A 57671-nucleotide genomic window follows, 5' to 3' on the forward strand; every position below is an offset into this window, starting at 1 on the left:
TTAGATTTAACGATTTCGAGCTAGTACGTTGGAATCGAAAAACAGGGGGGTTACAGTATGAAGCAGCTTCAAAAGAAAACATTGTCGGTGTTATTGTTGGGCGCACTCATCCCGGTATTATCAGGTTGCGGAAGCACTTCTTCCAACGCCAACACCAATGCCGCTGCAGCACCTGAAAAGTCTAATGCGGCTGTCACGGCGACGGAAGCACCACAAGAGACAGAAGTGAAATCAGAGCCCGTAACGATCAGTTATCTTGCAGCAGCTAGTCAATTAAACTATGGCGGCATTAAAGATCTAATCGCAAAATGGGAAGCGAAGACCGGCAATAAGGTGGATATTCAAGCGATTCAAGACGATCAATACGACAACCTTGTGAAAGCAAAATTGTCCGGTGGTGGAGATATAGATGTATTCTTCGGGTCTTATCAAAAATATGATGTGCCGAATCAATTGCTGGAAATTAGCGGAGAGGCATTTGAATCTCGTCTGAATGATATCGCACTTCAATCGTTGAAGTATACGGATGAGAAAATTTATGCTTTTCCATCATCGATGGCTTTAGGCTCTTGGGGTGCATTTTACAATAAAAAAGTATTTACAGAACTGGGATTGTCCGCACCTAAAACTACGGAAGAATTCAATAAGGTTCTCGAAGCTATTAAAGCGAGCGGAAAGACACCGATTTATTTTGCAGCTAAAGACGGATGGACCATGCTGCAGCATCGTAATGCTGTAAACGGTATTATTGGCGGCGCTGATCCTGCGGTGTGGGATAAATTAAATGAAAATGAAGTGCAGTGGAAGGATATCCCCGAATTTGTATATCAGTATAAACAGCTCGAAGAGTGGGCGAAAAAAGGGTACTTGAATAAAGATTTGTTGACGGCCACTTACGAAAAGCAACAGCAGGCAATCGTTTCGGGAGATGCTGCAATCATTTTCCAAGGGGACTTTGTTGTTCCTGAACTTTATAAGCTTGACGCTAATGCAGAAATTGCGTTCTTCCCGCTTCCTAATAAAGACGGTTCACAAGCGATTGCTTTAAGCGGTGCAACTCATGTGTTCATCTCTAAGAAAAGCAAGCATCCAGAAGAAGCTAAAGATCTGCTCAGATTCCTGTCAGATAAAGAACAAGCACAAGCCTATTTAGAGGTTTCTCCGGGTGTAAGTCCATACAAGGATATTGATGTGTCTAACAAGATGACGGAAGCGTTGACGGAAATACAGAACATCGTTAATGAAGGTAAAATCTCAAAGCATGGCGATGACGCTTATATCATTCCACTCCCTTATGACGACGTTGTCGCGGCATATGCAGAGCTTCTAGTAGGTAGAATCACAGCAGATGAATTCGTTAAAAAGCACGGTGAGGTGTTCTTGAAAAACGCTAAAATCGCAAAAATTCCTGGATTTTAATATAAACGAAATGCCTTTTCTGCTGAGAACAGAGAAGAACTATACCTGCCAAGCGAGGCGGGTATAGTTCTAATAGTGGAAGGATGGAGGACTGCTACTTGCAACAGAACTATAAGAGAAAAAATTATCCGGTAATCTATTTGATTCCTATTCTTCTAATTTTCACTGTGTTTTATGTTTCTCCTGCTATATTGGGACTCCTTTATTCCTTGACGGATGCAAGTATTAAATCTTCAGGGGTTACCTTTGTCGGACTCGAAAACTATAAGCTGCTGTTTAGTGATGGAGCTGATTTTTTCTTCAGTATATGGAATCAATTCAAATTTGCGATCTTAGATGCACTTGGCAAAACAATAATCGGGCTGCTGGCAGCACTTCTCTTAAACCGGAGATTTAAAGGGAATCACTTCCTTCGTGCATTGATTTATTTGCCGATTATGTTTGGCACGATTATGGTCGCCATCATCTTTAATTATATTCTCAGCTACGATGGATTCCTCAATGGCTTTTTCGAAGCTGTAGGACTTCATGGCTTGGTCAATGATTGGCTAGGAAGCTTCACGCTAGCTATGTATTCAGTGATTGCTGTCGATGTGTGGGTTGGGGCTGGTTGGTCCATGCTGTTGATTCTTGCGGCGCTGCAATCCGTACCTAAAGAAGTGATTGAATGTTCCGATATTGACGGAGCAGGAGCATTTACTAAGTTTTTTCAAATTACACTCCCATACATTAGGGGGACTTTAAATCTCAGCTTTTTATTAAGCATTATCTCAGGGCTTAAAGCCTTCGATATCATTTATGCGATGACTAGAGGAGGACCGGGTCATGCGACAGAAGTGATGTCCACCTTTCTGGTCAAATCGATGTCATCAGGCTCCATTGGATATCCTGCGGCTATTAGTGTGATTCAGTTCATCATTATTACTGTGGTGGCCATGATTATTACTTATTTTAATAATAGAAAGGAGTCGCAATGATGAGTGTGGCATCGAAGACAGGCAAGGTACTAACTTATATTGCGGCGCTACTCCTAGCTATTATTTACTTGGTTCCTTTTATCCTTATTCTATTAACTTCCATCAAGGATGAGACAGAGTCCAAAATTATGAACTTAAGTCTTCCGAAGACTTATATGTTCGAGAATTTTGCAACAGCATTTACGCAAGGACAGATCTGGCGGGGATTCCTCAATGGTATGTTTGTCTCTACTGTAGTCACGGTCTTAACCGTTCTTCTATGTTCTTACTCCGCTTTCATCATTCAAAGAAATCGAAATGCATTTACTAACTTCACTTATAAGTTTCTACTTACGGGTATGATCGCACCCTTTTCCTTTATTCCTGCGATTAAGCTGCTACAGCTACTGAACATGGGAAACAATTTTTCTGGATTAATTATGGTCGATTTGGCAGGTCAAATCGCTTTTTCCATTTTGATTTATTACAGCTTTATGCAAGGGGTTCCACGGGAGATGGATGAAGCTTCGGTGGTCGATGGTTGTGGTCCGCTGCGAATGTTCTTCCAAGTTATTTTTCCTTTATTGCTGCCGGTGGTCTCGACGAATATCGTGCTTACCTTTACCGCTATATGGAATGATTTCAGCAATGTCTTGTTCCTTGTACCTAAAACATCGATGTGGACGATGCCTATGGGCGTGTTCAATTTCCAACAGCTGTACACCTACAATTACGGACTCGTGTGTGCTTATATAACGATTGCATTGATTCCTGTGCTCATCATCTATCTTGCAGGCCAAAGATACATTATTTCGGGCATGACAACAGGAGCTGTTAAAGGTTAACCATTGCGATTAAGGGAGAGGTTACATTGAAGAGAATAACTGTAGCTTTGATTGGAGCGGGAGGACGGGGTGCTGTAGCTTATGCGCCATATGCACTGAGATATCCGGATGAGATCCAGATTGTCGCCGTTGCTGATCCTGATGTTCAGAGAAGAGAGGGCATCAAGAACTCATTTGATATTGAAGCGCAGAATGCATTTACGACCTGGGAGGATTTACTTTCTGGTGAAAAGCTTGCGGATGCTGTTCTGATCTGTACGCAGGATAATATGCATTTTGAGCCAACTATTAAAGCATTGGAAATGGGATACCATGTGCTTTTGGAAAAACCGATGTCTAACAACCCAGAAGAGTGTTTCATCATGGGGGAATACGCTAAAAAATACAATAGAATCTTTGCGATCTGCCATGTCTTGCGGTATAACCATTTCTTCATGACCCTAAAGGATCTGCTTGAGGATGGGGAAATCGGAAATCTGATGACGGTGCAGCATCTTGAGAATGTAGGTTATTGGCACCAGGCACATAGCTTTGTACGGGGAAACTGGAGAAAAGCAGCGGAGTCCAGTCCAATGATTCTGCAGAAATCCTGTCATGATTTGGACATTCTTCTCTGGCTTATTGGAGAAGAATGCATGAGGGTATCTTCATTTGGCTCGCTTAGCCATTTTACAAAGGAAAATGCACCCGCAGGAGCGCCGTTAAGATGTACAGATGGTTGCCCTGTGAGAGATGAATGCGCCTTTTATGCGCCAAGATTCTATTTAATTGATAAAGAGGATTGGCAAGGAAAGTATTTACGGGCTTATTTGACCAACGATACTAGCTATGAGGGAATTATGACAGCCTTAAAGGAGGGACCGTATGGCCGATGCGTGTATCATTGCGATAATGATGTAGTGGATCATCAGGTAGTAAATCTTGAATTTGCTAATAACGTGACAGCCTCCTTTACAATGACAGCCTTCTCGAATGATAGCGAGCGTATTATCAGATTACAGGGAACTAAGGGTGAGATTAAGGGGCATATGGAAGACAATACAATTGAGATAACAGATTTTGTGTCCGGTCGCAAAAAGCTGATTAAGTTACGTGCCTCCGATACTGGACATGGGGGAGGGGACGAGGGAATTATGAAAGATTTCATTAAGCTAGTACAACAGGGAAGTGGACAAGACTCTCGATCTTCCGCCGTTGTGTCTGTCCAAAGTCATCTCATGGCTTTTGCCGCTGAAACGTCAAGGCTCGAAAAGCGCGTCATACAAATGCCTGAGTATATAGAATCTCTGAGGCAAAAGGTGACTGTGTAATGTGGAGGAAATTATGACTACCCTAGGACCTGATTCCAGCAATAGATTATGGTATCTACAGCCCGCGGCTAGCTGGGAAGAAGCATTACCCATTGGTAACGGCAAGCTAGGTGGAATGGTGTTTGGCGGAGTCGAATCCGAAAGAATAGATCTGAATGAAGATACACTATGGTCTGGATTCTCCAGAGATCCTAATAATTATGATGCCATCAGACATCTTGCCAGAATAAGAGAGGCAGTCACGCATGGGCGATTTAAAGAGGCAGAAGAGATTGCGGAGCGTCATATGTTAGGGTCATGGAATGAATCGTATCTTCCTTTAGGGACCCTTCATATTCGACAGCATGGACTTCAAGCTATCGAGCAGTACGAGCGGGAACTAAACCTGAAGACCGGTATTGTATCCAGTTCGTTTTTCTCGGAAGGGATGAGTTACACTCGTGAAGCTTTCGCCAGTGCTCCAGACAAACTTATTGTCCTTAAATACACCAGCGCGGGTAGGGGAGGAAGCCTGTCATTATCTGTGAAACTGGAAAGCTTGCTTCAGCATAATGGTCAAATTGTACGAAGTATGGATGATTCATCAGTGGATGTGATGATACAGGGGAATTGCCCAAGTCATGTAGAACCAAACTATGTGGAGGATCATCCTAACCCCATTCTTTATGAAGAAGGCTTGGGACTTCGTTATGCAATTAGTCTGCGTATGATCGTGGATAACGGTAGTATCAATTGGAACGATAATGGAGATTTGGAGATCCGCCAAGCGGATAGTGTAACGATCCTTTTATCTGGGGTAACTGATTTTTCTGAAGAACAGTCGAATTCTTGCACTCCTGAATTGGATTTGAATGCCATAGGTTTGCTCCGATTGAATAAAGGAAGCATGATCACCTATGCGGAGCTGAAGGAACGACATCTTGCAGATATAGGCGAGCTGTTAGAACGCGTTGAGCTGAGGCTTGAAACTACAAGCACTTCTCTCCTGCCAACTGATCTCAGGCTTGAGGCTGTTAAGGACGGGGCAGAGGATCCGGCACTGGCTGCACTGTATTATCATTACGGACGATATTTGCTTATTTCGAGCTCTCGAGAAGGATCTCAACCCGCGAACCTGCAAGGGATATGGAGTAAGGAGATCAGAGCGCCTTGGGGCAGTAATTGGACGACGAATATTAATATCCAAATGAATTACTGGCATGTGGAAACAGCTAATTTAAGCGAATGTCATAAACCCTTGCTTGCCTGGATTCGTAAGTTGTCATCTAAGGGGAAAAGAACAGCACGCATTCACTATGATTGCAGAGGTTGGGTCGCTCACCATAACGTAGATATTTGGCTAGATACATCTCCCGCAAGCGGGCAGGCTGTCTGGGCATTATGGCCGATGGCTGGGGCATGGTTATGCAGGCATCTGTGGGAGCACTATTCTTTTAACGAAGATAGCGTTTATCTGGAGAAGGACGCATATCCCATTATGAGAGAAGCCGCGCTCTTCTACTTGGATTGGCTAGTTCCAGATAACAAATCGCCGTTTCTTGTCACTAATCCCTCTACATCACCAGAGAATAAATTTGTCACTAAAGCAGGAGATCCTTGTGCGGTAACGAAAGCATCTACGTTAGATCTTTTACTCATCCGCGAGCTATTCACGCATTGTATCGCCGCTTCGGAAATTCTGAATCAGGATGCGAAATTGAGAGTGGAGCTGTTTGACGCTCTATCGAAGCTCTATCCCCTACAAATAGGAAGCGGGGGGCGCCTGCAAGAATGGGCTGAGGATTTTGAAGAATGGGAGCCTGGACATCGGCATTTATCCCATTTATATGGCTTGTATCCTGGTGATCTACTTCAATATGATAGAGATGTCGAGTTTGTTCAAGCTTGCAGACGATCATTGGAACATCGGCTGGCTAATGGCGGCGGATATACAGGCTGGAGCTGTGCCTGGAGCATGGCATTGTGGGCAAGATTACGGAATGGAGCTGAGTTTCACAAGAGCTGGCTATCGTTACTTCGAACCTCAACCTTTCCTAATCTTTTGGATGGGCATCCGTATATGGTGGATACTACCATAGATTATTCTCGCTCAATCTTTCAAATCGATGGGAATTTCGGCACCACTGCCGCTATCGGAGAGCTATTGCTGCAAAGTCATGAGAACGAAATTCATCTCTTACCTGCGTTACCGCCGCAATGGCGTGAGGGAAGTGTAAGGGGATTTCGGGCAAGAAGCGGCTTCACCGTGAATATGTCGTGGAGTAATGGGAAGATAACCGAGGTTTCAATGGGGTCTGACAATGGTGGCCTATGCAGAGTACGGTCAGCGATTCCATTGACAACAGAAGCACTAGATTCTATGTTATGCACAACACGAAATGGCTTCTATAGTTATGAATTTTTTATTCCCGCGGGTGAGGATGTATTTATGAAGGGTGTACTGTACCCATAGGGGCTAAGGGGGATTTATAGTGAACATCAGAGCATTGTGTGAAGGGATTAATCTGGATCCAGCGGCTAGACAGCAGGTTTGTGAGTTTCAGATGAAAGAGGAAGAATATCTTGTTTATAAACAGCATTTTTATTTTGACAGATTTTCTTTTTTTGAATCTGTGAAATCTTCGGAGGGCTATCGAAAGCTGCTATTATTTTTATTTGTGAGATTCGCAGTAGATGCTTATGATGAGTATCGTATTCGTAACATTGAGGATGAGATCTATTATGATACATTCTCAGATATTCAGATTTGGTGCATGCAATGTCTGCGTGATTACGGTGAATATGGTATTGAAGAATATAATTGGCTGCAAGAGCATGTTCAGCTTCGGTTATTTCGGTTGGGAAGAATGCAATTTCAACCTTTTGCGATGGACCGGGATTTAGTCGTTGACGGTTGTAGAATCTTTACCCATCAAATCGTGCTTAGTGTGCACATTCCAGCGGGAGAACCTTTATCAGTTCAAAGTGTGGAGGAGTCCTTTCAGTTAGCTAGAGCTTTTTTTAGAGGGATATCTCCAGTGTTTATTTGTCATTCATGGCTGCTTGATCCGGAATTAAGTCAGATCTTGAACCCGGAATCGAATATCCTTCAGTTTCAAAGTCAGTTTAACATTTATGAGATCGATAAGAGTTCCAAGGAAGCAGAAGAAAGAATATTTAATAAGCTAAACGAGAGCCCTCATGATTACGAAGAAAATACCCGATTGCAACGGAATGCAAAAAACTTTCTAATTGCTGGAGGGAAGCTAGGAAGTGGTTATGGGATTAAAGTACATAAGTAAGTGGAATGGTCTGGATCGAAAATAATATGCATGTGTTGAAATCAAGTTTCAGTAGGTTTTTCGTCAGCCCCCCCCCCTAGAATTTCATTCTGAGGGGGGATTTTTGTTCATAAGGGCTGTTTTCTAACGTTTAATTCGTCGTTGATATTGAATTCTTGTATTGATCACGGTCCCTTTTCTTCTTCTAACTGTTCGGATTAATTTCAATTGAAACAGCGAAAGGGGGGAGATTCTAGTGCGAATAATTTTTATTTTACGTTTATAAATGATTCGTCTATTACTTTTTCGTGGGAAGCGCCGCTTAACATAGCTGACTTTCCGTTTTCTTCGTTTTAATTTAGCTTTAAAAGCTCTCCAAGGGGTTAGATCTAGGAATTTGCGATATAGCGCCAACCCTGAGGAATCTTTATTCCAGCATTTTTCATCTCCGGCAAAATGGACAATTTTATTATTGTAGTCATGATCTACGATGGCCATGTTAAATGAATTAAACCGGATATCGAGTGGAAGATAATTCGCTCCAAAAACCGCATTCAGAACATCCTGATCCGGCATGGTGACGTCAGGGAAAGTACGCAAAAAGTTCAGCATCTCTTGGTACCAGTTCGTATTCTGGCGGATATTATTCAAACCAAATAAGATTACTCCAGAATTAAAATAAGTCTCAGGATTTAGCCCTTTGGCGCTTACTATAGGCGCTACCTCCATGATGCCCTGATCCCAGATCGCTCCTAAATATTTGTCGTTTAGCTCAACTTGCCATAGCTCATTAATGTCCATGGTTACCAATACATCACAATCCAGATAAATAATTTTCTCAGCGGGTGTGATCGAAGGAAGAAGCAAGCGGTACATGCATGCCTGTGTCCACACATCGATGGAGTTAATATTGGCAAGCACCTGAAGCATATCCTCAGGTAAGGTGATCGAATAATAACTTATCGTATGATTATGTTTGGCGATTAACTTGTTGAACTTTCGCTTGTTATTTTCGGTTAAAGAGGCATCATGTAAAATATGAACATGAATTTGGGAACTTGTATGATGAAAAATTGAAGCTAAAACAACACCAGCATGCTCGGCATATTGTCCATCCTTATCTTGAAAGGCCAAGGCGATTTCAATCATTTGATTTATCCTCTCTCTACGTAGTGTACGAATGTACCATAGTATACGTTAGCCTTGACGAGAGGATAGAGGCATTACACCTACGATATACACCCAATTTGATTTTCATATAAAAAAAACCAAACTCTGTAATCAGAACTTGGTTTGTGAGAATACATTCATTTTTTTTATTTTCGCAGCTTAATGCGATCTATGTGATGGTCGTTATTTTTAAATAGAATAAGATCTGCGCGATTTCTGGTAGGCAAAATATTGTGTATCAAATTTTCAAAATTGATTTCTTTCCATATTCTTTTCGAGATCTCGATAGATTCTTCCAGTGATAACTGCGCATACTTTTTAAAATAAGATTGCTCATCTTGGAAGGCGGTATCTCTAAGCTTAATAAAACGATCAATATACCATTTCTCTATATTATTCACATCAGCATCCACATAAATTGAAAAATCAAAGAAATCAGATACAAAATAGTTTGGCACACTTTGATTGAGCCTCAAACTAGTCTGAAGAACATTTAATCCTTCAACAATTAGGATGTCCGGGTTCTCGATCGTGATATATTCATCTGGCACAATATCATAAGTTAGATGCGAGTAGACAGGGCTTTGAACACTCGAAACCCCAGACTTCACTTTAGTTAAAAATGAAATTAAACTACGTGTGTCGTAGCTTTCAGGAAATCCTTTTTTCTTCATGATTCCACGCTTTTCTAGCTCCGCATTGGGAAGTATGAACCCGTCAGTTGTAACTAAATCTACTTTTGGATGAGATGGTAGCTGAGAGAGGAGTTTCTGAAGAAGTCTAGCGGTTGTACTCTTGCCAACAGCTACACTTCCGGCGATGCCTATGATAAAAGGACCTTTTTTAAGATCATTATTAAGAAAGTGATTTATAGTTTCTTTATATTTATGAGAGGCTTGAAGCTGTAGATTTATCAATTGGGACAGAGGAAGATAGACCTCATTTACATCCTCAATCGAAATTTTATCGTTAATACTTTGGATATCGCTAAGCTCTTCTTCTGATAATTGGATAGCGGTGAAATCGCTTAGTTTCTTCCAATCCTCACGTAAATACAGTGTATATGCTGAATTATTCACCATTAAAGTTTCCACATCCCTGGATTTAATAAAATATAAGAAAGTATAAGTTATGTGCCTATACTTTAAATCTTATATTTCTCGCTTAAACGCTTACCGTCCTTATAAGGACGCCGAAGGCGGTTACGCTTGGAGATTCATCTTTAGGTATTATAACCGTTCATTCAACTGGATTCCATTCATAGCAATCGACATTAGGATATGCAATCATATTAAACAATACATAGGGGTTATTGATAATGTTTTTAAAGAGGTTATTTCGAAAGAAATTATTGGCCTGTACGTGCACTAAAAACAACGGCTAGGTTTCCACATGAATATAATACATGGCTCTATATGAGGCATACGCTAGTCAATGGTAATCCAGCAGAGCCTTATAGTGAGGATACAGGATTTCAAGGGATGTTCGTGTGGGTACCAGACGTTGAAGATAAAGCTGGATTTTTTAATTTGGAAATGAACAGTGAGAAAGTGGTGCACTTCTATACTTTAATTCCGCTTTATAGGGAAGAGTTAATAGGTTAAACAAGATTGGGGTCACCGATGTTCTGAATCCTTCCCGTAAAAATAGCTGCAAGAAGATATTTGGACTCTTTTGAAAAATAAGAAAAACGGCCGAGGGCCGTTTTTTCTTATTCTTTGATCCCAAAAGCAATCCAGCGCCCATCAACATCTTCAATAACAAATTCCTTGTTATTATAGTCTGTGTTTGCTAATGTTCGGACAATATTAACACCAGCGGCTTCAAATTCTTTTTCCAACTGCTCTTGCTGTTTCGTTATAAAATAGGCGTCGTAACCATAGCCATACAATTCTCGATTAGGAATAACCCGTTGTCCTTGGGATTGCGTAAGGATGATCTCTGTATCATCACGATACAGGCAAATATGCGGTTCCCCCGTATCTAAATAGGGCACAGCCTGAAAACCTAAGTACTGACTGTAATAAGCAGCTGTATGCTCAATATCCAGGGTAGGGAAGATACTATGTGATTGTAAAAGCTTTTTGTCCACTTTTAAGTCCATCCTTTCTAAGGAAATAGATATCCATATATTACCTTGTGTCAAAGATTTCAACAATACGCGGAGTTATTATTCCGTAGGAGACATTCATGGTTGACACCATAGATATTGTATAATAATATACATGCATGAGCATGCATTTAATATTCTTTGCTAAAACATGGGTTCAATGTTCATAATAAATTTAGTTTTTTATAAAGAGGAGAGATATCATGAAGGACTTGTTCACCCCGTATGAAATAAAGGATTTGAAATTGAAGAACCGCGTGGTTATGCCTCCGATGTGTCAATATTCAGTGACGAACAAAGATGGGATTGCTACCGATTGGCATTATAATCATTACGTGAGTCGTGCCATTGGAGGCACGGGATTAATTATTATTGAAATGACCGATGTGGAACCAGATGGCCGAATTACTGATTTTGACCTTGGTATTTGGTCTGATGAGCAGATTCCTGCACTGGCTAGAATTGTTGATGCTTGTCATTCCTATGGTGCAAAAGTAGGTATTCAAATTGCGCATGCGGGGCGCAAAGCTGAAGATGCAGCAGTTCCTGTATCCTCATCTGCCGTTCCATTTGATGCTGACTCTAAAACACCGCGTGCCCTAACGACTGAAGAAGTGAAGGGTATGGTTGAGAAGTTCCGGTTGGGTGTAAAGCGTGCAATTCAAGCAGGATTTGATGTTATCGAGCTTCATGGTGCGCACGGCTATCTCATCCATCAGTTCCATTCACCTCTAACCAATCAAAGAACAGATGAATATGGCAAGGATTTGACCTTGTTTGGTACCGAGATCATTCGTGCAGCGAAAAGTGAAATGCCTGAAGGAATGCCATTGATTATGCGTATCTCAGCTCAAGAATATGTAGATGGCGGATACGGCATTAAAGAAAGTCTGGCATTTAGTAAAGCGTATAAAGAAGCCGGCGCAGATATTTTCCATATTAGTGCGGGTGGTGAAGGCCCTATCGCTGCGGCTGGTAAGCCAGGAACACATGCGGCGTATCAAGTACCTTTGGCAAGAGAGATTAAATACGGCTTGAATGTTCCGGTGATTGCCGTTGGTAGATTGGATGAACCAGCTCTTGCTAATGCAGTGATTGGAAATGAAGAAGCAGATCTTGTTGCCGTGGGTCGTGGGATGCTAAGAAATCCATATTGGACCTTAGAGGCTGGGGTTGAGCTTCAGAAGGATCCGGGTATTCCTCGGCAGTATGCCTTTGGATTTCCTAGAATTAAAGGATAAGGAATAACGAAAATTATTTATATCATTTGGAGAGGCCGGCTTGTTGGAGAGACGGTCTTTTCTCTTTTTTGGATTAAGCTTGGCACAATGGATGTGGAGTGTAGTACTATTATATAGAAGAAAAATTTCATGAATAGTCATACGCTCGGGAGATGAATAAGATAGATGGACAAAATGAGTAGCAATGACCTGATCACGAACTGGTTGACGTTAACACATATACAAATGAATGTGACGAATGAATTAGAAGTTAATTTGCAAGCGAATCATGGATTATCTTTAAAAGAATTTTATTTGCTGTTATTCCTATCAGAAGCCCCGGAGAAAAAGTTGAAATTGCAGAAGCTCGAAGCTATGGTGGGGTTAAGCCAGAGTGCGGTTTCCCGATTGGTTAGCAGGTTTGAAGCCAAGGGCTGTGGAGCTTTAGAGAGAAAAGCATGCGATGATGATCGCAGAAGTATTTATACCTCCTTGACCTCTATTGGTGAAGATAAGCTCACTCGTGCACAAGAAACCTTTAAAGACACGCTAATGACGGCATTCCCGGAAAAAGTTGTGGAACAGCTTCTAGAGCAAATGCTTCGTATGAAGCAACAATCTTGAATCAATACAAAAAACCTCTGTTTTGGTAAATGGATCACATTCTCCATTTCGCATACAGAGGTTTTTTGCGTGAAGTTTTTTAAAAAATTTATAGTTATTCTAGAAGAACAATCTTTCCACTAGCCAAAAGGCACCAAGAGCAGTAATTAACCAAGAACCGTAAGCGATAACCAGTTTGTAGAAATTTCTTTTTTGGAGAAAAATGAGTACCGGAAGCAAAACAATGACAATACATAATTGGATAAATTCAATCCCTACATTAAAGCTGACCAGATCAACAGCCAAATGTGCTTTTGGTAAATTCATTTCTTGAAGAATATCCGCAAAGCCAATGCCATGAATAAGTCCGAATAGGAAAGTTATGAGCGCGCGGAAACGAATCTTTTTGCGGAAAATATTCTCAAGCGCAACATAGCAAATACTGAGTGCAATGACAGATTCAACAACTCGTGAAGGTAAGGAGATCCAGCCCAGAACTGCGAGTGTTAACGTAATACTGTGTGCTAAAGTGAATGCCGTGATAATTGCTGCATATTGTTTGAGCGTTTGTTTTCTTAATAATAGAGCGAACAGGAATAATAGGTGATCATAGCCGGTAAGAATATGGTTCATTCCCAGTTTGAAAAAAGAAAACCAATCCGATGAGGAGCCTGATTTCCCAGCAGTAGTTGAATTGGACGAAGAAGTTAGCTGCTGTGCTTGTTGATCCTCCGTTAGAAGCATGGTCCATGTTCGCTCTTTTCCTTGTAGTACGGTTTCGCTAGTCTGATCGCCGTTATGTGCAGTAATTAAATTGACATACGGTGAACTTGTGGCTTGTGAATATAGTCCGTCGTTGATTGCGATGGTTTGTCCAGGCTCAAAGGCAGGGTAGGTGAAATTCCAGGTAAGCACCTCTTTATCCCCTTTTTTATCAAGGAATAGGTCTTGAAGCTCTGGAGCCTGCTGTTGATTATTCATTTCCAAGATAACACTATCTTCGATCCATTCTTCTAAACGATGCTTATTGCTCTCAATCTCATTTTCTTCCAATATTCCATTTCCGTTCATGTCCACGTTATCCATGCTTTCAATAATCGAAATGACATCCAATGAAAAAGAAAAATCAGTCTTGTCCTTATCAAAAGTAACGGTGGTATAACTGGCACTAAGTGGATGTGCAGAAGCCGTTAGTTGAGAAAAAGTCATAGAAATCAGAAAAATTACAATAAAGATTAATGATTTAAATAGGTTTGAGCGGTTTTTGCAAGCTGACAAAGTTGTTCCCCCTTGAAGATAAATATGTATTTATTGTTGTTATTACAGTTGATCATAATCTTAAATTGTCATTGGAGTGTTAAATGAAAAGATAAAATGAGGAGGTTTTTGAGCGAATTATTTAAATGAAAATTAAAATTCTAATAATTTTTTAATTAAAATTTACAAAACGAAATAAAACGAAGACAACTCGTTTACAAAGGAGGTTTATGATGAAAGTCTAACTGATTAGTAACACGAGGAGGAATTTTGTTCATGAGTTTGAAGTTTGAGAGAGTAAAAAAACGGACAAGTTTAGCATTAGTTGTACTACTGCTCTTGTCAATGATTCCACAGGGCTTGTTATTGCCGAAGGTTGCAGGAGCTCCTTCTGCACATGTAGTCATTAGCCAAGTATTTGGTGGGGGAGGGAATAATGGAGCTCCATATACTTATGATTTTATAGAGCTGTACAACCCAACTGATTTTGATGTTGATCTGAATGATTATGCTGTTCAATACGCTTCAAAAGCGGGGGCGTTTACGGCTGCTACCTCAGGGACTGTAAGTATGACGCCACTCACGGGTAAAGTTATAAAATCACATGGATTCCTATTGATTCAGGAGGCTAAAGGAGCTAATACTCCGGCAGACCTTCCTGTTCTAGCTGATGTGATTGGAAATATAAATTTATCAGGAACGGAAGGAAAGGTTGCACTTACTAGCAAACAGGCGGCCATTTCTGGTGTTTCGGATCCTAGTGTAGTTGACTTTTTAGGCTTCGGTGCAGCCAATGAGTCAGAAGGAACTAAATTATCTGCTCTAAGCAATTCAACTAGTGCACAACGGAAATCAGAGGATGGAAGTAACACTGGACCAGGTAAAGGTGCTGGGTTAGATACAGATAACAACAGCACGGATTTCGTTGTGGGCCCCGTACTTGCTCCAAGAAACTCTGCTACACCAGCTATTGTGATTACCAAAAGTGCACAGCCTCTTGGGCAGAATATTCAATTCACTAATGAAGGTACAGTAGGTATGGTTACAGGAAATATTGCTTCCGTTACAGCGGACACCTATGTTTCCTTGTATCTAAATGATCCAAGTACCGGTACAGTTGCAGTTACGAATGCTGTTTATGCAGATGCGTCAGGGGCATTTAACAATTTAACCTTTGATAATACTGGCGGCAGTACGCAAGTATACCTTACAGCAAAGGATCTGGATAAAGCAGCAAGTAGCCCTGTTGTTATTCATTTAGCTGCGGCTAGTGCTGCGCTCAATCCGGATAAGCTTAACTATTATCTGGATTCAACTGGTGGAGGTAGAATTGTAGGTGCTGCAGGAGCTGCTGTTCCTAACTCAACAATCTACAGCTACAATAGCTCCACAAATGGAAACAGATACTCCAATACAGCGGATGGAAAAGATTATGTTGTTGCTGGAGCAGATGGATCGTTCACATTTACTTTTACAGGTGGTATGGATGATGTTTATGTATCACAGTTGACCGTAACCTCTAATGGTAGAAACTTGGAGGGCCCTCGAACTGTAGTTACTAAAGAAGACACATCGGTTATTACACCAATCAGCACGATACACACAAATGATAGTAACGGTAAATCGGATAAAATTAATCAAGTGTTTACGATTCAGGGTGTGGTTATAGGTAATAATGAATTGACCGCAAGTAACACCTTCTATATGCAAGATGCTACAGGAGGAATCGCTGTCTTTGGAACCCTTCCAACAGGGGTTACAGTTACACAAGGTGATTTAGTTACGGTTACAGGTGCGATTCAATTCTATAACGGCCTAACTGAAATAACTCCAACGAAAGTTGTGAAGAATGGAAAGGCCTCAATTCCTATCCCTACAGAATCTACTTTGTTAGATTTAATCAATTACACAAAGGCAGAACCACTGGAAGGTACATTAGTACAATTCACAGGAAAAATAACGAATATTCCAGCGATGGCTGGTAATGGATATAACATCACCGTTGCAGAAACTGTAACGAACAAAACGATTACGGTTCGTGTTACTACAGCTAGTGGAATAGATGTTGCAGCGAAGCTAGAGAAGGATTTGACCTACACATTTACTGGAATATTCAGTCAGTATGTGTCAGGGACTACTTTTAAAAGTGGATACCAGGTATTTCCTAGGTCCATCGAAGATGTTAAGGAAGTCAAAGAGCTTGCACTTACACATCAAGCAATTACACAGGCTTATGTTAATGCAGATATTCAATTTGCCGCTAAAGCTAAAAATGCTGATTCTGTAATGATTCACTACAGAACCATTGGCGGAGTATATGCTTCACTACCTATGAATTCTGCGGATGGCAGCAGCTACACAGCGCATTTGAATTCTAGCTTTGTTGCTTCAGGTAATAGCTTTGAGTATTACGTAGAAGCTAAGATGGGAGAAGTTACTAAGCAGTCGGGTACACCGGATGCACCCTTTAAAGTTTCTGTAGTTGAGGATACATTTGCACCTGAGTTTTTCGAAGAGACTCCAATGTCAGGTACGAAGATTGAAGATAGACAACCAGTTATTTCCGTAAAATATGATGAACCAAGCGGTCTGGATGCCTCCACTTTAGTGGTCAAGCTGGATGGAAATACTGTTCCGGCCAGCATTAGCGGAGATACTATCATGATTACTAATAGTAGTGAACTCGCGATTAGTGATCATACGGTTGTCGTGAATGTTAGTGATAACAAGCATAATGCGGGAACGTATAAGTGGACTTTTACAATTACACCTATCTTTACAGGCGGTAACCATTATCGTGGAACCACTCATAATCACACGAATATTTCACATGATGCTGCGGGTACTCCTGAAGACGCTTTGAAGGCAGCCGAAGCGCATAACTATGATTTCTTCGCTTTTTCAGACCATTCGCATGATATTGATGCGGCATTGGTAGGTACGGATACCGTTGATCATAAAGGTCAACCGGAACGTACGGGCGGAGAAGACTGGAAATTAACGAAGGATCTAGCGAAGCAATACACTAAGAATGATAGCTTTGTTGTATTCCCAGCGTTTGAAATGACTTCAACAACCTGGGGTCACTCCAACGTATTTGGAACCGATAATTTCATTGATCGTAAGCAGAATTCAGGTCAATATCAAGATTTGAGTAAGTATTATGCATGGGTTTTGACGTATGACGATATCGTGGCCCAGTTTAATCATCCCGATATGTCAGCGAATGCGTTTAATAACTTCGCGCCATATGATAAAAATGTTGATAAATTGTTCACCATGTTTGAAGTAGGGAATGGATCAGGTCACTATGGTTATGCAAATGCGGAGAGTAAATACTTCAAAGCATTGGATCTGGGATGGCATGTAGCCCCGACTTATGGTGAAGATAACCATGATGGCACATGGGGTCAGACCAATGCAAGAACAGTAATCGTATCCGATGATTTGTCGCAGGAATCATTGCTTCAGTCGATGCGCAATATGCGTGTATACATGAGTGAGGATCCAAACTTTACATTAGATGTTCTTGCGAATGGCAGTTACATGGGTGCAACTGTAAAGGGAAATACCCTTAATTTCTCCATCGCGGGGAAAGATGATGTTGCAGAAGATAAGAGCAAGCCTGAATATAGTTATCTCAGCAGTTCGTATAAATCAGACGATCGTGTTGCAAAGGTAGAATTGATCACTAATGGCAACAAAATTATCCAAACAACAAAACCAATGACTAAAGATTTCACTTGGAGTCCTTCTGTTGAAGTAACAGGCGGTCAACAATGGTTCGTTGTGAAGGTAACACAAATGGACGGAGAGCAAATTTATTCCGCTCCAATCTGGTCACAAGATGTAACTACAGATATTAAGATTAGCGGTATTAATATTGTAGGCAACAGCTTGGTTTCCGGTAGCCCGACTACCATGGAAGCGGGATTAACTAACCTTGGATCACAGGATCTAAGTAATCTTAATGTTCGTTTCTATTATGACGTTGTTGATACGACTCATTTAATCAATGGTGTTGTAGTGCCTTCTGTATTGTCCAAAGGTACAGCAACAGCACAAGTGTTATGGTCTAATCCTATTCAAGGCAATCATAAATTAATTGCAGTCGTTGATACCCCACCAGGTGACTCACCAGAGGATAATCAATTCGAGCTTGATGTTACGATTAAGGCTGCTTTAGGGATTAAGGTCATGATCGATGCCTCGCATAAGAATGAGAATACATCCACTGATGGCGGTACGTATAAGGATAATTTAAAAAGCTTCACCACGCAGCTTCGCCAGGAAGGCTACACTGTCGTTGAGAATACTGGTGCCATTACTGCTGCAACGTTAACGGACGTTAAAGTGCTAATGTTTACGCATCCTTCGGCTGCTGTTACAGATGCTGAAAGTGCAGTAATTGCTGATTTTGTAACGCATGGAGGTTCGTTGTTCTTAACGGAGAAAAGTAATAACGGTAGCTCAAAACCTACGATTAGTAATGAGTTATTACAGAAGATAGGATCTACGATCCAGGTGAGTAATGACGGTATTTTTGATACAAGTCCTGAGGGTAACTTCTGGTCTCAACCTGTGGGAACGAATACGTATACGGTTCGGCTACATCCAGGGTTAGTGAAAAACTATATTACGGACCGTGCATTGACGGTTGAGTATTATAGTGGAGCTAGCTTGGAGAAGGTGGGACATCTTCCACTAGTAGATACGGATAAAGTTACGATTCTTGTAAAAGGAAATGAAACGACATATCAAGATAAAATCGCTGCGGGCGGTAATGTGTATGATATTGTCGATGATGGTGTTGGAGGCTCTTCAATTCCTGCCATTGCTTCAGAAGAAGTAGGGGAAGGGCGAATTATTGTATCCGGTATGAACTTTGTGAATGATAAGCAGTTGGATGAATCCTATAATCCTAAAGGCAACAATGAACTTGGATTGAATTCTATCAATTGGCTAGCTCACAGAGACACGAAGATCGACACGATTGCTAGTCTTAAAACACTACCGGAGGGAGCAGCTGGTGTAGTGGAGGGGACAGTCGTTACTGGCTCAGATATTTTCTTCGATGCGTTCTATGTTCAAGATGCTACAGGGGGAATTATGGCCTTTAAAGAAGTCCCAGAGAAAAGTTTGGTTGAAGGGGATACAGTCAGAATCTATGGTAAGACGAAGCTGTTCGAGAATAACTATGAACTTGAATTTGATTCGTTCGCAATGGATGTAATTAAGACTGGACATACTGACCCGGTTCAGCCATTAGTAGTGACTACTTCACAAGCTAACTTGGAAAATAACCAAGGACTGTTAGTGAAGGTGAAAGGTAAGATTATTTCTCAGTTTGATGAGAACTCCTACGTTATTGATGATGGATCTGGCCCAATTCTGGTCTTTGCAGATGGATACATTGTGAAGCAAAGCGGCCCTGTTCCGGTACTGGCTGTTGGAGACACGTTGGTAGCCGTGGGGGTTACAGGCAAGAATACGGAAGGAACTCGTATCCGTGTACGGAACACGAAGGAACTGGCTAAAGGTACAGAAGATCCAACACCTACGGCAACAGTATCGCCAGAACCAACGGAATCACCGGTTGTGACGCCGATACCGACAGCAACGCCGACACCGACACCGATAGCAACGCCGACGCCGACAGCAACATCGACGGCAACACCGACGCCGACAGCGACATCGACGGCAACACCGACAGCAACGTCGACACCGACAGCGACACCGACAGCAACATCGACGGCAACGCCGACACCTGCACCGGTGGTAACACCATCGCCAACAGCAGATCCGACACCACCAGTTTCAGTGTCGACGGCAACGCCGACCCCGAAACCGACGGTAACACCAGTATCAACGGATCATTCGGCACAATTGGATAATGGTAAGATATCCGTGACAACTGAAGTGGGTAAGGATGGCGTTACCTACGATAAAGTATCTGTCGATGCCAATGCGCTCACTAAAGCACTTCAAGCGCATGCGCAAGCGGTTCTAGAACTTCAGGTTTCCGCGAATCCTATTAAAATCGAGCTGCCATTACAGGCATTTGCACCAACGGACGGTTCTAGACAAGGCTCTAGCCTAATGATTCAAAGTAACGGCTACTTCTATAATCTTCCTTCTAGTGTGATTCCTTCGGCAGAGCTGATCAGTAGTCTAGGTGTGGATATAAAAGATATCACCATCACTATAGTGATTTCTAAAGTGGATAATCAACAAGCCGGTCTTATTAATCAAGCAGCCAGCCAAAAGAATGGCAGCTTGCTAAGTCCAGCATTTAAGTTTGAAATTACCGCTGAAGGTAATGGAAAGACGGTTAAGATTAATAACTTTGGTGCGACTTATGTGTCCAGAGGAATAACGCTGGATACAGCCCTTGATCCACGAGTGAGTTCCGGTGTCCGTTTTGATGAAGCAAGTGGAGAGCTTGTATTCGTGCCAACTTACTTTACAGTAACAGGCAACAAAACTTTGGCAGACATGAAACGTAACGGAAACAGCATCTACACGCTCATTCACTCTGAGGTTACCTTTAATGATATTAAAGGTCATTGGGCACAGAGCGATATCGAGCTTCTTGCTTCTAAATTAATTGTTAAGGGTGAAACCTCTACACGTTTTGCACCTGGGCAGCAAATTACAAGAGCGGAGTTCGCAGCTTTACTTGTACGGTCACTTGGGCTGGATGCTCAAGGCACAGCTGTGAAGTTCAAGGATGTGAAGGTAAGTGATTGGTTCTATGGCGCTGTTGCTGCGGCCACAGATGCGAAGATTATAAATGGGTTTGAAGATAACAGCTTCCACCCATTAGCACCGATCAGCCGTGAAGAAATGGCAGTGATGACGCTTCGTGCACTGACCTATGCAGGTTATACTTCATCTGCATCGAATCCAAGTAATGTTTTAGCTTCTTATAAAGATAAAGGATCTATTGGAAGCTGGGCTGAAGCATCTGTCTCTGAATTAATCGCTAACCAGGTTATGAATGGGATGACAGAGACTACCTTCGCTCCTAAAGCGTTGGCCTCTCGTGCACAAGCGGTTAAGATTCTTAAACAATCTTTACAATCCATTAAATTTATTAACTAACTAATAAGGAACTAAAGAAAGAGCTACCTGAGATTATTCAGGTAGCTCTTTTTTAATGAATATCACCTGTACTTCCATTTTGCTTAGAAAGCTGGTAATAATTATAGTTTTCATTTTCAATTGTAATTTCATCAATTAAATCGAAGTCACATTTTTGTATGACTCTATTAGAGGGTGTATTGTGTACCAGAGCAATAGCGTTTAATACATCGGTAGATGTGTGCTCAAACAAATATCCAATTAATCCCTTGGCAGCTTGTGTGGTATATCCATTGCCACGGTGATCCTTAGATATGGCGTACATAATCTCTCTGTTCGGAGCGGGTAATTCATCCTTCATTCCTGTACAGCACCAACCAATAAACTCTCCTGTCTCTTTTAAAATAATGCCTAAACGAAGACGAAGCTCCCCGATGTTTCCATCCGCTGAGACTGCTTGTAGAAACTGTTGGTTTTCTTTTATTTCATAATTTATTAACCAATCTCGCCGTTGTTCTTTAGGAACATTCCAATCGGGCAGAAATTCTATGATTTCAGGCTGCATGGTAAGTGCGTGAAACTCGTCTAAATCCTCCACTCTAAACTCTCGTAACAGGATATCTTTGCATTCAATTGTAAAAATATCATGTTTTGTTGGCTCGAAACCTGCATGGTTATTCATATTCATCTCTCCTTCGTACATCCAAATTTATTTTATCATGAATAATAAGACCGATTTGGTAATCTTTGAGTATAAAAAATTGTTTTCTTTTATTTCACATAAATATTAATTGGTTAATATATTAATTGATTATAAAGTGTGTTATTATGTTTCGTATAAAGGGTAAATGACCCGCGAACGGGTCGGTTTTGTTGTAGTAATTAGTAGAATAGTTAGACTTTTATGATTTCTAATACAAAAGATGACAGGTGATCTTCTATGAACAATGACAACAGTAACAAATTTATTAATGGTAATTTGATAGCGCATTATAAGTTTGATAACCCCGATCATGTGGGTCAGGATTGCTCAGGAAATGGGAATGATGGAACCGCTTTAGGGACTAAACTGCCAATCATTCAGACTGTAGCAGGTAGAAGAGCTGTTTCGTTAGCGGGTGGAGAACATGGCACATCCTATATTTCGTTGCCGGATGATCTTCTTAAAGAAGTCAGCGACCAAACGGGTATTACTGTCTCGACTTGGATGCATGTAAGTACTGGTGGGAGCTTATGGGAAAGACTGTTCGATTTCGGCAAAGGCGAGACAGGACCCTATATTTTTTTAACGAGAAATTTCCGGGGGACTTGCTTTGCAGGAGAAGATTTAGTCGCAGATCCTGGGAGATCCTTTGCTGCTGGTGAATGGGTGCATGTCGGCTTTACAGTGACAGGAACAAAAGGTGGAACACTTAGCAGTGCGGGACCTGTAATTTATGTAAATGGTGAGGTCGTTGCAGATGGAATGATCAGTCAGACTTCTAGCGGTACATATGCTAAGTTACGTGCTTGGTTTGCTACATTTGAGGACCAAATAAATTATAGTAACAATACGATCGGCAAGTCCCAGTACGCTGCAGATGTAGATTTTGGCGGCTCTCTCTCGGACTTCCGTGTATATAAAGCGGGATTAACGCAGGACGAAATCATTGAGATTATGTGTGAATCTTTGACAGATGAAGAGATCGTTAAGCTTGCAAAAGATAAATACTTAACCTTTACAAGCTCGATCATCACCAAAGATATCGAATTGCCAGCTTCGCTCATGGGTGGAAAAGTTGACGTGTCCTGGGTATCCAGTGATTCTGCTATCATTTCTGATAAGGGTGCCCTGAATAAAGCCGTCCAATCTGCTCAAGGCGTAACGCTTACTGCGGTTTTGAAAAAAGGTAACAGTACAGTAGAAAAGAGCTTCACTGTGTCTGTACTTCCAGAAGGTGTACCACCTTACACCTTAACAATCGATGGAAACCATGAGATTTTGGATATTAGCGAAGTTCTATATGGCCTTTTCTATGAGGATATTAATAATGCAGCAGATGGTGGAATTTATGCAGAGCTAGTGCAGAATCGTTCCTTCGAGTCTTTTGCTTTTGACAGTTATTCGCATGTATGTGGTGTGCATGGGACTTCAACGGGTAGAAATTATACGCCTCTGCATGCTTGGTCTGGTGACACAGACAAAATGACGGTTCACAATACAGGTGGATTAAACGATTTTTTCGGAATCGAAGATAAAGATATGAACGCCCATTATGTGACAGTGGCGGATGGCGCCACTATTAATAATAGAGGGTTTGCGGATTCCAATCAGCACTGCTCGATGTTTATTAAGAAGGATGCTAAGTATAACTTCACGATTTGGGCGAAGGCTGAAGCAGCAGGTACTATCACCCTACAATTGCTCGACAAAGACGGAAAAGCTATTAGTGATACTGCGGTAGTTGAGGTGAACGGTGACGGTAACTGGAAGAAATATGGTGTCGATTCTAAGTTTATATTAACAGGATCTGAAACTGTACTCGGTCAGCTGGCTTTAACTTTTAACGGTGAAATTTCTATTGATTTGGTCTCCCTAATGCCGGAAGATGTTTGGGGCGCTGGGGAAGAGGAGCGTTCTGCTACAGCTCATGCTAACTATAAAGGGAATTCGAACTATAGATTGAGAAAAGATTTAGTGAATGCACTCGTTGATCTTCATCCTACATTCTTGCGTTTCCCGGGGGGCTGTATTTCTGAAGGTTCTCACATTTGGGAGAATGTGTACGATTGGAAAGAGTCTGTCAACGATATTGAGCTTCGCAAAGAGAACTATAACGTATGGGGCTACATGATGACCATGGGTCTTGGGTATATGGAGTACTTCCAATTAGCCGAGGATTTGAATGCAACTCCACTGCCAGTTATGGCCTGTGGTGTACTGTGTCAAGCTCGTTCGGATTATGCGAATCCAGCTGGCGGTGCGTTACGGGATTATTATGTGAAGAACTTTACGGATCTGATTGATTTCGCGATTAGCATGGATTTTGACAATAACGAGTGGGCCGCTTTGCGTAAAAAGATGGGCCATGAAGCAGCGTTTGACCTGCGTTATTTGGGCGTGGGGAATGAAAACTGGGGTACAGAGTTTTTTGCCAACTTTGAGTATTTCAAAACAACGATTGATGAATATATGGTAAAGAACTACCCTGATCATGAACTGACCATTCTTTCTACGGTAGGAGCACAAGCAGATGATGATGCCTATCAACAAGGCTGGAAATTCCTAAGCGGAAATCTGCAAGGCTCAGAACAGATCAGCTTCACGGACGGAACGTCGAGCATCGAAGAGACGGTTACCTGGTATGAGAAGCAAAAGAACTACATGGATACGATTGCGGATGAGCATTACTACCGTTCCAATGAGTATTTGTTAGAGAATGCGGATCGATACAATTACTATTACAGAGCATATAAAGAAGACGGCAGCTTGGACGAAGCTGAAACTTCTAAGGTTTTTGTAGGTGAATATGCTTCCACAGATAAAAACACATTGGCAGGAGCAATTGCAGAGGCAGCGATCATGTCCAGCTTCGAGAATAACTCTGATGTGATTAGACTGGCTGCAACGGCACCTTTGTTCAATAAGGTACTGACAGATGGCACTTATAGATGGACACCGGACTGCATATGGTTTGATGATGAAACCGTATGGTACACACCGAACTATTATGTTCAACAGCTGTACGCTAAATATCTCGGCACCAAAGTGGTTGGCACATCATTCTCGACATATCGCAACGGTGAAAAGGTAGACCTTATTCCTCACGGTGGAATTGAAGTGGCTGCTGGAAAAGCATCTGTGATTGTGAAGCGAGTGAAGGTTACTTCGAATACGGATGGCAGCATTTTGTTCGAACAAGATTTTACACAGCCGCTGCATGAAGCTTGGAAAGTCATTCCTGGCTCTGCAGGATATACGATTGATCCTTCCAAAGGTTTAGTCTTGAAGGCGCAGAATAGCGGATTGAACGGATTGTACATTCTCAATGACGCGTGGACTAATTATCGAGCTGAGGTTATTGCTGAAAAAGCTTCCGGCGAAGATGGCTTCTATGTAGGCGCAGGTCTGACAGACATCTCACCAGAAAATAAAGACGTAATCGAATATGCGATTGGGTATAATGGCGATGCTACTGGCGTAAAGGTATTCAAGCAAGGGATTGAGGCATATACGCTCGGGGATTATTCCTCAAGTACTGCAGCCGGTAACCTAAGAGCTAGCTGCTATGAAGAGCTAACGGATCATACGGAATATTGCATCACTGTTAATTATGGTGGAGCAGATGGTAAGCATTTGATTTGCTCTTATACAGATGGCAAGACGACAAGTAAGGTGCTTGATTATAAGCTCGAAGCGTATAACAGAGAAGTATACAATTCCGTTACTAAAGATGATAAGCATCTCTACGTGAAGCTTGTGAATGCGGATCGGGTAGAGAAAGCAACGAAGCTTAATCTGAAAGGCTTAAACGTAGCTACTGCCGGTAAATGGATTACTTTAACCGGCGATGCTTCGCTGGTTCACACACCTAATGTAAACAGAAAGAATGATGAGAAGGTCACTCCATTTGAAACGGAAATTGTAGTTGATAAAGACACCGCAATTGTAAATCTAGCTGCCCATTCCGTAAATGTGATTGTTCTGGATCTAGTTTAATAGAAAAGATAAGCTTCCAGCACGCACCGAAACTATTCTTCGGTGCGTGCTGTTTGTTTAGGAAGACTTATAATCGGTTGATGAATATGTATAGAGAACGGTTCACTTGCTTGATGAATCTCTGAATCTAACTTACACTGGTGAAGGTATTATCACTCGAATGACACTCCATTCTACGATCCTCCCAGAATTTTTTCTCTACTCAGCTGCTTTCATTTCACGAGAATATAGTTCTTATCTTGCCCTTAACAGGAGGACGATACAATGATGAAATCATTCAAAACGGACTGGAAAGCAAATCTGAAAAATCCGCAGACGATTATGGCTTTGTTTACTTATCGTTTTGGAAATTGGGTGTATTATCGGGTGAAAAGTGGCCTGATCCGCAAACCTTTGTGGCTCCTATATCGAATTATGGACGTGCTGTTTGTTCGTATTATTGCCAATGGAGAGCTTCATGCGGAGGCTCAAATTGGTGATGCGCTTCATTTACCGCATGGATTAAATGGGGTTATCATTAGTCCTAAAGCGGTGATTGGCAATAGCGCTACTATTTTTCATCAAGTGACCATTGGAGGGAGAAATAACTTAGGCGAGCCAGTGATTGGAGACAGAGCGTTTATTGGAGTGGGCTCTAAAATTCTAGGTCCGGTTACGCTGGGGAATGATGTTAATATCGGAGCTATGTCTGTCGTGGTTAAGGATGTGCCGGATAATGCTTCGGCAGTAGGAATTCCTGCTAGAAATATTTTGCGAGATGAACCCAAACCTGAGAATACAAGATAACAGCAGGGTGTCCTAGTACATAGGGAATCGCTTTATTTTAATAAGTTACAGGGTATAATTAAAGCATCCAAGAAATCTTGTAATAACCTTCTAGAGATCGGAGTAATGAAATGAAATATAGCAATTTAGAAGAGTGTGTTAATGATTTAGAGAAGCATGGACATTTGATTCGTATTCGTGAAGAAGTGGACCCCTATCTGGAGATGGCCGCGATTCACCTGAAGGTCTATGAAGCCGGTGGGCCTGCATTATTATTTGAAAATGTAAAAGGTTCGAAATTTCGTGCCGTATCTAACCTCTTTGGAACGATTGAGCGCAGTAAGTTTATCTTTCGGCGTACTTGGAACTCCACACATAACGTAATTGCACTTCGTAACGATCCTATGAAAGCACTTAAGAATCCTTTTAAATATGTAGGAACAGGATTATCCGCGAGAAAAGCATTGCCTATCAAAAAGCCAGGAGGTCTGCCAAGTGGTTTTGAGGAAATTAACATTTCTGATCTTCCGCTGATCACACATTGGCCGGAGGATGGCGGCGCTTTTGTTACCTTGCCGCAAGTGTATTCCGAAGATCCGGACAAGCCGGGCATTATGAACTCCAATCTGGGGATGTACCGTGTTCAATTGAATGGTAATGATTATGAACTCAATAAAGAGGTTGGCATTCATTATCAAATTCACCGCGGTATCGGCGTGCATCAAGAAAGAGCCAATAGAAAAGGTGAACCGCTTAAAGTGAGTTGCTTTATCGGCGGACCTCCAGCGCATACGTTATCTGCTGTAATGCCTTTGCCCGAGGGAATGAGTGAGATGATCGTGGCAGGCTTACTTTCGGGACGTCATTTTAGCTATAGCTATGTGGATGGATATTGCATTAGTAATGATGCTGATTTTGTAATTACAGGGGAAATCCATCCTGGCGAGACGAAGCCGGAGGGACCTTTTGGCGATCATTTAGGCTATTACAGCTTGGTTCACCCTTTCCCAGTCATGAGAGTACATAAAGTGTACGCTAAAAAGAATGCCATTTTTCCCTTTACGGTTGTCGGTAGACCGCCACAAGAGGATACTGCATTTGGTGAGTTAATCCATGAACTAACGGGTGGAGCGATCCGCCAAGAAATCCCGGGCGTTAAAGAAGTTCACGCAGTCGATGCTGCGGGCGTTCATCCCCTTTTATTTGCGATTGGCAGTGAACGTTATACGCCTTATCAACAAGTGAAGCAGCCAGCGGAGATTCTTACGATCGCAAATCGGATTTTGGGTACGGGCCAGCTTAGTTTAGCTAAATTCTTGTTTATTACAGCCGAAGAGAAACAACCTATCAGCACACATGATGTTGAGGATTTCTTGACGTATATCCTAGAGCGCATTAATCTTCGTAGAGATATTCATTTCTATACGAATACAACGATTGATACCCTTGATTATTCCGGTACAGGACTAAACAGCGGAAGTAAGGTGATTTTCGCTGCGGTTGGGGAGAAGAAAAGAGAGCTATGTACAGAGGTTCCTGACATACTTGAACAACTACAGGGATTTGGACATGCAAAGATGGTGATGCCGGGTCTCGTGGCGCTTCAAGGCTCTAAATTCACCACTTACGCTGAAGCAGCGCAGGAAATGAACAAGCTTAGCGAAGCGATTCAAGAACAGGGAGCACTCCCATCTTGTCCGATGATTATTGTATGTGATGATAGCGAGTTCTTAAGTGATAGAATTGAGAATTTTCTATGGGCGACGTTCACACGTAGCAATCCTTCTCATGATATATATGGTGTGAACAGTTCAACGGAGTATAAGCATTGGTCATGTGATAACGTGATTATTGATGCGCGTGTAAAACCTCATCAAGCGCCACCATTAATTCCGGATCCAGCGGTTCAAAAGCATATCGAACGATTATTTGCTCCAGGTGGCAGTTTAAGCGGAGTAAAGATCTGAAGTCGTTGCATCGACCTCCTTGGGAAACCAAGGGGGTTTTTGCATTTATATGTGATGATTTTACTCATATGAATGTCTATGATCTCGTAGTAAGGTTGAAGATAATGAATTGTTAATATTCACCATTTCTAATTGGGGACGTGCTCTAAATGAATGTTATGGAAACTGAACGGCTAGTGATTAGAAGGTTCACAGCAGAAGATGGACAGGACCTGTATGACTATTTATCCAAAGAAGAGGTTGTACTGTATGAACCCCACAAAGTATTCAATGCAGAGGAATGTAAAGTAGAGGCACTCCGGCGCTCAATGGATTCCGCTTTTTGGGCGGTATGTCTGAGATCTACAGGAAAAATGATTGGAAACTTATATTTTCAGGAGAGCGAGCCAAATACTTTTGGAACATGGGAGTTTGGCTATGTATTTAATTCTGATTATCAGGGTAGCGGATATGCCACAGAAGCTTGTAAGCATTTATTATCTTATGGATTTGAGCATATAAAGATGAGACGAGTGATTGCGAATTGCGATCCGAATAATACGCGCTCCTGGAAGTTACTTGAACGATTGAGACTTCGTAGAGAAGGACATTTTAAGCAGACCGGTTATTTTAAATATGATAGCAATGGTGATCCGATCTGGCATGACACTCTTTCGTATGGCCTGCTTAGAAGTGAATGGGTAACTATGAACGAATAACCTATCGTCGTAATCTCATTTGGATGTAAATAGGGTAAATAGGTGAGTAAGATTTACTCGCCTATTTACTGATTGAAAGTTTAAATGTATAAACGCTGTTTTTTAAAAATGTTCATAGTGAAACCTTCTCCGTCTTCCCATTTATGCACACAGGTGCGAAAAATGATTTTCGCCTGCTCGGAATAGTTGACCTGTTCTGTGTCAGCCTCTTCTGACATTCACTTGAATTACAGAACATCAGCTAAATCTTAGGAAAGATCAATGTTAAGTGTCTTTATGTCATGGACTTTGTTCAGGGTGCTTCTCTATACTGTAAGGGACAATCTGTGTATGGGGGATGTTTTTAAGAAAGAGAGCACAATTATATGTAACTTGCAGTCTAAACACGCAAAATGAAATGGACTACGAGTTCCTCGGCAGTCAAATTGAAAGCGGTTAAATCTATAATATTCTATTCGGAAAGATCTATTGCATGAAAACTAAAAAATGACAAGGGTGAAATATGATGGCAAAAAAACAAGGGTTAAATCCATATCTCCCGTCTTGGGAATATATCCCTGATGGTGAGCCGTATGTTTTCGAAGGAAGAGTTTATGTGTATGGCTCGCATGACCGTTTTAATGGACACGCTTTTTGCTTGAACGACTATGCTTGCTGGTCTGCGCCGGAGGACAATCTGGGCGATTGGCGGTATGAGGGTGTAATCTATCAGACAACAGATGATCCGCTTAACCGTGAAGGAAGCATGTGTCTGTATGCTCCCGATGTTACCGTTGGACCGGACGGGCGGTACTATCTCTACTATGTGCTTGACAAGGTTCCCGTAGTATCAGTGGCTGTCTGCGATTCTCCAGGCGGTAAGTATGAGTTCTACGGTTATGTAAAATATGCCGATGGAACACGCTTGGGGGAAAGAGAAGATGACGAACCACAGTTTGACCCAGGCGTGCTGACCGAAGGAGAGAACACCTACCTGTACACCGGATTCTGTGCCTTTGGGGATAAATCCAGACACGGCGCAATGGCAACGGTGCTGGGTCCGGATATGCTCACAATTATCGAAGAGCCTGTATTTGTTGCACCGAGTCAGCCATACAGCAAAGGGAGCGGATTCGAAGGCTATGAGTTTTTTGAGGCTCCTTCCATCCGAAAAAGGGGAGATACTTATTACCTTATCTATTCCTCGATCTCGATGCATGAGCTGTGCTATGCGACCAGCGAGTATCCGACCAAAGACTTCACATACCAGGGAGTCATTGTAAGCAATTGTGATCTTCATATCGATACATATAAGCCGGCGGACCAGCCAATGTATTATGGCGGCAATAACCATGGCAGCATCGTGGAGATCAATGGAGAATGGTACATTTTTTATCACCGGCACACTAATGGAACGGCATTCTGCCGGCAGGGCTGTATCGAGAGGATAGATTTCTGCGAGGATGGCACCATTCCTCAGGTGGAGATCACATCCTGCGGTTCAAACGGAGGGCCACTTGAAGGCCGGGGGGAATATCCGACATACCTGGCCTGTCATTTGTTCTGCAAAGATGAGGAAATGTACACCGGAGGCTTCGGTCGTATCGGAGCATGGATGGACAGCCGGTTCCCGAAGATTACCCAAGACGGCAGGGATGGCGACGAGGAAATCGGTTATATCGCCAATATGACGGATTCGGCTACCGCCGGTTTTAAATATTTCGCGTGTGAGGGAGTCACCAGAGTGAAAATCAAGGTGCGCGGATATTGCCAGGGTGCGTTTGAAGTCAAAACGTCGTGGGACGGTCCGGCTCTTGGACGGATCCCGGTAGGCTTTACGAATGATTGGAAGGAATACGCTACTGATGTGGCTATTCCGGATGGTGTACAAGCATTGTATTTTACATATACCGGTAATGGTGGTGCTAGTCTGGCTTCATTTACTTTGGAATAACATATGGCGGAATTGATCAAGGTGCTGACAGAGCTGGGTTAATCCCGATTTATCGTTGGTTTCATAGTAGAAGATTAAAGGAGTATACCTATTATGATAGACACGGAATACAGTCAGCGATTGTGGTACAGCCAACCTGCGGGAGAGTGGAACGAGGCTTTGCCGATAGGAAACGGACGGTTCGGTGCCATGATTTTTGGCGGTACGGCAGAAGAAAAATTGCAGCTAAATGAGGATTCCGTGTGGTATGGCGGTCTGCGTAACCGTAATAATGAGGACGCGTTGCCTCATTTGCCTGAGATTCGCAAGCTGATTATGGAGGGAAGGCTACGAGAGGCAGAAGAACTGGCATCAATGTCGATGGCGGGACTGCCTGAAGCGCAGCGGCACTATTTGCCGCTGGGTGATTTGCAGCTATCCTTTGGCGGCCACGAGCAGTCTACCGAAGAATACAGGAGAGAGCTGGATTTGGAGCAAGGTGTTTTTCGAATGAAGTACCGAATCGGAGAGGTGAGTTATACCCGTGAAATGTTTGCTAGCTATCCGGATCAGGCCATTGTCATACGTATTGCCACTGACAATAAGGATGGAATGTCCTTAAAGGCGAGATTCAATCGCCATAACTGGAGATATCTGGAGAAAACTAAAAAATGGAAAAATAACGGTCTGATTATGAGTGGTGATTGCGGCGGAAAAGGGGGCAGCTCTTTTGCAGCTGTCCTGAAGGCAGTCACAGAAGACGGTCTCTGCCGTACCGTTGGGGAGTATTTGCTTGTGGATGGGGCGAGCTCGGTTACAATGCTACTTGCTGCAGGAACTACGTTTCGCCATTCCGATCCGGACCTTTACACCAAAAGACGGCTGCAAGAACTGAGCCAGGTTCCTTATGAAGAGCTGCTAGCCCGCCATACCGCAGATTACCGCAGCTTGTATGGACGAGTTAAGTTGAAGCTGCCAGAGAATCTGCACCAGGCTGGATTGCCGACCGACAAGCGGCTGAAGCGGTTTCTGAAGGGGGAGGAGGACAATGGTCTAATAGTGACCTATTTCCAGTACGGTCGCTATCTCCTAATTTCCTCCAGTCGTCAAGGCTCATTACCCGCAAATCTGCAGGGGATCTGGAATGACAGCTTTACTCCGGCATGGGACAGCAAATTCACGATCAATATTAATACGCAAATGAATTATTGGCCTGCAGAAATCTGCAACCTGGCTGAATGTCATGAGCCTTTGTTCGATCTGGTAGAGCGGATGAGGGAACCGGGGAGGGCTACGGCCAGGGTCATGTATGGTTGCCGGGGATTCACGGCGCATCACAATACGGATATCTGGGCAGACACGGCGCCGCAGGATACCTATTTGCCGGCGTCTTTTTGGCCGCTGGGTGCCGCCTGGCTGTGCCTGCATTTATGGGAGCATTATCGCTTCAATCAGGACCGCTATTTCCTGGCGCAGGCGTATGGGACGATGAAGGAAGCGGCACAGTTTCTGCTTGATTATTTAGTAGAAGACGCTCAAGGCCGGCTGATCACTTGCCCATCCGTTTCCCCTGAGAATACCTATAAGCTACCGAACGGTGAGTCAGGAGTACTCTGCGCAGGAGCTTCGATGGATTTTCAAATTATAGAAGCACTGTTTGGTGCCTGCATCCTCAGTGCGGAGATTATCGGCGTGGATGAGGTGTTCCGCGAAGAACTCTCTGCCGCTCAGAAGCGGCTTCCCAAACCGCAAATCGGAAAGTATGGACAGATCCAGGAGTGGATGGAGGATTATGAAGAGGTGGAGCCGGGACATCGCCACATCTCTCATCTTTTTGCGCTTTATCCCGGCGACGCCTTCAGCCTGGAGCATACGCCGGAACTGGCTGAGGCGGCCCGGACGACGTTGGAACGAAGGCTAGCAAACGGTGGCGGTCACACTGGCTGGAGCCGGGCTTGGATTATTAACTTTTGGGCCAGATTGAAGGATGCCGACAAGGCCTACGCAAACGTCCGGGCTCTTTTACAGTATTCAACGCTGCCTAATCTGTTTGATAACCACCCTCCGTTTCAGATAGATGGTAATTTTGGAGGAACGGCGGGGATTGCTGAAATGCTGCTGCAAAGCCACGCCGAAAAGATTATACTGTTGCCCGCTTTGCCGCAAAGCTGGAGTGAGGGAAGCATTAAGGGTCTGCGGGCAAGGGGAGGATATATCCTTGATTTTGCCTGGGAGGAGGGGCTAGTTACTGAAGCGGTTGTGACTTGTACAGTTTCTGGACCTTGCCGTATAGATGCTCCCGGTCTTGCGCCCGTTTCGTTCACAGGACAAGCTGGGTGCTCCTATATATTCACATCAAAGGGCTAAATAGGATGAAAACACTTAGACTGTTCAATAGAACCCTTGTTGAAATGAGATTCGAAAATTTCAACGTATGGAGGAAATCAAATGACATTACAATTGAATCAAGCAATCGGAAAGGTGCCACCAAATGGTAATCCTCTGGTTGCAAGTAGATATGGGGCCGATCCGTATGCCTTGGTATTTGGTGACCAGGTGTATCTGTACATGACTAATGACGCGCTGGAGTAGGTGCGGTGGCATTCAGTGCTTCTGTCATAAGCTTAGAGGGCGGCGGGACCATTGAACTGTATCTGGATGACCCGGCAGGTCTATTCATTGGTTCGCTGCCAGTTCCGGCTGCTAATGGTCCGGAGCAACAGCTGGAATTAAGGACAGAGATTAGCGGAGCAGTTGGGATTCATGATCTGTATCTGGTGTTTAAGGGTAACACGGGGTCTGAATTATTTAAGCTGGACTCATGGAGATTTATAGAGAAATAGAGGGATTCATCCTAAGGGGGAACTACTGTGAATACCGCTACAATAACTAATCCTATAATGTGGGCAGATGTTCCGGATGTTGACGTCATCCGAGTTGGTCCTATATTCTACATGGTCAGCACGAGTATGCATTCCATGCCGGGCTGCCCGATTATGAAATCGGTTAATTTGAAAGATTGGGAACTTGTGAATTATGTATATGATACCTTTGAGGATAACGATGCCCACCGGTTGCTGGACGGTAAAGGTATTTACGGAAAGGGTTCTTGGGCGGCATCGCTCCGTTACAAGGATGGGGTATTTTACGTTTGTTTTTCCTCGAATGACATGGACCGGTTATATATTTACCGCACAGAGGATATTGAACATGGAGTATGGGAGCGTTCGGTGATACCGGGGCTTCATCATGACCCTGGCTTGCTATTGGATGACGATAACCGCAATTATGTGATTTATGGTAATGGTGATATCCGTATTAAGGAGCTGACTGAAGATCTTACGGCACTTAAGCAGGGGGGAACGGATCAGCTGTTGCTCGAAGGTGAACGTAAAGACATAGGTTTGCGCATCGAGGGCTGTCATGCTTACAAGCGGAACGGTTATTACTATTTGTTCTTTATTGAATGGCCGAGAACCGGAAATCAGCGTAGACGTCAGATTTGTTATCGGTCTTCCGAGCTTCTAGGCCCCTATCAACGAAAAATTATTCTGGACGATGATCTGGGCTATCATAATAACGGTGTAGCGCAAGGAGGGTTTGTTGATACCCCATCTCAGGATTGGTATGCTGTATTGTTTCAGGATCATGATGCTGTCGGACGGGTCCCTTGCGTGCTTCCTGTGAGATGGGAGAACGATTGGCCTGTCATCGGAGACGACGATGCCTCACTTCGTGCTTTTGAGACCAGGCTTCCAGTTGCGGAGCCGAAGCCGCTTGTAATCAGTGATGAGTTCAACTATGAGACTAATCAGTTGGCTCTGAACTGGCAGTGGAATCATAATCCGGATAATTCACTATGGTCTGTTACTGAGCGTCCGGGATATCTGCGAATCCGTACGGGTCAAATAGCAGATAGTATCCTGAGGGCGCGTAATACACTGACGCAACGTACGGAAGGACCTTCTTGCAGCGCGGAGACGCTGCTGGTGCTCTCAGGAGTCCAGCCCGGCGACCGTGCAGGAATGGTGGCGCTGCAGAATGAGTATGGTACCGTAGGAATTGCAGTCGATGAGCTAGGCCAATTTAGCGTTAATATGTGTGTGAACGACGGTGAAGGTTGCGAGGAGATCGTGGAGAGTATTGTATTCACCAGTCAACAGATCTATCTTAAGATTGATTTCAATTTTGAAGATAGTCTCGATCAGGCAAAATTCTTCTATTCGGAAGACGGAATAGCCTGGAAGAAGATTGGACGTGCGCTCCAAATGAGGTACACGCTGGATCATTTTATGGGGTACAGAATTGGATTGTTCAATTATGCGACCCACAATGCGGGCGGTTATGCCGATTTCGATTACTTTCATTATATTCGACAGCATTAAGCACGGCTTACGGATATGTGCAGGACTAAGGCATTTGAATTGTTACAAACGTCAAAGGGCGGCCATTCTGTGGCCGTCCTTTGCGTACTAATAGTAGAGGCTAGTCCCTATTAATGTCAGTATTGAAAGTGAAGGGTACTCTTCCGTTTCTTTGGATAGATCAATTAAAGGTCAGTAAATATCATTGTCTGAGGTTTAGGATTTCTCTATAATTTATATTGTATGTAAGGGAATTTAGACAGTATTCCAAAGGGAATCAATGAAATAAGAGTCTATGCTTATTAGAAATAATCAATTCAGAAGTGAGAGTGTTTATTCCTAGTACCACATTTACGCTAGAATGAATTCCATTAATTTTTAAGTGGATAAAAAAGTAAGCGCTTTTACTGTGAAGGAGGAATAAAGGATGTTAAGAGTAGTGCGTGTTGAAAATGGTATCGTGCAAGGACTGCCGGCGGCTGATCCCCGTATTACCAGCTTCAAGGGAATTCCATTTGCAGCCCCGCCCGTGGGGGAGAACCGCTGGCGTGCACCCCAACCTGCTCAAGACTGGGATGGAATTTTGAAAGCACATGATTTCGCCCCTACTTCCATGCAGGCCCCGACCGTCATAGATGTGAATAATATTTATACCCGTGAATGGGCAGTTGATCCCGATCTTCCAATGGACGAGGACTGTCTATACCTGAATGTCTGGACACCTGCCGTTAGTGCCGATGAGAAGCTTCCTGTTTTTGTATGGTATTTTGGCGGAGGACTTCAGGTCGGCCATACGGCCGAAATGGAGTTTGACGGTGAACGCATTGCCCGCAGGGGGGTTGTCGTTGTAACCGTTAATTACCGCTTGAACGCATTTGGCTTCCTGTGCCATCCCGAGATTACTGCGGAATCGCCTGAAGCTCCCGCGAATTTCGGACATTTGGATCAGCAGGCAGGCACGCAGTGGGTGAAGCGCAATATCGCTGCTTTTGGCGGAGATCCAGAGCAAATCACAATAGGCGGACAGTCTGCGGGTGGTGGAAGCGTGCTGAGCCAGCTGACCTCCCCTCAGAATGCCGGATTATTTCAGCGGGCCGTTATTATGAGCGGAATCATAACACCTTTGTATCCAAATAATCCGGTACCCCCACGTAGCCTTACTTTTAAGGATGCTGAAGAGGATGGCGCGGCTTTTTTTGAATACTTAGGAGTGTCGAGCTTGAAAGAGGCACGTGAGCTGGATGCAGTCTATCTCCGTGATAAAATACTTGAATACGGAAAGTTCTGGGGAACGGTTGTGGATGAGAAGTATTGTATCGGTAATCCATTTGAGCTCTTTGTGCAGGGACAGCAGCATAAGGTGCCGATTATGCTCGGAAATACAGCCTCCGAGTTCTTCAGTGTTCCTGATGTACGCAGTGTAGAGGAATTCAGAGCCATGGCTGTGGAATTATTTGGAGGCGAAGCAGAGGAGTACCTTAAGCTATGCCGCGTTGAGTCAGGGAATTTGGAAGAAATAATTAAGAAAGCTTCCGTGAGCCATATTGAATATGCAGCCCGTGTTGCCATCAGGTCAAGCAGCGTCCCAATGTATTATTATAGCTTTGGTGCAGAGATTCCGGGCTGGGATGATCCTGGTACCTTTCATTCAGTGGATCTGTGGTTTCATTTCGAGACACTGGCCAAATGCTGGCGGCCCTTTGTCGGCAAACATTATGATCTTGCCCGCCAGATGTGTAATTATCTTGCCTATTTTATTACTTCAGGTAATCCGAATGGCAAGGATTCTACCGGTGATGACATGCCTCTCTGGAATCCCTGTACGCAGGAAGCGCCATATGGCATGGTTTATGCAGACAAGGCAGAATTTGTAGAATCTCCTCCTGGTGAAGTAATGCAATTTCTGGTCGAGCATTATTTCAAGCAGCAGTCTATTTATGTATAAGAGAGGAATGAGCAGAATTGAGCGAGAGTCAGCAGAAATATAAGATGCAAAATACGCCTGAGGGATACGACAAGGAAAGGGAAGGCATTGCCCGGGGTGTGATGCAGCCAATAGAGTATCCCTCAACAACGCTAGGTAATAATCGGAAGGCAATGGTCTATACACCGCCTGGTTATTCCACTGAGAAGGAATACAGCGTATTGTATCTACTGCATGGAATTGGCGGAGATGAGAGAGAATGGTTCAATCACGGGAAGCCCCAGAATATTCTTGATAATCTGTATGCTGATCAAATGCTGAAGCCTATGATCATTGTTTTTCCCAACGGTAGGGCGATGCTGAACGACCGGGCTGAAGGAGATATCTTTGCTCCGGACAAGGTGGAGGCGTTCGAAACCTTCGAATCGGATCTGTTATACGATCTTATCCCCTATGTTGAAGAGAATTATTCGGTCCTGACTGACCGGACGCACCGCGCTATTGCCGGATTATCCATGGGTGGGGGACAATCCTTGAATATCGGTCTGAACAATCTGGACCGCTTCGCCTGGGTCGGGGCTTTCTCCCCGGCACCCAATACGAAGATGCCCGAGCTGTTGGTCCCGGAACCGCATAAGACCGCAGAACTGCTCAGTCTGCTCTGGCTATCGTGCGGTGATCTCGATAGCCTGAAGAACGTCAGCGACCGGACACATGCTTATTTGTCAGAGCATTCCGTACCGCATATCTGGGTTGAGGAAAATGGCGACCATGATTGGCCGGTCTGGAAGAACGGCTTATATCAGTTCTCCAAGCTCATATTTTAACTCACTGTCCACAGGATACCCGCTGCTTGCAGCCGTATAAGACAAATAGGGACGTTCAAGCAGACCGGATCTGGCTGTTTGGAACGTCCCTTATCTTTGTTGTAGTAACGAATTATTGGCTAGCAACTGCATCCTTACGCAGTTTAACGATTTTTTGTGCTCTTTCTGTATCCATAGCAATGACATCATTCCAACCGAGACCGACCACATCACTCTTCAGCTTATTCCAGAGCTGATCGAATTCTGCTTGATCTTTGGCAAATATCATTTTCCAAGAGGTGTTTTTAACATAGTCAGAGATCTGGCTTCGTTTATTCTTAATATCCGACGAATCTGACCCGAGACTTGTATTGATATTTGGCACAATATCGATCATATTGTTTTTCTGATAGTACTCCGTCGGGGTGCTCGCATTATAAGTATTCTGCCATTCCTTAGTTAGAGTAGTCTTATTGGCCTCGATGGTTGAGCTCCAATAATTGTTGTTGTAAAATTCACCTGTTTCCGGATCTACTACAAAATCGCTCATAATCATAGTATTGATCTTGCTCTGCCCGTCTTGATATCCTCCGCCTCCGTACTGTTCAGGAACGGGGGTATTTTCTTGGAATGCGATTTGTCCTACTTCAGTCAGCTTAAACTTGCCATCAGACATTTTTTCATAATTGAAGCCTTCAAATCCATTGGTATAGTAGCGAAGACCTTCAGGTGATACTAGCCAATCCATGAATTCAATGATTCTTTCAGGATTTTTTGCTTTTGAACCAATAGCAAATACTCTTCCGTTTCCGAAGTAGGCATCGCTATTCTGGATAATGTGGGTATCGGCGATCGGAACGGCAACATTACCGTCACCTTTAGTGCCTCTTTCAATGGTGTTGTAGAAGCCTCTTTGCCAGGAATACCATAAGAGTAGAACCTGTTTATTGGTCAGCTTTTCAGCGACTTTATTCCAATCCTGGGTTGCCGAGTCAGGGTCAACCAGCCCCATCTGATTGGCGTCATGATAGAACTGGAGGATTTTCTTGTACATACTGTTGTCGTCAACGAGCGGAACGATATCGCCTTTTGCATTCAACTGAATGGTCGAGGTTCCGTCCGGCTGCTCATAGCCATACCAGTTGCTTAACCAACGAACGTTTTCCATACTTCCATTGTCCCAGTCCTTCCACAGGGTGATCGGAACAATCGCTTTTCCTTCCGGTGTCTTTGGGTATTTCTCCTGCATCTGCTTTAGTGCATTCAGCAGATCTGTCAGATTGTTCAGCTTGGGAGATCCGATTCCCTTGTAATAATCCCAAGGCATAATCGGACTGGAGTAAGGGATTTCTTCTGAGTATGTTGTTGGGGAAGTGTCTGATACAAAAGTGGGTAAAGCATATATTTTACCTTCAGGATTTATACTTTCGAACGCAGCATTAAAGGGCTTGAAGTGATTGTCCACATATTTGGACAGGTACTCCGTATTTTTGATCCTATCCGTCATATCCATAATCATACCCGCCGGAATTAACTCCTCCAGCTGACTATTATCAATGATAAGGAGGTCTCCCAAATCTCCCGATGCTGACCTTGTCTTGTATAGTTGATCACCGGCAACCTGTGGAGACAGAATATTTAAGGTAATATTGAACTTATCCTTAATTAGTTTTCCGTACCATCCGGTCTGCTCTCCCTGATAATTTGCTGCGTTGTTAAACACGGTAATCGTCAGCGGCTTGCTATGATCAATTCCTCCACCCGGATCGGAAGTCTCGGTTGCTGTACCTGCATTGTTGGCATTGCTGCTGCATCCGCTGAGTACCGCCGTTCCAAGAAGAAGAGCGGTGCCAAAGATCAGCATAGACTTTCTTGCCAGCTTACTATGTTTATTCATTTACAGCCCCCCAAAAATGATTAATTAATCATAATCGTGCCAATTAACCCTTGACTGCGCCAATGATAATTCCTTTTACAAAAAATCTTTGGAAGATCGGATAAACAAGCAAAATAGGTGCGACAACGATGATAGTAACTGTCATACGAATGGATGTGGTGGTTTGCTTGGTGGATAGACTGGCCATGGCGGTTGATCCGGCATTTTGCAAATTGACCATGGTAGATAGGGAGCTGGCTTGATTGATGTAGTTATACAGAATAAACTGCAAACTATACAATTTGCTGTCCGTAACCAGCAGTAGCGTGTCCTGAAAGGCATTCCACTGGTCCACTGCCGAAAATATAGCGACTGTAGCCAATATCGGTTTGCTGATAGGTAAGATAACCTTGTAAAAGATCGTTATAATCCCGGCACCGTCAATGCTGGCTGCCTGCTGCAATTCCTTCGGCGTTGATTCCACAAACGTTTTTACAAGAATGATAAAAAAAGGAGCTACAATAGCCGGCAGAATGTAGGCAAGGAAATTGTTAGTCAGATGCAGGGATCTCATGGTCAAATACCAGGGGATAATGCCGGCATTAAAAAACATCGTAAGAATGGTAAACCGATACCAGAATTTTTTCCCCCACATATCCTCCTGGGCAAACATGAATCCCAAAAAGGCAGAGGCCCCGACTGTCAAAAGTGAGCCTATAACCGTTCTCCCCAAAGAAATGACAAATGCATTCCATAGTCCAGGGATCTTAAATACGTCAATATAATTCTGGAAGTGGATCCCCTTGGGCCAAAACACAATTTCACCCTTGGCGCTGAGATCATTGGCGCTGATGGTATTAATGATGATCGAGTAAAACGGATATACACAAACAAATGCAAAGAGAGTAAACAGGATATAAATGGTAGCCGAAATCATTTTATCGGTTGTTCTGACCTGCATTTTAGTTCTTCTGGAGAAGTTCCGCTTATTTTCCTTGGCCTTCGGGGAAAGTCCAGTCTGGTTGTCACTCATACAATGCCCTCTCCTCTAAACAATTTGGACAGCCCGTTTACGGAAAAAAGAAGCACAATGCTAATCAGACTTTTCAACATACTGATAGCGACGGAAACGGAATAGCTGCCGCCTCCCATGGCTAGATTGTATACATATAAATCTAATACCTGTATGGACTCTTTGTTGAATGCATTCTGGAAAACAAAGTATTGCTCCAGTCCATTGTTCAGGAAGCTGGCAATCTGGAGCATCAAGAGTACAAAATAAGTCGGCAGCATACTTGGCAAAGTCACATGCCTGATAACCTGCATTTTTGTTGCACCGTCAACATAAGCCGCTTCATACAGAGACTCATCAATGCTCATAATTGCTGCTATATACAAGATGGCCGACCAACCTAGTGATTTCCATGTAATCCATACCCACATAGTAATCCAGACATGGTCCGAGTTCTGAAGTAAGAGTACAGGAGAATCAATAAGTCCCATCTGGCTCAAAAAGCCGTTGACGACGCCTTCACTTGAGAACATAGAAAATGCCAGGGAATATACGAGGACCCAGCTGATAAAGTTTGGAAGAGTGGTTACTGTCTGAATAAATTTGCGAAAACGCACGGCTTTGATCTCTGTCAGGAAAATTGCAAAAAACATGGGAAGCCATGAGAAAAGGATACTCAGCCCGCTTATGCCGAACGTGTTTTTGATGACCTGTAACAGTTGATCAACCTTCACCTGATTTTCTACCAAGGAGCGAAACCACTTGAGACCGACAAAAGGCGCTTGTGATAGCGGGATCGGCGGCATATAGTCAAAGAATGCATAAACCCATCCATAGAGTGGGTAGTATGCAAAAACAGCAAGTAAAACCATAAAGGGCGAGATATAAAGAAATTTTCTAAAAGAATTGCTCCTCATGCTGTGACTGCGCATCTTGTCACTCCTTTTTGTGAAATCAATGCGTTTAAACGACCAACTTTGAGGTCCTCCCCCTTTCATAAACTAGACATACTTCAACTTGAAGATGGCTCCTGATGAATGGTGAATTCTTCAATCCCTTTTATTGATAACGCTTACATAACATAAAACCATAATAAATTAACAGTTCTCTTCAAACAATGACCTATCCTCACCAGTTATTGATCTATTGTTAGATGGAACTTAAAAAATTAAAATTTATATATTTTGAGACCTAATTTAAATTTTTCGAACTTCTGAGCAAAAATTTCAAAGGGCGCTCTGTCCCGTGAAGAAGAAGAAACTGCCCATTCGCTGACAACAAGTTGTGTATATCTCTAGCAACATCAATCATTGATATGTTCGAATAACAACTTGGATTGAAGCCACCGTGGGATGGAACTCATGGAATAGTTTTGAACATGAATTTTAGGATGCTGATTTACTGGCAGAATGATATGGATATGTTCGTGGTCGGAATGTACGGGGCAGCAACATCAATTTTATCGGGAGCCAAATTGACGGTTGCAACGATGTGGAGTACAAAACACATTTTTCTTTATGGAGCATGATGGGATTATCCCAGAATTGCAGCGACATTTCCCTTTGATCAACGGTCAGCTTAAAGAAGTCTATATCAACGTCTCCGTCAGTATAGACTATCTTGAGGACTAGTTTTCAAAGAAAAAGTAGTGTGATATTTCTTCACATTTCTCTTTCCGCTTTAACCCCTTGCATACTTCTGGTAGTTTCTCGGCGTATGTCCGGTCAATTGTTTGAATTGCCTGCAGAAATGCTCCACATTTTGATATCCGCACCGGGAAGCGACTTCAGCAATGCTTTGAGCATTGTGAATTAAGTATTCTTTTGCCATACGGATTCGGCTGTTGATAACGTCATCCATGCAGGAGATTCCAAACGTTTTTTTGTAGATGTTCTGAAGATAACCAGGACTGATTCGAAGAAAATCCGCCATCTTCGAAACTGTCCAGTAATCGCCCGGGTTAGTTTGAATAGCGGTACGCAGTTTCAGTAGTTTGTAGTATTGAGGTGTAATATCATCTTGGAAGTAGGATTCCCATAGTTTGTTGAATAACGTCCGGAGTAAATAATCGACGGAAGATTCTTTACAATCCCGGTTAAAATTATGCTCGACGACAAGCAATTCAAACAACTTGTGGCAGTAGTCCGGATCACTCAGGGCAAAGGGAACCCCAAGCGGAAGGGGAGATTCCGTAATATAAGGTTCATTGGATTCGAAGCGGATCCAATCATTGATAAAATGATCAGCGCAGGCCCGATAATAGACTTTCTGCAATGGACGATAGAGAATTGCGCTGTGAGCAGGGTATTCCTTGAACCCGCCATTTACCCAGAATTGCGCTGGGGTCTTGGTGATTACAAGAAGCCAGTGATAGCCCACAGGAACATCTATAACAAAATTGCTCGCGTGTGTAGTATTGTACTCAACATAATGAATAAGGGCCATCTTTTCCCCTCCTAGCAAGGATTCCATTATTATAACATAATGAAAAATAGGATTAAGATTAACCATGACTAATCCTCTTTGTGATAGTCTAGAATTGAACTGCTATATGATCAAACTGCAAGTGAAAGTACAGTCATGAGAGTTACGGTAAAATAACGAAGCAATAGTTAAAAAAGCGCCTGCGTCGGTCATATCCGGCTAGGCGCTTTTTCAAGATTATCTAAGATTTAAAGGATTCTGCAAGACTATTTCTCCTATCATCCTCATATGAATCTAAACAACGAATGATAGGGGGATTGTAAATATGGATTTGACGCATATCGTCTCAAAAATTGTGGTAGTTATACATGTTATAGCATCCATAGTAGGAATTGGGCCAGCTTTTGTGCTGCCAATACTGACAAGCTCAGCCAAGACAGGCAGCCAGCTTCGTTTTGTATTTGGTATTATGAAGAAAATAAACAGGTTCCCTAAGACGGGTGGGATCACCCTGATCGCCACAGGCATTTTGTTAATGATCATTGATAAAATGGGCTTGTCGGTGTTGTGGATCAATCTGTCGTTATTATTTTTTATCGTGATAGAAGTTATTATTATTGGATTTGTTGAGCCTCGATTGAAAAAGCTGACCAAGCTCGTTATGACAAGTGAAGGCGAAGAAATCCCAGTAGGCTACAGCGCCGCTATGAACAAGATCGCTCCGTTAGAAGCAGCTGTACATGTGCTCACTATCGTCATTATTATACTAATGGTAGTAAAGCCGGTATAAGGTCGAAACGTCTATGCTCAAGAATCTCTTCATAATCGTGAATGAGTCCATCGAAAATGCTCTCCCACGAGCGGTCGAGTGCCAGCTGTCGACCCTCATACCCCATAGCAGCCAGCTTGTGGGGATGCTCTATACTTGCACAAATTTCACGAATAAAAGCATCCGGGGAACGAGGTGAGGCAATCATTCCGTTGCGACCGGGTGTGATCAGATCCTTTACCCCGCCTTCATTTACGGCGAGGACAGGCAGCCCCGAAGCCATAGCCTCAAGGACAACATTGCCGAAGGTTTCTGTACTGGAAGGAAAGACGAATAGATCAGCTGAGGCATACAATTGAGCCAGCTCTTCACCGTGCTTATAGCCTGTAAATGTGACATTATGCGGCGCCTGTGTTCTCATCTCTGGGAGAAGGGGGCCATCTCCAACGACTAGCCAATGCACCTGAGACTGTATAGACTCAGGCAATTGCTGCATGGCGAGAGCTAGGGTGTTGATATCCTTTTCAGGTGCAATCCTTCCCACATATAGAAGCAGTAACGGTGCGGTAATTCCGTAACGATCGCGGACCTGATGGCTGCGTTTTTTCGGAGTATAGAGATTACAGTCGATGCCCCTAGACCAAAGCTTTAAACGTTGAAAGCCTTGGACTTGGAGGGAATCGAGTGTTTCGTTGGAGGGCGCGAAGGTAGCATCGCAGGACCGATGGAACCACTTCATGTACTTCCAATAGAGTGGGACGATTCTTTTCATCCGGTAATATTCAAGATAGCGGTCAAAATGGGTATGGTAGGAGGCGACATGAGGCAGACCATACTTTCGCGCATAACGCAGGCCGCATAAGCCGATATTGAACGGAGTTGCCAAATGCAGCAGATCAGGACGAAAAGCTTTTAACTCTGACTGGATGGAGGACATATTCGGCAGTGCGAGTCTACATTCTGGATATAAGAAAAAGGGGATACTGGTAATGGGACGTATGGGATCGGCATAGCTGTCTTCAGGAGCAGATTTCGGCGAAAATAGCAGATGCTCGATACCTCGCCGGTTCAAATGAGTGGTTAAGCGCTGAAGCGTGAGTGAAACACCATTCGTTTGCGGAAGAAATGTGTCTGTAAATAAAGCAAGACGCATAGAACCCCTCCCAGGTACTCTTGATGTCTTGATCATAACAGTCCTTTATTTCATGGAGGTCAAACGGATGTTAAACAGAATATAAAAATCCACGCTTCACGCTACACTTCTTCATATATCCCCTGTAAAAAGGCAATGCTCTCACCCAAATGTGATTCCGGAGTGCTTTCTAGTATGCCTTGAATATGCGGGCGCTCGTATTTCATATAACGAAGAATCGGCTCGAATTCTAGCCATCCCTGACCCACAGGAACGATCTTGATGGCTCCATCCTGCACGATAAAATCTTTTAAATGAATAATGGCAATTCGATCTCCTAAGAGCTTTAAAGCCTCCGTAATAATAGCTTCTTGATGTAAGTAATTTGTTGGCGACATTAGATTAGCGCAATCCAATATGATCTGAAGATTGTTAGAAGAAATCTCATCCAGCAGTCGGCGAGTTAAGGATGCGGTGTACAGCGGATGATGGAGTCCAGCTTCAATTCCTACCGTCACACCAAAATGCTCGGCCTCTGCCACCATAGCTTTTACCGATGTAATTACCTCTTGAAAAGCCTCTTCTGTAAAATTATCTGTGGTAAACCCAACTCCCACACTTCCGGTTTCCGTACCAACCAGATTAGCGCCGAAATCTCTGGCCAAGCGCAGATGGGTACTGAACGCGGCTAATGCTTGTGCCCGTTTTTTTGGATCGGTGTCTACAATATTTACATAACAGCCAAGCACCGCAATCTGAATACCTGCTTGCCTAAAGGCATTGCCATAATAACTGGCCGTTCCAGGGCTGATAGCCGTAAGACTAGGGGCACTATCAGGAAAAGACTTCTTAAGTGCAAACTGGATATGAGCGAAATGATAGGACTTAATTTTCTCAATTAACTCATGCAATGGAACTTGTGTGAAATCATGTGCTCGAACACCTAGATGAAGGGGAATGCTCATATGATTAATCGCTCCTATTAGAATTGTTGTTTGTGAGGTGCTAATTTGTCTCAATCAAAGGTAACCCCAGTGCCCGTTACTTCAGGCGCAATAGCCATCCCATTGTCTTTATTAATCACTAGAGGATGTGTAGTGTATTGATCGATAGGGAAGCTATGCATTTCGAGATACCCTGCATTTGGCATAGCCGCTAACAAAGTAACATGTAATTCCTGCATCCCATGTGTAGAGACGGAGAGGTTATAAGCTTGAGTTAAGTGAGCTACCTTTAACCAGCCTGTAATCCCCCCTATATTGGAAGCATCGGGTTGAGGGAAATCCACATGACCATATTGCAGCATGTGATGGAATCCGGTTAGCCTTCAAACCCATATCTAAATATTTTTGATTGTTTAGGAGGAGCTTTTCTAATGGGAAATTTAAATCAATCGCGCCGCCATAGCATTTGACCTCATTACTAGCACCACCCAGAAGTTTGTAGAGAGGTTCATCTGCTCCCAGATACTTTCTACACAGCTGGCATCTTTGCCAATTAAGATATGTGTTAATTCATACGCAATTAGTGAGCAGATCGCTTTGCCGCCAAATCCGCCAGTATAGGTATAACCTACCCCTTCACGACCGTCATCCGTTCTAATTTTGACAATGGGAACTTCAAAGTGAGTATGCAGGCCATGTTTTGCGTCCTCCATGATTTCTGGCAAAGGGATACGATAGTACTCTGTAATAACTTCTTTAATTAGAGACATCTGTAATCACTCCTTATAAAAGTTGTTGTAAGTTTGATATAGGGGAGGCTGTGTTTTGTTTAAGGGCTTGAACCACAAGTTTAGCAATTTGCTGAGCACCTTCATCTGAAAAATGCGTATCATCCGTAACTCCGTTTGGGTAATTGGGATGTATATTTTCTGGCAAATGCATGAATAATTTCTTGGATTCTTCTTCACCTAATAAACAATAGAGCGCTTGCGAAGCTGCGAAAATATCAAGCAGCGGTGTTTGCGTTTCTTCAGCTACCTGTCTCATGGCTTCGGGATAAGCGCCTACAGCAAGCGGGTCAAGCTGTCCATCTGAAGTAAATCGGCGGCGACTCACAGAGGTAGCAGAACGGGAATACCTCCTAACTGCCGAGCAGCTTCTATATATTGAGTAAGGTTGCGGCGATATTCAGTGTCGGGATCGGTGTAACGCAAGGGATCTTCTTTTTTCTCATCGTTATGCCCGAATTGAATAAAAAGGTAGTCGCCAGCTTTGAAGTCTTTAAGGATGGCATCCAGGCGGCCGTCTGATATAAAAGATTTAGTACTGCGGCCATTAATGGCGCGATTCTCAACTCGAACAGAAGTCCCAAAATAACTTTGCAGGTATTCACCCCAGCCGGTCATTGGTTTTTCTCCAGCACCCTTAATAGCCGCAGTGGAATCGCCCGCAATAAATAACGTGGGTGTTATAAGTTCTTCTGTGTTAGTGTAGTGATGTTCCCTTAACCAATTCGCAGCAAGGGAAAGCCATTGCCGGCAATGAGGATGTTCTTTAGCAAGCCCTAAACCATGCCGTCCTTCTTCAAAGATATGTAGTTCAAATGGGATCCCTTGCTCCGATAGTGCATTTGAGAACAACAGACTGTTCTCTACAGGAACGCTGGCATCATTTGCTGTAGTCCAGATAAAAGTTGGAGGTGTCCGTGAAGTTACCTGTGATTCTGATGAAAAGGAGCGCAGCTCCGCTGGGGCTGGATTGTCTCCTAGAAAATGAAGTCGGCTTCCCATGTGGGCATAAGGCGCTTGGAAAGTGATCACTGGGTATCCTAGCAGAAGAAGATCTGGTTTCTCTGCTCTTGTGGTAGAGAAGATAGACGCTAGGTGTCCGCCTGCCGAAAATCCGATCATCCCAACTTTGTTTGAGATTACATTCCAATGTTGTGAGGCGCCCCTAATCCACCTCAGAGCTTCCTCAACATCATCTAACAGTGAAGTGACGCTAAAATCTCCGACCTGATAATCTAATACACCGGCATGAATACCTAGACTGTTCAGCCAATGAGCGACTGGTGCTCCTTCATGTTTAGCTAAATGCTGGTAACCCCCTCCAGGCAATACCAATATAAAAGGGCGTGGCTGGTCCGTCTTAAGCGGATAGAGGGTAAGTAACGAGGTTTCCGGAGAAAGCTCAGCTTGCTCTGTAGGGTTAGGGTGTAGACGAAAGCTCAACATTTCGTTCCATTTCCTCCTTAAAAGGGTATATGCACACGTTAATATATTTTCAAAAAAAAGAGAGACTCTTTTTTTTTTTGATTCCACCTGAGCAGTATTTATGGTCTTTTTTACATCGATTCGTCAAAGGTGGATTTAAGTTTTGTGCCAGCATTGTGCTCCCGGTATTGTCCAGGTGTCATGCCTTCCTGTTTACGGAAAGAGCGAATGAAGTTCTGAGAATTGTTGTATCTTAATTTGGCTGCAATATCTTTAATGGGCATGTCGGTTTCCTTTAGCCATTTTTTCGCCATTTTAAATCGGTACATTGTTAAATATTCGCTAAAATAGTACTGGGTCTCCTTGCGGAAGACACTGCTGATATAGTTGGCATTATAATGCAGACGTGAAGCACACTCTTCTAAAGTAAGATCGGTATCATAATCATGCTGTATCAAATCGATGATCTTCTCGGAAATGTTGTGGTATTGCGCATTCTGTCTGCTGTTAAAAATCTTGATCATCGGATAAATGACCATGCTCCAGAACCAATCCTCAATCTCCGTCACAGTATGAAGATCATGCAGCTCCTCAAATATGGAACCATTGGCATGATAAATTTGATTCAAGCTAATACCGGATTCCTGCATCATAATGAGTAAATTATTGAGCAGGCGCGTCAACGGGATCTGGTACTCCTGCGGTGACAGCTCTTGGGCAAAGATCGATTTAAAGAGAAAATGAATAAGCTCCTTGGCTTTTTCCGTTTCAGCCAGCTTGATAGCATCCAGTAAATCATTTTCTTTATGGGTAGGGTAGTTCAAGTTCAGATAATGTTTGCCAGAGTTAATATTTTCGTACTGGATAATGACACCCTTGCCAAGCTTAATCCGATGCTTTAGTGCTTCAAGGCCTTCTCTGTAAGCAATGGATAACTTCGGTAAGTCGTGGAAGGGAAGGCTCAGCCCAATACTCACCTGTACTTTGAGGTAATTATTGATTTCTTGTTGAAGCTTCTCCGTAAGTGAATATAGAGTTTTGTGAAAAGACTGAGTATCACAGTTCGGACTCCCCAATAATACGACCACTGCATGGTCCATAATTACAGGAGCCAGTCGTTGTTCAGGGCAGACTAACTCTTCAATCATATTGTGGGCAGCGAATAATAAAAGATTAAGATCTTTTTTCTCATAACTGGAATCTTCGGCAAAATCGATCGACAACGTAATCACAGCCATCGTCTTCCATTCTTCGAGTTGCTTGTGATAGCCGAATTGTTCCAGCTCTTCGAGCAGATCACGCTTCTTAACGTTGCCATGGAAAGCATTGATTAAGAAGAAGGTACGAACCTGCTGGATATGCTGACGGACTTCTTTTTCCAGCTGAGATTTAGATTGAAATAAAGAATGAACCTGTTCTCCGATAATCTGAAATTCATTTGTATGTCTGGATTTGATATCCGGTTTACGTTGGCCCATCTGATTGAGAAGTCTTTCAATAGGTGTATACATCCGTCTTGATCCGATCCATGCCAAGAGAATGGAGAGAAGAAGCATAAAGGTACATACGAATATCGTAAACAGACCGATTTTTTGAGACTCTTTCGTTAAACTCTCCATGGATGTGACCGAAAGATAAACCCAGCCATTCATCTGAGAGCGCATGTAAGTGACAGCGTAATTTTTCTTGTGGATCACGGTTTTGAACTGTCCTGAAAGTTTGGAGGGATTAGCAATGAAAGAATCTTCTGTAAAACCGCCTTCCCTCATAGGCTTCCCGATCAAGTTGCGGTCCGGATGGAGCAAGAACCGACCTTCCTTATCCAGAACGATAATATCGTCGAGTGGCTGTACATCAGAATTAATGAAATCTTGAAGACTGCAGACAGGAATATTAGCTAAGGCGAGCCCATACTTTTGCAGCTTATTGGTCGGGAGTTTCTTGATAAGACTAATGCTGTAGTTACAGCCAGTAACGTTGATGCTTTCCTCGCTATAAAATAGGGAGGATGGGTTCAAAATCCACGAGGTATCTTCGGCGATATTCATCAGATTAGAGAGCTGTGCATAGTTCTTGTATTCATCCAAACGATAAACACCCGAATTTTTGATCATCCAATTTTGCTGCTGATTTAATAAGATGACATCTTCCAGCTTCGTATCGAAGGATTGCATATTGCGAATTTCGTTTCTTAAATCATTGTACAAAATGAAATCGGTTTCATTTAAAGGGTTATTTAGTGCTTTTTTTAATACACTGGAGTTGATCACTTGGTTTAATGTTTGATTGACAGTTGTTAACTTATGTTCTACATTTGAGGTGATTTGTAAGATAAGTTCCATTTTACTGTTGTTAACGTTTTTCTGAATTTCTTTTGATGATGTGAGATATGAAAAAGAACCGATGAACAATACAGGCAGCGTGCTAATTACAAAGGCAAACATCGTTAGCTTACTTAGAAAGCTTAATGGTCTCACGAGACTCAGCACCTTTACTTATGTAGAAGTAGACACTTGTTCTAAGTGTATGTAACTTGGTAGGAAATAACAATAATCATCTCGCTTCGCGATAATCATTAGCTCTAATTATGCTTATAAAATGTAAAATCTTCAAGCTTTCAGGTGATAATCCTTACAATATCTAGGAGGCCACAAAATGTCTAGAGTATCAATGGATAGAAGGGCAACGATGTATTTCTGTTTATTTGCTTTGCTCGTTTTCTCTTTCTTAAGCGCTTGCAACAATAAGGAATCTGCCGATTCCGGCCCAAAAGTGTCTCCCCCGAGTATCTCAATTTTGGCGCCCCTTCATTTTCCGCAACAGCCCTCGAAAGAGATTATGGCAGAGATCGAAAGGCTGACAGGTGTGAAGCTAGATATAAGGTGGGTTCCAGAGGGTGTCTACACGGATAAGATGAACACGGCGCTTACAACCAATTCCCTCGGAAAGGTCACATTTGTAAAATTCTCAGATTATAATCTGGTGAAAAATGCTATTCGTTCGGATGCCTTTTGGGAGATCGGCCCATACCTTCAGGAGTTCTCCAATCTTAAACAACTGAACCCCGCCATTCTTAAGCAGACTTCTGTAGATAGTAAGATCTATGGCTTATATACGGAACGCCCCTCTTCCAGACAGGGGGTTATTATACGCAAGGATTGGCTCGACAATCTTCATTTAAATAATCCGCAAACACTGGATGAACTATATGAGGTCATGAGACAATTTACATACAACGATCCAGATCAGAATGGCAAACAGGATACCTACGGATTAGTCGATCGAAATGATCTTGTGTATGGGGTATTTAAGACGTTAAGTTCGTATTTTGGCACACCAAATAATTGGAAACTAGAGAATCATCAATTTGTACCTGAATTTGTGACCGCTGAGTATATGAACACTATGAATTTCATGAAGAAATTATATGATGAGAAAATTATTAATCAGGATTTCGCCTTAACGAGCAAAGAAGTACAACGCGATAAGTTCATTAATGGTATTGCTGGTGTATTTATCGGCAGTATGACAGATGTAAAGCGGCTGTCTATTGAAGCTCAGAATTTGAATCCAAAGGCAGAACTTACATTAATCAATCGGATCGAAGGGCCTGAAGGATATAAGGTGTGGTCGATACCCAATTATAATGGACTCTATCTCTTCTCCAAAAAAGCCATTGCTACTGAGGATGAACTCCGCCAGGTACTCGAATTCTTTGATCGAACCATGGATAAAGATGTAGCGAATATAATGATGTATGGGTTTGAAGGGCGCCATTATAAGCTTGAGGAAGGAAAAATCATTCTTCCCGAGGAGACTTCGGAGCTGCGGGTGCAAGAAGTAAATCCGTTATATTCTTTGATGATTGCAGACATTAGTAATAAGAACATTATGGAGGTGGCTCAGAAGGAGCAATTGACCTCACTTGCGGATCAGCTAAGTAAAGATAATGAATCTTTTCTGGTCGACGATCCGACCGTGTCTTTAAGCTCTTCTACCTATGATGAAAAGAATGTGGAATTGTCTACAATCATTGTGGACGCTACGTACAATTACATACTAGGCAATATAACCGTTGAGGGATTCCAGAAGGAAGTTGAGAAATGGAGAGCCAACGGAGGAAATCAGATTATTAAGGAATATGGTGAGGCTGAGCTTGGGATAGAGAAGTAAATAGGTTAGTTTGATCCACTGCGGATGACGCAGTGGATTTTTTTGTGTTATCACCATAATCATTTGCTCAGATCCCTTTAAGAACGGCCCTTTATGGGGAAATGATTGTTTTCGTAACTTTGCCAACGATGTAATGTGGGACTCGTAACCAATACAAATTATGGAGGTCAAAATGGTATGAAGAAGAAATCCTTCACCATGTTGTTGACATCACTGTTAGCACTCAGCACATTGCTGGCTGGATGTGGTGGTAACAACAATCAAGCAAGTTCTGAAACTGCAAGTAGTGAGAGCACTGCTAAGCCGGTAGAGACAGAGGCAGCAAAAGAAGATGTAAAAGAAGAGCCGACACAAATCAAGATTATGCTTCCATTAAATACGACTGATACACCACCTGACACGATTAAGAATGAAGTTGAGAAATTGACCAACACGAAGTTGACGTACCAATTTTTCCCTGCTGATACTTACGAAGAAAAACTGAATTCATCTTTTGCGACTGGCTCACTGCCGCAAGTGACGTATTTAAAGAATCAAACAACCTTCATTCAGATGAAAGAAGCGATTAAAGACGGTCAGTTCTGGGAAATTGGTCCTCTCTTAAGTGAATTCCCGAATCTGAGTAAATTGAAACCTGAAATTCTGAATAACACCAAAGTGGATGGCAAGTTGTACACCTTGTATATCGGCCGCCCTCTGGCACGTCAAGGGATCATCTATCGGAAAGACTGGGCAGATAAATTAGGACTTGCTGCACCAGCTAATGTAGATGAATTGTTCGAAATGGCTAAGGCCTTCACGGAACAAGATCCAGACGGTAATGGAATAAAAGATACTATAGGTATTGTTGACCGTAATGAGTTGACCTATGGTGCGTTTAAAACAGTCTCATCTTGGTTTGGAACTCCGAACTCATGGGGAGAGAAGGATGGCAAATTAGCACCTGAATTTACCTTCGATGAGTATTTCGATACGATGGACTTCTTCAAAAAAGTTCGTGAAGGCGGATACATGAACCAGGATTTTGCTGCTACTAGTAAAACGGATGCTGTAAACATGTTTACATCTGGTAAAGCAGGGCTCTATATCGGAGGCTCTATACAAGATATAGATACCCTCAACAAAGATACCATTAAGCTTTTCCCTGATGCTGTTCTAGATACGCATAGTATGGTTGCGAGTCCAGAAGGTAAATATGCGCAATGGATGATTCCCGGGTATAACAATGTCGTCATGTTCCCGAAATCTGCTGTGAAGGATGAGGCAGAACTCAAGAAGATCCTTGCTTTCTTTGACCAAATGATGACACCAGAAGTAGCTAACTTGATGTATTGGGGAATTGAAGGGACTCACTATACCGTTGTAGACGGTAAAGCGAAACCTGCGGATGACAAAGATTTGATCGAACGTGAAGTTAAGGGCTTCAAGGATAGTGTTATCGGAGAATACGAAACTAATGGCATGTACCAAAGTTATAACGTTCTGCCAGGCCGTATTCATGCAGAAGAATTGGTACTTGAGAACGTTAAAGTGGGTGTAGCAGATCCAACAGTGGCTATGGACTCAGCTACCTACACTGAAAAAGGTGTTGAGATTCAACAAATTATTACAGATGCAACCTACAAGTATATGTATGGACAGCTCGACAGAGCTGGATTTGAAAAAGAGGTTGAGAATTGGAAGAGCCGTGGTGGAGATAAAATTATTGAAGAGTACAACGCTTTATACAAAAAATAGTAACCCGTGCTCGAATAGTTAAACGATATAGCTGAAAAGGTTGTTGATCTTGTTTCAACAACCTTTTCTATTCCTCACAGGGTTCAGTAATATCGTGTTTGAATAAAGAAGGAGAAAGGAAGAGTATCATGCAGGATGTCACCGCACAGCCTAGTTCAGCCCCGAAAATGCAGCCTGAGCCAGAGATTTATAAAAGCAGCAGCGTACTAAAAAAGCGGCTGTGGAGAAATAAATTGCTCTACGTCATGCTAATACCGGGAGTGCTATATTTTATTATTTTTAAATATCTCCCTATGTATGGATTAATTATCTCATTCCAAGACTATAAGCCTTATAAAGGAATAATGGGCAGTGATTGGGTGGGTATGAAGCATTTCAGCAGGTTGTTCACAGAGCCGGATTTCTTAAATATATTGGTGAACACACTTGTGCTTTTCGGGATGAATATTCTTATCTATTTCCCGATTCCGATCATCCTTGCCCTGATGTTAAATGAACTTCAAGGCACCTTTTTCAAAAGAACTTTTCAGAGTCTTTTCTATATACCCCATTTTTTGTCGTGGGTTATCGTCGTCTCCATTTCATTTGTTATGGTCACGATGGATGGAGGGATCATCAACGAGTTACTTTCCTATTTTGGATTTAAACAAATCAATTTCCTGCTTGACCCAGGATGGTTCAGGCCCATGTATATTATTCAGGTGATTTGGAGAGAAGCAGGCTGGGGAACGATTATTTATCTCGCTTCCATTGCTGCCATCGATCCAGGGCTTTACGAAGCATCACGTATGGATGGAGCTGGACGAATCAGACAAGTCTGGCATATTACTCTTCCAGCGATTAGAGGGGTAATTATCACATTATTTATTCTGAAAATTGGTTCCGTTCTTGATCTTGGATTTGAACATGTATATCTGCTACTTAACTCCATGAATCGAGAAGTCGCGGAAATTATCGATACGTATGTTTATACTGCTGGTCTAAGACAAGGACAGTTTAGTTACAGCACAGCCATTGGATTCTTTAAATCGATTGTTGGCTTGATTATGGTAATGTCGGTCAATAAATTATCTAAGAAAATGGGCGAAGAAGGCGTTTATTGATATGTTCTGGGAGGAATTGAAATGGTACATGATAAAACAATCAGTAGTAGAATTTTTTCGGCTATAAACTTTACGCTGCTAGCGCTCATAGCTTTAATTACCATTCTTCCGATTATGCACGTTGTAGCAGGCTCATTTACAACGACTGCAGAGCTAGCGGCTAATAAATTTGTACTGATACCAAAAGTGTGGAGTCTGGAAGCTTACAAGTATATCTTCTCAACGAATACAATATTTAAAGCCATGGGTGTTTCCATTGGTGTCACGGTGATTGGTACATTCTTCAGTTTGTTAATCACTTCTCTGATGGCTTACGCTCTTGCTAGAAGAGATCTGGACGGACGTAAAATGGTTAACTTTATGGTTGTGTTCACCATGCTCTTTCATGGTGGAATGATCCCAACTTTCCTCGTAGTGAAGGAATTAGGACTAATAGATACGTACGCATCACTTATTCTACCTTCAGCGATTAGTGCATTTAACATGATCATCCTTAAAACATTTTTTCAGAATATACCAGATGGTCTGGAGGAGTCAGCCAAAATTGATGGTTGTAATGACTTCGGAATTTTATTTCGAATTGTATTGCCACTATCCTTACCTGCGTTAGCGACTATCGGATTGTTCTATGCGGTTACGTATTGGAATACCTACATGAATGCGATTCTGTATTTGGATGATAGTACGAAGTGGCCAATACAGGTTCTACTGAGACAAATTGTTGTGCTTGCCAGCGGTATGGATCACAGCGCTACACTGGACGCTGCTGCTCCACCGCCAGATCAAACGATTAAAATGGCTGTTATCGTTGTAGCTACTCTACCAATACTATGTGTATATCCATTCCTGCAAAAGCATTTTGCTAAAGGAGCAATGTTAGGTTCTATGAAGGGCTAATAAGCATTGAAAGAGAGAATATTCTGATGGAGGGAGTTTGGAGATGACTGTCAGTGCACCAACAACACCCATAGAGTGGGCAAAAAAAGCTTGCGATTCATTAATGGATACTTACAAGGCGGGAGAACTTCCTCCAGCTCATCGTTGGCACTACCATCAAGGTGTATTTTTATGCGGTATGGAGCTATTGTGGAATGTATATCAAGAAGACCGCTATATTCAGTATATTCAGGCATACGTGGATGATTTGGTAGATGAATACGGTAACTTTTATTTTGCCCGTGATGAGTTAGATGCCGTTCAAGCCGGACAACTGCTGTTTAACCTTCATAAGCGGACAGGTAAACTCAAGTATCGCATTGCTGCAGAGAAGCTGAGGAATTTATTGCTTACGTTAAACAAAACCTCTGAGGGTGGGTACTGGCATAAGGATAAATATGCTAACCAAATGTGGTTAGACGGGCTTTATATGGCAGGTGTATTCTCGTTAAAATATGCTAATGTCTATGGCGATTCTAGCTTGCGTGATACGGTTCTCCATCAGGAGAAGTTAATGCGCAAGCACATGAAAGATGAGACAACCGGGTTATTATATCATGCTTGGGACGAGAGTCGCCGGATGCCGTGGTCGAACCCGGAGACAGGCTGTTCACCAGAATTCTGGAGCAGATCGTTAGGGTGGTATGGTCTCGCATTGTCGCAATTTCTTGATCTGTTGGCCGTCCATGATCCCGCTCGAACTGGATTATCTTCTACTTTAAGTGAATTCGTTGATGCCCTTATTCGTTATCAAGATCAAGAGAGTGGGCTTTGGTATCAGGTCGTGGACAAGGGGCACGAGCCGGATAATTGGCTTGAGACCTCAGGGTCATGTTTATTTGTCTACACGATTGCCAAAGCCGTGAAGCATGGCATTGTAAGTGATACAGAAATGGCTACAGCTGCAGCTAGAAAAGGCTATGAAGGGTTAACCAGGTTGATTCAGTGGGATGACCAGAATAGATTAATTTTGCCGGACATCTG

General features: G+C 42.8%; 42 protein-coding genes and 2 pseudogenes (1 of these 44 cut by a window edge). 28 read left to right on the forward strand and 16 right to left on the reverse strand.

Annotated features, from left to right (window positions below; all coding sequences use genetic code 11):
* Positions 1-57 precede the first annotated feature (57 nt).
* The 6 genes from R50345_RS09645 to R50345_RS09670 all read left to right on the forward strand — a co-directional run bounded on the left by R50345_RS09645 (position 58) and on the right by R50345_RS09670 (position 7811).
* On the forward strand, positions 58-1419 hold the full coding sequence (locus R50345_RS09645) for an ABC transporter substrate-binding protein (protein ID WP_042126072.1): 1362 nt from the start codon (positions 58-60) through the stop codon (positions 1417-1419).
* Positions 1420-1517: 98 nt separating this feature from the next.
* Positions 1518-2396, forward strand: a complete 879-nt coding sequence (locus R50345_RS09650) for a carbohydrate ABC transporter permease (protein WP_052414543.1) — start codon at positions 1518-1520, stop codon at positions 2394-2396.
* The gene (locus tag R50345_RS09655) at positions 2396-3220 is read left to right on the forward strand and encodes a carbohydrate ABC transporter permease (protein ID WP_042126076.1); all 825 of its coding nucleotides are present in this window, start codon (positions 2396-2398) and stop codon (positions 3218-3220) included. Before R50345_RS09650 ends, R50345_RS09655 begins: the two co-directional genes overlap by 1 nt.
* A gap of 26 nt (positions 3221-3246) precedes the next feature.
* On the forward strand, positions 3247-4530 hold the full coding sequence (locus R50345_RS09660) for a Gfo/Idh/MocA family protein (protein WP_042126077.1): 1284 nt from the start codon (positions 3247-3249) through the stop codon (positions 4528-4530).
* 13 nt (positions 4531-4543) lie between these two features.
* Positions 4544-6982 (forward strand): glycoside hydrolase family 95 protein, encoded by a 2439-nt coding sequence (locus tag R50345_RS09665; RefSeq protein ID WP_042126078.1) that lies wholly within the window; start codon positions 4544-4546, stop codon positions 6980-6982.
* A 19-nt stretch (positions 6983-7001) separates the two neighbouring features.
* Complete coding sequence (locus R50345_RS09670) at positions 7002-7811, forward strand: acyltransferase domain-containing protein (protein ID WP_052414544.1); 810 nt, start codon at positions 7002-7004, stop codon at positions 7809-7811.
* A gap of 123 nt (positions 7812-7934) precedes the next feature.
* Here the strand turns inward: R50345_RS09670 and R50345_RS09675 are convergent, their stop codons facing one another.
* Together R50345_RS09675 and coaA are read right to left on the reverse strand one after the other, a co-directional pair.
* On the reverse strand, positions 7935-8939 hold the full coding sequence (locus R50345_RS09675; RefSeq protein ID WP_042126079.1) for a glycosyltransferase family 8 protein: 1005 nt from the start codon (positions 8937-8939) through the stop codon (positions 7935-7937).
* 167 nt (positions 8940-9106) lie between these two features.
* Positions 9107-10042, reverse strand: a complete 936-nt coding sequence (gene coaA / locus R50345_RS09680; RefSeq protein ID WP_042126081.1) for a type I pantothenate kinase — start codon at positions 10040-10042, stop codon at positions 9107-9109.
* A 318-nt stretch (positions 10043-10360) separates the two neighbouring features.
* Here coaA and R50345_RS30240 point away from each other — a divergent pair.
* A pseudogene (locus tag R50345_RS30240) lies at positions 10361-10564 on the forward strand (suppressor of fused domain protein); the annotation flags it as partial.
* Positions 10565-10671: 107 nt separating this feature from the next.
* Here R50345_RS30240 and R50345_RS09690 read toward each other — a convergent pair.
* On the reverse strand, positions 10672-11052 hold the full coding sequence (locus R50345_RS09690; protein WP_042126083.1) for a VOC family protein: 381 nt from the start codon (positions 11050-11052) through the stop codon (positions 10672-10674).
* A 221-nt stretch (positions 11053-11273) separates the two neighbouring features.
* On the opposite strand from R50345_RS09690, the gene R50345_RS09695 reads away from it, so the two are divergent.
* Together R50345_RS09695 and R50345_RS09700 are read left to right on the forward strand one after the other, a co-directional pair.
* Positions 11274-12311 carry an NADH:flavin oxidoreductase/NADH oxidase gene (locus R50345_RS09695; protein WP_042126084.1) on the forward strand — a complete coding sequence of 346 codons (1038 nt, stop codon included), beginning with the start codon at positions 11274-11276 and terminating at the stop codon, positions 12309-12311.
* A gap of 165 nt (positions 12312-12476) precedes the next feature.
* The gene (locus R50345_RS09700) at positions 12477-12914 is read left to right on the forward strand and encodes a MarR family winged helix-turn-helix transcriptional regulator (RefSeq protein ID WP_042126086.1); all 438 of its coding nucleotides are present in this window, start codon (positions 12477-12479) and stop codon (positions 12912-12914) included.
* 99 nt (positions 12915-13013) lie between these two features.
* Here the strand turns inward: R50345_RS09700 and R50345_RS09705 are convergent, their stop codons facing one another.
* Positions 13014-14171 carry a HupE/UreJ family protein gene (locus R50345_RS09705; protein WP_042126088.1) on the reverse strand — a complete coding sequence of 386 codons (1158 nt, stop codon included), beginning with the start codon at positions 14169-14171 and terminating at the stop codon, positions 13014-13016.
* Positions 14172-14426: 255 nt separating this feature from the next.
* Between R50345_RS09705 and R50345_RS09710 the strand changes: the two genes are divergently transcribed.
* Positions 14427-21254 carry an S-layer homology domain-containing protein gene (locus R50345_RS09710; protein WP_042126090.1) on the forward strand — a complete coding sequence of 2276 codons (6828 nt, stop codon included), beginning with the start codon at positions 14427-14429 and terminating at the stop codon, positions 21252-21254.
* A gap of 52 nt (positions 21255-21306) precedes the next feature.
* Here R50345_RS09710 and R50345_RS09715 read toward each other — a convergent pair whose 3' ends face one another.
* On the reverse strand, positions 21307-21915 hold the full coding sequence (locus tag R50345_RS09715) for a GNAT family N-acetyltransferase (RefSeq protein WP_042126092.1): 609 nt from the start codon (positions 21913-21915) through the stop codon (positions 21307-21309).
* 258 nt (positions 21916-22173) lie between these two features.
* On the opposite strand from R50345_RS09715, the gene R50345_RS09720 reads away from it, so the two are divergent.
* From R50345_RS09720 to R50345_RS09765, 11 genes are all read left to right on the forward strand, one after another.
* The gene (locus tag R50345_RS09720) at positions 22174-25932 is read left to right on the forward strand and encodes an alpha-L-arabinofuranosidase C-terminal domain-containing protein (RefSeq protein WP_042126094.1); all 3759 of its coding nucleotides are present in this window, start codon (positions 22174-22176) and stop codon (positions 25930-25932) included.
* 264 nt (positions 25933-26196) lie between these two features.
* A complete protein-coding gene (locus tag R50345_RS09725) occupies positions 26197-26718 on the forward strand; it encodes a serine O-acetyltransferase (RefSeq protein WP_042126096.1) in 522 nt (173 codons plus the stop codon).
* A gap of 110 nt (positions 26719-26828) precedes the next feature.
* Complete coding sequence (locus tag R50345_RS09730) at positions 26829-28664, forward strand: UbiD family decarboxylase (RefSeq protein ID WP_042126098.1); 1836 nt, start codon at positions 26829-26831, stop codon at positions 28662-28664.
* Positions 28665-28813: 149 nt separating this feature from the next.
* On the forward strand, positions 28814-29362 hold the full coding sequence (locus R50345_RS09735; RefSeq protein WP_231574109.1) for a GNAT family N-acetyltransferase: 549 nt from the start codon (positions 28814-28816) through the stop codon (positions 29360-29362).
* Positions 29363-29867: 505 nt separating this feature from the next.
* Positions 29868-31295, forward strand: a complete 1428-nt coding sequence (locus R50345_RS09740) for a family 43 glycosylhydrolase (protein ID WP_042126100.1) — start codon at positions 29868-29870, stop codon at positions 31293-31295.
* Between the two features lie 93 nt (positions 31296-31388).
* Positions 31389-33641: a glycoside hydrolase family 95 protein gene (locus R50345_RS09745; protein ID WP_042126102.1), complete on the forward strand. Its 2253-nt coding sequence runs from the start codon at positions 31389-31391 to the stop codon at positions 33639-33641.
* 81 nt (positions 33642-33722) lie between these two features.
* The gene (locus R50345_RS31250; RefSeq protein ID WP_156114772.1) at positions 33723-33866 is read left to right on the forward strand and encodes a hypothetical protein; all 144 of its coding nucleotides are present in this window, start codon (positions 33723-33725) and stop codon (positions 33864-33866) included.
* A 5-nt stretch (positions 33867-33871) separates the two neighbouring features.
* On the forward strand, positions 33872-34117 hold the full coding sequence (locus R50345_RS09750) for a carbohydrate-binding protein (protein WP_042126104.1): 246 nt from the start codon (positions 33872-33874) through the stop codon (positions 34115-34117).
* A gap of 27 nt (positions 34118-34144) precedes the next feature.
* Entirely contained in the window at positions 34145-35659 is a 1515-nt protein-coding gene (locus R50345_RS09755; protein WP_042126106.1) for a glycoside hydrolase family 43 protein, read from the forward strand.
* A gap of 406 nt (positions 35660-36065) precedes the next feature.
* On the forward strand, positions 36066-37583 hold the full coding sequence (locus R50345_RS09760; protein ID WP_042126108.1) for a carboxylesterase/lipase family protein: 1518 nt from the start codon (positions 36066-36068) through the stop codon (positions 37581-37583).
* A 17-nt stretch (positions 37584-37600) separates the two neighbouring features.
* Positions 37601-38389, forward strand: a complete 789-nt coding sequence (locus R50345_RS09765; RefSeq protein WP_331281361.1) for an alpha/beta hydrolase — start codon at positions 37601-37603, stop codon at positions 38387-38389.
* Between the two features lie 112 nt (positions 38390-38501).
* Here R50345_RS09765 and R50345_RS09770 read toward each other — a convergent pair whose 3' ends face one another.
* Genes R50345_RS09770 through R50345_RS09780 form a run of 3 tightly spaced genes read right to left on the reverse strand, consistent with a single transcriptional unit; the run spans position 38502 to position 42128 of the window.
* Entirely contained in the window at positions 38502-40265 is a 1764-nt protein-coding gene (locus tag R50345_RS09770) for an extracellular solute-binding protein (protein ID WP_052414546.1), read from the reverse strand.
* 43 nt (positions 40266-40308) lie between these two features.
* Entirely contained in the window at positions 40309-41277 is a 969-nt protein-coding gene (locus R50345_RS09775) for a carbohydrate ABC transporter permease (RefSeq protein WP_197069768.1), read from the reverse strand.
* Positions 41274-42128, reverse strand: a complete 855-nt coding sequence (locus tag R50345_RS09780; RefSeq protein ID WP_231574111.1) for an ABC transporter permease subunit — start codon at positions 42126-42128, stop codon at positions 41274-41276. The genes R50345_RS09775 and R50345_RS09780 overlap by 4 nt, the downstream gene beginning before the upstream one ends.
* 506 nt (positions 42129-42634) lie before the next feature.
* On the opposite strand from R50345_RS09780, the gene R50345_RS31255 reads away from it, so the two are divergent.
* Positions 42635-42784, forward strand: coding sequence for a hypothetical protein (locus R50345_RS31255; protein ID WP_231574114.1), 150 nt, complete (start codon positions 42635-42637; stop codon positions 42782-42784).
* A 152-nt stretch (positions 42785-42936) separates the two neighbouring features.
* On the opposite strand, the gene R50345_RS09785 is transcribed toward R50345_RS31255, so the two are convergent.
* Positions 42937-43701, reverse strand: a complete 765-nt coding sequence (locus R50345_RS09785) for a helix-turn-helix transcriptional regulator (protein ID WP_042132030.1) — start codon at positions 43699-43701, stop codon at positions 42937-42939.
* Positions 43702-44005: 304 nt separating this feature from the next.
* Here R50345_RS09785 and R50345_RS09790 point away from each other — a divergent pair, with 304 nt between their 5' ends.
* Entirely contained in the window at positions 44006-44470 is a 465-nt protein-coding gene (locus tag R50345_RS09790) for a DUF2269 family protein (protein ID WP_042126112.1), read from the forward strand.
* Here the strand turns inward: R50345_RS09790 and R50345_RS09795 are convergent.
* From R50345_RS09795 to R50345_RS09815, 7 genes and pseudogenes are all read right to left on the reverse strand, one after another.
* The gene (locus R50345_RS09795) at positions 44442-45602 is read right to left on the reverse strand and encodes a glycosyltransferase family 4 protein (protein WP_042126114.1); all 1161 of its coding nucleotides are present in this window, start codon (positions 45600-45602) and stop codon (positions 44442-44444) included. The genes R50345_RS09790 and R50345_RS09795 overlap by 29 nt on opposite strands.
* Positions 45603-45703: 101 nt before the next feature.
* Positions 45704-46546, reverse strand: coding sequence for a sugar phosphate isomerase/epimerase family protein (locus R50345_RS09800; RefSeq protein WP_042126116.1), 843 nt, complete (start codon positions 46544-46546; stop codon positions 45704-45706).
* 50 nt (positions 46547-46596) lie between these two features.
* Positions 46597-46890 (reverse strand): annotated as a pseudogene (locus R50345_RS31885) (enolase C-terminal domain-like protein); the annotation flags it as partial.
* A 75-nt stretch (positions 46891-46965) separates the two neighbouring features.
* Entirely contained in the window at positions 46966-47295 is a 330-nt protein-coding gene (locus tag R50345_RS31890; protein ID WP_231574117.1) for an enolase-like domain-containing protein, read from the reverse strand.
* Between the two features lie 13 nt (positions 47296-47308).
* Positions 47309-47641: an SGNH/GDSL hydrolase family protein gene (locus R50345_RS31895; protein WP_231574119.1), complete on the reverse strand. Its 333-nt coding sequence runs from the start codon at positions 47639-47641 to the stop codon at positions 47309-47311.
* Positions 47638-48759 carry a prolyl oligopeptidase family serine peptidase gene (locus R50345_RS09810; protein ID WP_231574121.1) on the reverse strand — a complete coding sequence of 374 codons (1122 nt, stop codon included), beginning with the start codon at positions 48757-48759 and terminating at the stop codon, positions 47638-47640. The genes R50345_RS31895 and R50345_RS09810 overlap by 4 nt, the downstream gene beginning before the upstream one ends.
* A gap of 110 nt (positions 48760-48869) precedes the next feature.
* Positions 48870-51215, reverse strand: coding sequence for an AraC family transcriptional regulator (locus R50345_RS09815; protein WP_042126117.1), 2346 nt, complete (start codon positions 51213-51215; stop codon positions 48870-48872).
* A gap of 178 nt (positions 51216-51393) precedes the next feature.
* Here R50345_RS09815 and R50345_RS09820 point away from each other — a divergent pair, with 178 nt between their 5' ends.
* The 5 genes from R50345_RS09820 to R50345_RS09840 form a co-directional block, all read left to right on the forward strand.
* A complete protein-coding gene (locus R50345_RS09820) occupies positions 51394-52911 on the forward strand; it encodes an extracellular solute-binding protein (protein ID WP_042126119.1) in 1518 nt (505 codons plus the stop codon).
* Between the two features lie 177 nt (positions 52912-53088).
* Positions 53089-54648 carry an extracellular solute-binding protein gene (locus R50345_RS09825; RefSeq protein ID WP_042126120.1) on the forward strand — a complete coding sequence of 520 codons (1560 nt, stop codon included), beginning with the start codon at positions 53089-53091 and terminating at the stop codon, positions 54646-54648.
* 167 nt (positions 54649-54815) lie between these two features.
* Positions 54816-55751: an ABC transporter permease gene (locus tag R50345_RS09830; protein ID WP_231574253.1), complete on the forward strand. Its 936-nt coding sequence runs from the start codon at positions 54816-54818 to the stop codon at positions 55749-55751.
* A 21-nt stretch (positions 55752-55772) separates the two neighbouring features.
* Entirely contained in the window at positions 55773-56648 is an 876-nt protein-coding gene (locus R50345_RS09835) for a carbohydrate ABC transporter permease (protein WP_042126124.1), read from the forward strand.
* A 43-nt stretch (positions 56649-56691) separates the two neighbouring features.
* Positions 56692-57671 carry the 5' portion of a glycoside hydrolase family 88/105 protein gene (locus tag R50345_RS09840; RefSeq protein WP_042126126.1) on the forward strand. 124 nt of this gene lie beyond the right edge of the window, so only the first 980 of its 1104 coding nucleotides appear in the window; it begins with the start codon at positions 56692-56694; its stop codon lies off the right edge, out of view.

The organism is Paenibacillus sp. FSL R5-0345, assembly GCF_000758585.1.
GTDB lineage: Bacteria > Bacillota > Bacilli > Paenibacillales > Paenibacillaceae > Paenibacillus_AQ.

Bases quoted from the DNA above. Each gene is read 5' to 3' on its own strand.
- R50345_RS31890 (WP_231574117.1), bottom strand. From the start codon at position 47,295: ATGTCTCTAATTAAAGAAGTTATTACAGAGTACTATCGTATCCCTTTG.
- R50345_RS09740 (WP_042126100.1), top strand. From the start codon at position 29,868: ATGGCAAAAAAACAAGGGTTAAATCCATATCTCCCGTCTTGGGAATAT.
- R50345_RS09735 (WP_231574109.1), top strand. From the start codon at position 28,814: ATGAATGTTATGGAAACTGAACGGCTAGTGATTAGAAGGTTCACAGCA.
- R50345_RS09675 (WP_042126079.1), bottom strand. From the start codon at position 8,939: ATGATTGAAATCGCCTTGGCCTTTCAAGATAAGGATGGACAATATGCC.
- R50345_RS09795 (WP_042126114.1), bottom strand. From the start codon at position 45,602: ATGCGTCTTGCTTTATTTACAGACACATTTCTTCCGCAAACGAATGGT.
- R50345_RS09810 (WP_231574121.1), bottom strand. From the start codon at position 48,759: ATGTTGAGCTTTCGTCTACACCCTAACCCTACAGAGCAAGCTGAGCTT.
- R50345_RS09820 (WP_042126119.1), top strand. From the start codon at position 51,394: ATGTCTAGAGTATCAATGGATAGAAGGGCAACGATGTATTTCTGTTTA.
- R50345_RS09700 (WP_042126086.1), top strand. From the start codon at position 12,477: ATGGACAAAATGAGTAGCAATGACCTGATCACGAACTGGTTGACGTTA.
- R50345_RS31255 (WP_231574114.1), top strand. From the start codon at position 42,635: ATGAATTTTAGGATGCTGATTTACTGGCAGAATGATATGGATATGTTC.
- R50345_RS09780 (WP_231574111.1), bottom strand. From the start codon at position 42,128: ATGGTTTTACTTGCTGTTTTTGCATACTACCCACTCTATGGATGGGTT.
- R50345_RS09800 (WP_042126116.1), bottom strand. From the start codon at position 46,546: ATGAGCATTCCCCTTCATCTAGGTGTTCGAGCACATGATTTCACACAA.
- R50345_RS09665 (WP_042126078.1), top strand. From the start codon at position 4,544: ATGACTACCCTAGGACCTGATTCCAGCAATAGATTATGGTATCTACAG.
- R50345_RS09695 (WP_042126084.1), top strand. From the start codon at position 11,274: ATGAAGGACTTGTTCACCCCGTATGAAATAAAGGATTTGAAATTGAAG.
- R50345_RS09745 (WP_042126102.1), top strand. From the start codon at position 31,389: ATGATAGACACGGAATACAGTCAGCGATTGTGGTACAGCCAACCTGCG.
- R50345_RS09785 (WP_042132030.1), bottom strand. From the start codon at position 43,701: ATGGCCCTTATTCATTATGTTGAGTACAATACTACACACGCGAGCAAT.
- R50345_RS09775 (WP_197069768.1), bottom strand. From the start codon at position 41,277: ATGAGTGACAACCAGACTGGACTTTCCCCGAAGGCCAAGGAAAATAAG.
- R50345_RS09720 (WP_042126094.1), top strand. From the start codon at position 22,174: ATGAACAATGACAACAGTAACAAATTTATTAATGGTAATTTGATAGCG.
- R50345_RS09770 (WP_052414546.1), bottom strand. From the start codon at position 40,265: ATGAATAAACATAGTAAGCTGGCAAGAAAGTCTATGCTGATCTTTGGC.
- R50345_RS09730 (WP_042126098.1), top strand. From the start codon at position 26,829: ATGAAATATAGCAATTTAGAAGAGTGTGTTAATGATTTAGAGAAGCAT.
- R50345_RS09825 (WP_042126120.1), top strand. From the start codon at position 53,089: ATGAAGAAGAAATCCTTCACCATGTTGTTGACATCACTGTTAGCACTC.
- R50345_RS09715 (WP_042126092.1), bottom strand. From the start codon at position 21,915: ATGAATAACCATGCAGGTTTCGAGCCAACAAAACATGATATTTTTACA.
- R50345_RS09760 (WP_042126108.1), top strand. From the start codon at position 36,066: ATGTTAAGAGTAGTGCGTGTTGAAAATGGTATCGTGCAAGGACTGCCG.
- R50345_RS09655 (WP_042126076.1), top strand. From the start codon at position 2,396: ATGAGTGTGGCATCGAAGACAGGCAAGGTACTAACTTATATTGCGGCG.
- R50345_RS09710 (WP_042126090.1), top strand. From the start codon at position 14,427: ATGAGTTTGAAGTTTGAGAGAGTAAAAAAACGGACAAGTTTAGCATTA.
- R50345_RS31250 (WP_156114772.1), top strand. From the start codon at position 33,723: ATGACATTACAATTGAATCAAGCAATCGGAAAGGTGCCACCAAATGGT.
- R50345_RS09790 (WP_042126112.1), top strand. From the start codon at position 44,006: ATGGATTTGACGCATATCGTCTCAAAAATTGTGGTAGTTATACATGTT.
- coaA (WP_042126081.1), bottom strand. From the start codon at position 10,042: ATGGTGAATAATTCAGCATATACACTGTATTTACGTGAGGATTGGAAG.
- R50345_RS09835 (WP_042126124.1), top strand. From the start codon at position 55,773: ATGGTACATGATAAAACAATCAGTAGTAGAATTTTTTCGGCTATAAAC.
- R50345_RS09830 (WP_231574253.1), top strand. From the start codon at position 54,816: ATGCAGCCTGAGCCAGAGATTTATAAAAGCAGCAGCGTACTAAAAAAG.
- R50345_RS09645 (WP_042126072.1), top strand. From the start codon at position 58: ATGAAGCAGCTTCAAAAGAAAACATTGTCGGTGTTATTGTTGGGCGCA.
- R50345_RS09725 (WP_042126096.1), top strand. From the start codon at position 26,197: ATGATGAAATCATTCAAAACGGACTGGAAAGCAAATCTGAAAAATCCG.